Origin of the sequence: Streptomyces albipurpureus, from assembly GCF_023701525.1 — a bacterium.
Lineage (GTDB): Bacteria > Actinomycetota > Actinomycetes > Streptomycetales > Streptomycetaceae > Streptomyces > Streptomyces albipurpureus.
Genome location: NZ_JAMQAW010000009.1, coordinates 201,061 through 249,260, shown reverse-complemented (window position 1 = coordinate 249,260; position 48,200 = coordinate 201,061). Strand labels below are relative to the sequence as shown.

Below are 48,200 nucleotides of genomic sequence, written 5' to 3'. Positions count from 1 at the left end.
GCGAAACCCACACCACACCAACCCACCCTGACCAGCTAACCAACCACCCCCACACAACGGGGGAACCTCAATCCTCGACGAGGCGAGCAGTGGTCCCCGCATGCGCGGGGGTGGTCCTTACTGACCACGGCACTCGGGATGCCGCGTACGGTGGTCCCCGCAATCGCGGGGCTCTCGCCCACGCCCCACCCAACTCGCCAACGGGCTCCCCGCGTACCACCCCCGTAACAAACAAGCTCCCCGAACTCCCCCACCCCCACCCCCACCGGTAGATTCACCGTCCCCCCACATTTCGCACATACATCACCCATATAAGGGGACGGGCGCATGAGCCAGCAGTATCCGGGGCCGGAGCAGACGCAGCCGGGTCAGGTGCCGTATCCGTATCAGGCGCCGCAGCAGCCGAAGAAGCGGATGTCCGGGCTCGCCATCGCCGGGATCAGTGTGGGGAGTGTGCTCGCGTTCATCCTGATGCTCGCTGTCATTGGCCAGGCCGCGGAGGACGATGACTCCAAGGGCACCGTTGCCAGTGGGAGCACGGTGATCAAAGAGACGGCGACAGTGACGGTTACCGCGCCCGGGCCGACGGCGACGGTGACCGTGACGGCGAAGCCGGCTGAGCCGAAGAAGGCGGTGCAGTCGACGAAAGCGGAGCAGTCGACGAAGGCAGCTCCGAAGCCCGCGAAGAAGTCGGTCAAGTCCAAGGAGTACGCGGACGGGGACTATGTCGTCGGGGAGGACATCCCTGCCGGTACGTACTCCAGTAAGGGTGCTACCCCCGGGTTGTTCGAGCTCTGCACGATCACCACTGATCCGACATCCGACAGCAAGTTCCCCCAGCTCAAGACCGCGAACGCCAAGGAACGGATCATCATCACCCTGTCGAAGGCCGACGGTGTGGTCACCATCCAGGGCTGCGAGCCGCTGACACGCCGCTGAGCAGCCCGTCGGCAGGGGCTCCGCGGCGCCTTGGGTCATCCCGTCCAGACGTCTTCGACATAGCGGTCCTGTTTCATCAGGTCCGTCAGCCAGGTTTCCGTATCCTCCGCGGTCGCGCCCGTACGGTCTCGGTGGATGGAGCGGAAGGCGTCCCGTACTGCGGGGGCCATTGCGCGGCCGTCGCCGCAGACGCGGATGTGGGCGCCGGCCTGGAGTAGGGCCCAGACCTCGGCGGAGTCCTGGGCGATGCGGTCCTGGACGAAGCGCATTCCCTCCTCGGGGGCCTGTGAGTGGACCGGGCGCAGACTGACGGTGCCAGTGCGCTCGGCGGCCTCCAGTTCATCGCGGTACAGATAGTCGACGTCCGGGTGGTCGCAGCCGAAGTAGCAGAGCAGCGGGGCCCGGTCGAGCGGGTGCGCGCCCGGTGCGGTGTCCGATGTCGGGGGGCTCGCGGACGTCGGCAGCGCGCGATCGGCGATCGCCGCGCGGAAGGGCGCGAGGCCCGTGCCCGCCGAGATCACGATCACCGGGATGGTGGGGTCCGCCGGTAGTCGAAAGCTCTCCTGGCATGAGGTGACCCTGCCGTCCACCACATCTCCCGGTCCCAAGCCGGCCAGATACGCCGCGCCCGCGCCGAGCCAGGTGCCTTCGCCGCCCCGGTGTGGCATCGGGGAAGCGGCCACCATCAGGTCAACGGTGTCGGGGACCTGTGCCGGGGATGAGGAGATGGAGTAGTAGCGCACCCGCATCGGGGCAAGCACATCGAGCAGTTCGGGCAGGGTGGGGCGGCAGGAGGCGAATCGTTCCAGCAAGTCGGGGAGGGTGGCGGTCGACCCCTCGGGGAGGTACTCAAGGCCGATCCGCTCGGGCGGGCAGGGGGTGAGCGCTGCCAGGGCCCTGATCTGCCGGGTTGTCGCGGGCTGGCCGAGCTCTACGAAGTGGGTCAGCAACGCGCGTACGCTCATGGGCTGGTCCAGCGGGAGCGGCAGGTCTCTGGTCGCGGGTGCCGTGAGCTGGATCATCCGGTCTGGGTCGAGTCCCAGGAGCCGTTCGGTGCGGTGCACCAGGGACGCCGGGTTGGTGGGCCTGATCAGCAGATGGTCGCCACTGCGGTAGGTCATGCCCTCGGGGAGCCGCAGCCGTAGGAATCGCTTGGAACGGCCCAACGGATGCTCCATGTCGCATAGTTCCGCGGTCTCGGTGACCAGGAGCGGGTGCATGCCTTCGGTCCCTGGCAGTGGTCCCTCCGCGGCGGCCATCACCTCGATCGTGTAGCGCGTACCGGGTGGAGTGTCGTCCATCTCGACCGGGAGGCCGTAGCAGTCGAGCAGTTCCGCCCACACCTGGTCTCCCCAGCGGTCGGTCTCCGCCGCGACATCACCCGAGACGTCCACGGCCGCCCGCGGCACGAGGGGGTTCCCACCGGCTGCCGCGAGGCGTTCATCGATCAGGGTGGGAATGCGCTGGTAGGTGGCCGGCCAGTTGCGGTCGCCCACACCGAGGACCGCATAGGGAACGGCGGGCAGTTCGGCCGCGTCGGTGGTTTCCAGCCAGTCGACGAACCGTGCCGCGTCATCGGTGGGCCGTCCGTTGTAGGAAGCGGCCACGATCAGCACCGGTTGCTCCGGGTCGAGCGTTCCCACCGCGTCATCGAGCTTGGCCACGGTGGTGGTGAAACCGTATCGAGTGCCCCGCTCGGCGAGTTCCCCGGCCAGGCTGCGGCAGGTGCCGAGGTTCGATCCGTACAGCACGGTGAGTGTGGTGCCGGGCGCCCGCAGTCCCGTGGGCAGCGGAGGTGCTGTGGTGAAGGCCGGGCCGGTGGTGGCGGTGACCGCCGGGCGGCGTTCCGTGCGCGCCCGGCGGACGGGAGTGAGCGAGAAGCGGTCCGGCTTGAGGGTCAGCGTCTCCTTGATCTTCAGCTGGTAGTCGCTGTGGTCCAGGAGCCGGTAGCGGTGCACGATCAACCCCAGCAACAGCGTTGCCTCATGGAGGGCGAACTGGCGTCCTATGCAGGAGCGTTCCCCGTTGCCGAACGGCTTGTAGAGGTGTGCCGGGCGGCTCTCCATCTGCTCCGGGGTGAATCTGCCGGGGTTGAACAGTTCCGGGTTGTCTCCCCAGCCCGGGTCGCGGTGCAGCATGGGGGTGAGGACGACCGCGGTCTGTCCGCGTAGCAGGGGGTAGCGACCGCCGATGTGTGTGTCCTCCAGCGGCTCAAGGGAGAACGCGGGGGCGGTGGGCCAGAGCCGCAGCGCCTCGTTCAGCACCTGGCGTAGATAGCGCAAGCGTCCGATGTCCTCGTACGAGGGGTCGGGATCGGGGTTGTCGCCCCACAGCGTATCGGTCTCGGCCTGGGCGGCGGCCAGCACTTCGGGGTGCTTGAGCAGGTAGTACAGCGCGAAGGAGAGAGCACCACTGGTGGTTTCGTGGCCGGCGATCAGGAAGGTGATCACCTGGTATCGGATGTTGGTGTCGTCGAGGGGTTCGCCGGTGTCCTTGTCCTTGGCGTGGAGCATCAGGGACAGCAGGTCTTCGGGCTCGGAGCCGACCGGGCCGGCAGACCCCTCGGTGGACTCGTACGCCGACCCTGGCCCGGACCCGGACGCCGGCTCATGCCCTGGCTCGGACCCGGACCACCCAAACACGGACTCGTACGCGGACTCTTGGGCGGACTTCTGGGCGGACTTTTCGGCTGCCGCGGAAGGTTGGGGGAGGGCTAGCTCGGTGCGACGGCGGCGCACTATGTCATCGACCAGCTCGTTCATCGCCGTGATGTCGGCCCGCTGACGGTTCTCAGCGTTCGCGTAGAGGAAATCGAGTCCGGGCAGATATCCGGTCTTCTTCTGGGCGTGGGCCAGTACCCGCAGCATCGTGGCGATGAAGGGGTGTTGCTCGCTCCGGCCGAAGCAGTCGAAGTCATAGCCGAATCCGCAGAGTCCGATGGTGTCCAGGGTCAGCTGGGTCATGTCCCCGGCCACATCGACCGGCCCACCGGCGTGTGAGTCCCACTTCGCCAGCAGCCGCTTGGCCGCGAACACCATGGTGGGGTGGTAGGCGCGTAGGGCGTTGAAGGAGAAGGCGGGCATCAGGATGTTGTGCGCCTTGCGCCAGTTGGGCTCATGCCCGAGCGCGGTGAACAGACCGTCACCGCCGAACTCGCGGACGGTCATCAGATCGTCCACCGACTTGCGGAACCGGGTCTCATCACACAGTTCCGCCACCAGATCGGCGCCGGAGACCATCAGGGTCTCGCGGCCGAGGAAACGCAGACGGTAGATCGGGCCGAGAGCGCGGGCCTCCGCCATGGCGAACTGGGTGAAGGCATCCGTCGGCACCCGCAGTGCGTGTCCAACTAGGGGAATGGCCCCGCGCTCCGGTATCGCGACCGCGTTCGCCTGCTGGCGGAGTGACGTCGAGTTCATGATCCCTGCCCCTCGATGGTCCTCGTTGGTCCTCAGTGGTGGCAATGGGTGGCACGCACGGCCGTTCACGGTGGTTCACCATCGGCCGCCCTCTCACCATACAAACGACTTTGTCAGTTGACAATGTCAGGCGACATGGCCGGTTGACTATGTCGCTATAGTGGCTTGTATGGCTCATGTGACCGCCGCGGAACGGCGCCCTCAGCTGATTGCCGCCGCCATTGAACTCATGGCTCGCGAAGGGGTCGCGGCGGGCAGTACGCGCGCCATCGCCGCCGAACTGGGCGTGGCCCAGGCGACCGTGCACTACACCTTCGGCACCAAGGCCGACCTCTACCGCGCGGTGCTGGAGTCCCTCAGCGAGGGGGTGCTCAACGGTGTACAGGAGGGGGTGGAGCGCGCCAGCAGCCTGGAGGAAGCACTTGAGGCCACGGCCGAGGTGTTCTGGGACGACTTCTGTCGCCGTCCGGATCTCAATCTGCTCTGGTTTGAGCTGATCACCTTCGCGCTGCGCCGCCCCGAACTGCGCGAAGTGGTGCGGAAGTACCACCAGGACATGGCCGATATCGCGATCAACGCACTCGTTGACACCGCCCGCAGGACCGGACGGGAGTACGCGGCGCCGCCCGCCGAGCTGACCCGCTTTCTGATGGCCGGGCTCGACGGGCTGTGCGTCGGACTGCTGATGGAGAGCGGCGGGGGGATGCCGGGTCCCGAGACCCGTAGGGCACTGGACCAGTTGGTGGCTTCGACCATCACCCTGGCGTACGGAGGCAAGGTCGAGCCCGCCACCGCCCCCTGACTCACCGCACCGGCCCGGTCCTCTCCCCCAGATCGCGGCGGGGACTGGCAGCTGACCAAGGGCTCACTCTTCCGAGAGCTCGCGCTGCCTCCCCGCGTTGATCATGGTCACGGTGATCACCAGACCGGCGACGAAGAGCGCGGCCGCCACCATGAACGCCACCGTGTAGCCGTGCGTCAGCGCATCCGCCGCCTGCCCGAGAAGCGTTTGATCCCCCTGGGCCATGGCTCGGTAGAGGGACCCGGCCGCATCCGGCACCCGGTCGTCGGCCGCGGCCGTGGACACCGTGGTCAGTACGGCCAGACCCAGCGCGCCACCGACCTGCTGTGCGGTGTTCAGCAGGGCGGACGCGATGCCGGTGTCCTGCGGAAGCACACCACTGACCGCGCCGAGGGTCATGGGCACAAACCCGGAACCGAGCCCCACACCGGTGACGAACATCGCCGGGGCGAGATGCAGTGCGTACGACGATCCCGGCTCCAGCGCGCTGAACCAGAGCATTCCCACGGCGGCGATCAACAGCCCGGGGCCGGCGATCTGCCGGGCCGAGTACCGGCCGATCAGTTTGGAGCCGAGAGCGGCCGCGATGGCCATGCCCATGCTGAAGGAGAGATACGCGAAGCCGGTCTTCACCGGGCTGTAGTTCAGGATCTGCTGCATATAGAGGGTCAGGAAGTAGAACGTGGCGAACATACCCGACCCCATGAACAGCATGGTCAGGTACGCCCCGGAGCGATTGCGGTCCTGGAAGAGCCGCAGCGGCATCATCGGGTTCTCGGTCCTGGCCTGGAGGATCAGGAAAGCCACCAGCAGAACGACCGCCGCCGCGAAGGAGCCGAGGGTGAGCGAGTCCGTCCAGCCGTGCTCACCGCCGCGGGTGATGGCGTAGACGAGGGCGATGAGACCACCGGTGCCGGTGATCGCGCCGGGAGTGTCGAGCCGGCCGCGGTTGCGCTCGCCCTCGGCGAGGATGCGGGTACCGGCCAGGATCGCCACACCGATGGGGATGTTGACGAAGAACACCCAGCGCCAGTCCAGGTAGTCGGTGAGCACGCCACCGAGCAGCAACCCCACGGTGGAACCCAGACCCGCCATGGCCGCGTAGACGCCCATGGCCTTGTTGCGTGGCTTGCCCTCGGGGAAGTTGGTGGCGATCAGGGACAGCGCGGTGGGGGCGGCGATCGCCGCACCGATGCCCTGGAGGACTCGCGCGCCGATCAGCAACTCCTCATTGGGCGCCACTCCACCGAGGACGGAGGCGAGGGTGAAGACGACGATGCCGATACGGAACATCCGTCGCCGCCCGAAGAGATCGCCGGCCCGGCCGCCGAGCAGCAGCAGACCGCCGAAGGCGAGGGCGTAGGAGTTCACGATCCAGGCGAGGCTGGAGGCGGAGACATCGAGATCGACCTGGATGCTGGGCAGCGCGATGTTGGTGATGGTGCCGTCGAGCACCACCATCAGTTGGGCTGCGGCGATGACGACCAGCGCGAGACCCAGATGCGGGTGGCCGCCGGCGGAGGTGCCGGATGGTGGCGCGGCTTCGGGGGCCGCGGCCGTGCTGTCACTGGACATGGTTCTCCCGGTGGGTTCAGAGGGCGCACTGAAGCGCCACCAGGTAAAAGTAAACAGTCGTTGAGTTTTATTTCTCACCGACCGTTGAGAAATTCATCACGATGCGATGACCCAGTCGTGTGGGAGGGCTGGGCGGGGTGGCGATCTGGCCTGGAGTACGGGTGTAGGCAGCGCCCACCGGGCCGCGGCGGAGCAGCGAAGGGCGCCATCGGGCCGCGCTAACTGGTCAGGCTCGGTTGGATCGGCCCGGCTGGACTGGCTCGGTTGGATCGACCAGTTGAATCGGCCCCGCTGGGATCGACCCGACTGGATCGACCCGGCTGGATGGGCCCGCCTGGATGAGCCCGGCTCGATCGGCTGCCCGTGAGCCAGTACACGGTCCCCAGGCGCGGGCCCGGTGCTGGTCCGCGAGTCCGGGGCCAGTGTCCGTGGGTCCGGTACCAGTCCGTGAGTCCCTTGCTAGTCCATGGGTCCGGTACTCGTCGCGGCGTCGGCGCTCGTCCCGGGGTCGTCACCGGGACCCGTTTCCGTATCGGCTTGGGAACCAGCCGACTGTGCCGCCGGGTCGATCAGCGCCCGAAGCACCGGCACCGCCAGACGAAGGACATCGGTCTCCCCGGCCGCTGCCAGATCCGGCATCCGCAGCAGATAGCGATGTGTGGCGATGCCCATCATCATCGCGCCGACCAGGGCGGCCCGAAGCCTGGCGTCCGGGTCGTCGAGCTGGGCCGCAACCGGGTCGATCGCCTGTTCGGTGACCCGGCGCCGCAGCAGTTCCGCGGCATCCTCGCTGGTCATACTGGTCCGCAGCAGCGCGGTCATCGGGCTGTCCGGGTCCTTCGACCAGGCGCCGAGCATGGTGCGGAGATAGTTCTCGACCGACTCTCCGGGGTCGTCGGTGGTCAGCTCGGCGACCGGGATCTCCCAGTCGACGGACTCCCGGAACAGTCCCTGCTTGGTACCGAAGTACTGGATGACCGACGCCTTGTCGACGTCTGCCTCCGCCGCGATCGCCCGGATGGTGGCGCGCTCAAAGCCCACCTCGGCGAACTGCCTTCGAGCCGCCGCCAAGATGCGACGCCGGGTGCGCTCCCCCTTGCGCATCCCGGCAGTCCCAGACGCGTGAGCCGTTCGGGGCTCGCCGTGAGCCCTTCGCTCCCGGGCCCGTTCCGGCTCCGGCCCGCCCGCGGGCCCCTGAGGGGCATCGGTGCTGGTCACGCCGGTCTCCTTACCGTCCACGTACGCCTGCGGCCTTGGCCCGAATGCTACAAGCGCCGCCAGCCACTCAGACATCGCGCCAGACGTCACGCGTCAGACATCAAGCACCAACCATCCGGCCTCGGACATGGGGCGTCGGACATCAGACGTCGGACATGGGGCATGGGGCGTCATGGGCGTCGGGCACACTCAGTCGGCGACCAGTCGACTCCCGCCCCAGACCTGCCCGTCACCACGCTCCCGCTGGCGCCGGATCACATACTTCCCAGGCGCGATGCCCGTACCGCCGTGCTCGGGGTGGATCAGATAGGCGACTGCGGTGGTCTCCAACATGCCGATCGCAAGGCGTCGCTCATCATTGACACCGGTGGTCCACCGGCAGGTGCCGGGGTCGGCTGCCAGGGTGTGGGGATTGCCGCCCGCGGCGCTCCGCAGTAGCTCGATCCCGGCCGGAGGTACGTCATTCCAGGTCGTCCAGGGGTTGATGCTCACACTGGCTTCGACAAAGACATACGGGACGACGATGAGATCGCCTTGAGCCTGGAGGCCGTCGACGACGGGGATGGTGATCTGGCGCTCTAGATGTCCCAGGACATCGAGGCCGGTACGGGCGGTGAGATCGGCGAGGGTCATGGTCATATGCATCACCTTTGGTGTGTGAGTTGCTGACGTGTCTGTGTGTTTGCCTGCGAGCACAGAGCGGGGAGTACGCGAGGAGTGCTCGCGGTTTCGGAAGCGTCGGTCATGACCCGGCCGGCCGGGCGGCGTTCGGCATGGTTTACCGCACGCCGACGGGACCGAAGTGGTCAGGTGCGTCGGGCAAGTTGGGCGTACTGCGGCCCGGTCAGTCCGTATGACCAGCCCGCGGCCGCCACCGGGTCATCGAAGTACGACGGCACACCGAGCCCGTAGCGTCGTTGTCGTCCATCCGGTTCGACCGAACCGTTGACGGCCAGCAGGATGCGCGCCGAACGGCCCCAGACCTCCGGCGGTACGGCGTACAGCTGGAGTTCTGCGCCCCGGTTCCCCGGGTCGGGTGCGGTGGAGATGAGCCGCAGCCCGGCCTGCTCGATATAGGCGTCCCAGCCGATGCGCTCGATGGCGCTGCGGCGCACTTCCACGTTCCGCTCGCCGTGGATGCGCTCGACGGTGGGACCGGTGAGCACCCATTCCGGGACCAGCGTGCCGTGAAGTAGATGGATGCCCTCGCCGTCCGCGAACCGGACGGCCGGGCCGTCGTCGCGGTGCAGCCGCAGTTCGCCTTCCCCGCCGTTGGGCAGGGGGTCGGTGTGTATCTCGGTGGGCCGCTCGGCCATCACACACACCCCCGCGCAGGGCCACCACCATCCGGTGGATTGGACCACATCCGCCCAAAGGGCCAGCTCAACGGCGTCGGCGGGCTGATAGACGGTGTGTCCGGCCCGGGCATGGAGGTCATAGCGGGCTACCCAGTAGGCATCGTGCTGGCCGTGCCAGTTCAGTGGTGTCCGGCCGGTGGGCGGAAGCAGGGACGATCGCAGGGGTGCGCGGATGGAGGTGTGCAGGGTGGCGCGTAGCGCTTCGTGCACGCGGGCGAAGGACCAGCGGCGGATGATGCGCGCGTCCAACCGCTCCCCAAGATCGGTCTGTAGTGAGGCAAGCCGGGCGGCCACGGGCCATCGGCTGTCAGGGCTGGACGCAAGAGGCGCGTGTGACGCCGGAGCATAGGGATCGGTCCGCCCGGGCGGCACCAGGGGAAGGGCTGCCATGGGTGACGGCGCCCAGATGAACCGGGGTACGGGAGCGCCGATGAGCCGGTAGAGCGCGCTGATGGCCGCCTCAGCCCGAGGTCGATCCGACGGTTGGGTGGAGAGCCCGTGCGCAAGCCATTCATCGCGCAGGGCGGAGACGAGCGTCAATCGTTCTTCTGAGGTGAGAGGTGAGCTGGAAGAGCTACGAGAGGGAGGACGTGAGCCTCGGGTCCGGGCAACGGACTGGGGACGGGAGGTGATCCCGCGCGCAAATGACACCGCGCTCACCGGAGAGTGGCGGTGTCCGCCTTTCCATGGGTCATAGGGGGATCGTGGCAGTCGCCCCGCAGATCCGCAAGACTGTTTCTCTCACCGTCTCTCACCGCCTCTCACCACCTGTCTCACCACCTGGTTCGATGCATGGTTCGATCTCTGCCTCCATCTCTGCCTCGATCTCTGTCTCGACTCCGGTCCCTCTACCGACCGATCAGCGGGCCGATCGGCGGCCGACTGAACGGTAGGTTGAACGGTCGGCTGAACAGCGGGTTCAACCCCGGGTTGATCGGCAGACGCGGGGACGGGTCGCGGCCGATCCGACGGGCGGGCTGTCGTCCGCGCATCGACGGTGTGAGTCACTTGTTGAGAAGAGTTTTCTCAGAAGAGTTTGTTGACCAGAGGGAGACAACGGCATGGCAGCGTCCGAAGCGGCGGTTTCGCCAATGATCTACGCCGCTCCGGTGATCGCGATCGCGGTCGTCGTCCTGCTGTGGGCATGGGCCAAGCGGTGGCGTAAGAAGGCGATGGCGAAGCTGGAGGAGAAGGCCTAGCCGCTGGCAGCACCAGGACCGGCCTCGTTAGTCGCCGTCGCCGGTCTGCCTGGATCGGGCCTCGTCGATCTCGGCCTCGTGGCTCATCGCCCAGTTGGCCAGCGCCGACAGTGGTTCGAGGAGCGTCCGCCCGAGTGGTGTCAGGCTGTACTCAACACTGGGCGGCACGGTCGGATGCACCTCGCGACGCACAAGACCATCGGCTTCCAGGCTGCGCAAGGTGCGCGTCAGCATGAAGTTCGCGGAGTGAATCGCCATCTCCCCACCCTTGAGGTACGCGCCAGCCATGGTGGTACGTCGAAGTGGGACGAGCGAGCCATGGTTGTGCGTCGTAGTGGCTCTAGTCATGGTTGTGGGTCGAAGTGGTGTCCGGTGGAGGTTCGACACGGCCGCCGTCCCGGCCCGTGATGATCACTGCCAGCAACACCACCATGATTCCCACCGCGGCGACCCGCCCCACCAGGCGCAGGCTCCAGCCGGCCGGTGAGCCCGGATGCTCACCGAGGCCGCGCAATCGCTGGGAACGACGGGCCGGGCGCAGTAGTCGCATCAGGAAGAGCGCGGCGATGGGGAGTTGGAGCAGCCAGACCGTGGTGCGAAACCAGCCGTCGTACCAGACGTTCGTCCCGTAGAGCAGGGTGTGCCAGACGCTCAGGACATAGACGACCAGGACGAAGCGGTGCATGGCACGCCAGGTCCTGGGGCCGATGCGATGGCGTACGTAGAAGAGCAGACCGAGCGGCAGAGCGAGATAGAGGGCCGCCTGCCCGACCGGGATCGCGATCCGACCGGTGCCCGAGTCATAGCCGCCGGGGACGAACACCTCGACGAAGGTCGTGCCCAACGCCCCGAGCCAACTGTCCTTGCTGTGGTGGATCAACTCGGCTGCGAACAGCAGGGCATGGGCGAAGATCAGGGCGATGGTGTTCAGGCTCGTGGTGCGGTGCAGCCGTTCGAGGCGCGGGCCGGAGAGCGGCAGCCGGGCCGGACGGGGACCGGAGAGAAGCAGGCCGAGGACGACCGTGCCCCAGGCCCACAGCAGCGCGGACCAGCCGAACGCCTGGCTGAGGAAGTACATCCAGAAGGCGCCCGTATCCGCCATGAACGGCATGACGGTGACCGTGGAGGAGGTCTTCGCTTCGATGCGCGCGTAGAGGACGGCGAACACGACGGCGGTCACGGCAAGGGCGGCAGAGCCGTCAAAGGCGCTCGCCCGCAGATCGGAACGCAGGGTTACGGGCGCGGGTGCGGGTGCGGATGCGGGTGGGCGTACGAGTGCGGAACGGGCCAGGTCGGGGGCGCCGGTCCCATTCTCCTGCGGTACGCGCGGTTCGTGTTCCTCCCCCTCGGTGTGGGACTCCCCTGCGGAAGCGGGGTGTCCCGCACCTGCCTCGTTCGACGGCATGGACTGGGCTCCGCTCTGATCTCTACGTCTACTCGGTCTACTCGGTCCACTCGGCCGGTTTTCCCTGGAGCAGTCGGAAGGGGAGGGGGGAGAGTTCCCCGGCGCCCCTAGTGACATGGATCACTCACCAGCGCTGTCCGGGTAAAGCCGGTGATCGCTTGATGTGTCCGTATCGACTGGGCTTCCCCAAGCCCCAGGTGGCCCTGACACCATGACCGCCATGAGAGCCGGACGCCTCATCCGCCTCGCGCACAGCGCGGTGCTCGCCGCCGTGTGCGTCGTGGTGTCCGGACTCGGGCACGACCTCTCATCAGGTGTTTCACCGTCCCTCGCCGGATACGCGCTTGCCCTGCCCCTGATGTGCGCGGTCGCATGGTGGCTGACCGGCAGGGAGCGGGGCGCCCTCTTGGTCATCGGGGTGAGCGCCGCCGGACAGGTCGCCCTGCACATCCTGTTCGGGCTGGTGTCCCATGGCGGCGGGCAGGGCTTCGCCCATAACAGCGGGGACCAGCACTCCACCCACGGGCCCAGTGGACATGAGCACAGCGGACCGGGCCCCGCAGCTGGCTCCGATCCGGTGCAGGCGGACGGCTCTGGCCCGAGCGGCCGGCTTGAGGCCCTCCCCCGATCGGAACCATCCGAACTAGCCGAGCCGTCCCAGCGATCCCAACCAACCGAGCCGTTCCAACCAACCGAGCCGTTCCAACCAACCGAGCCGTCTCAACCAACCGAGCTCATCGAACTGTTCGAGCTGGTCTCCGGCGGCCTCAGCGTCTTGCAGCGGGTTGGGGAGAGCACCGCACTCACCACCGGGATGGCCCTGGCGCATATGTTCGCCGGGGCGGTGTGCGGCTGGTGGCTCTGGCGGGGAGAGCGGGCGCTCACCCAACTGGCCCTGGCGCTCGGCCTCTTCAGCTCCGGCGGGCTGCACTTCCTCTGTGTCGCACTCCTTGGCGTACGGCCTGAGCCGCCCATAACAGCCGTCCCCCGCACCGACCATCGACCCATCCGGCGGCCCGTCTCGGTCGAGCTCCTCCGCACCCTCCCCCGACGCGGTCCACCACTCCTTCCGTCCTGAGCTCCTCACCTCACCACTCTTACGGAACTCTGCCGGGCGCAGGCTCGCGGACTCCGTCCGGACGTGAAGGACGTTTTGTCATGCTTCCACAGCATCTTCTCTCGGAGAGAGCTGCCCAGAACCGGGATGCCGAGATCACCAGTTGGGCCCTGGCGGCAGGCCTGGGCGACCGCGAGGCCGCCGAACTGTTCGTTCATGCCACCTACGACGACGTGCGACGTTTTGTCGCCCATCTCACCGCCGATGTGAGGGGAGCGGAGGACCTCACCCAGGAGACCTTTGAACGCGCCCTTCCCAGTCTGAGTAGATTCGCCGGCCGTTCCTGCGCCCGCTCCTGGCTGCTGTCCATCGCTCGCCGGGTGGTCGTGGACCGGTACCGCAGGGCATCGGCCAGGCCGCGCATAGCCGACACCGCGGATTGGGTGATCGCCGCCGACCGCGCCCAGTCGCGCCATCTGCCCGGCTTTGAGGAGGCGGTGGCGTTCACTGACGCACTGCGGACACTGGAGCCGGGCAGACGGCAGGCGTTCGTGCTGACCCGTCTGCTGGGGCTGTCGTACGCCGAAGCCGCCGAGTTGCTGGGCTGCCCGGTGGGAACCATACGGTCGCGAGTGGCGCGGGCCCGTCGCGATCTGGCCGCCGTGTGGCTGGCGCTGGCCGAGGATGAGGCCTTGGCGGCGGCGTAGGTCCGGCACCGGGCGCTCTCGACCGGGCTCCCCCGGGGCTCACCGTGCTCGGCGCCCTGCTCTGGGCCGCGGCGGGGTGCTCAGGGGCCCCGGCCCGACCCCATCCCGACTCCAACCCCAGCCCCAGCCCCGACCTGGCCTGGCCCGACCTGGCCGAAATGATGCTTGATGGCCAGTGATCGTTTCGGTCGACCGAGCCCGAAGTTCCACGGGGACGGCGCTCAGCAAGTTGAGCGCCGTCCCCATCGGCCGTCCCCGCCCCGGGCTTCACAGTGCGGCCCCGCGAGGGAGGAGTGCACGGATCGCCGCGCCTATCCCTGTGGCCAGGGGAGGGGACCGTCTTCAGCACCGGGTGGAGCGTGGCCTCACACGCTCCACCCGGTGTTCCAGCGGGTCGGACAGGCGGTTCCCATGGAGGCGGCCACCGCTCAACCCGCTCTGCCGGGCACCGCCACACCCCGGCATCCGGACCGAGTACCACGCCACCGCGTCCGGAAACACGGACCATCCACGTAGAACGGTGAGACCCCCGGTTCCAGCCACCGCCGTTCGCCCGCGCCGCCAGCCATCCTTACTCGTCGCCACCGCACGCAGAACCGCCGCACGCAGAGCCGCCGCACGCAGAGCCGCCGCACGCATCGTCACCGCACCGACCTCCCTACGGGACGGGTTGGGCATCTTCCCAGTGGTCGTACGGCCCACGCCCGAAGTTCCCCGGCACCGGGAACTGAGTGAGCGCCGGCACTCCTTCGGCCTCGGCGTTTCACCCATTCCCCCGTCCCGACGTGCCCCACCACCGCACCCGATCTTGAATGCTGAGTGTCCGATGTGGTCCTTTGTGGGCGCGGGAGCGTCGCCCCCGGTCCGGGAGTACGCATGTCGATGCCGCAAACCCCCGACCGCCCATCGGCCCCGCGCGGCGCCCCGGCGCACAAGGGCGTACTCCGTCGAACGGGTGAGTGGTGCGCCTACCACGCCGTGGTGGTGATCGTGCTCTGGGCCGCCGCCCTCGCCGGCCTCCAGGTGCTGCACCACAGCTACGGCGGCGACTACTCGGATGACTTCTCCCTCCCCGGCACCCAGTCGCAGAACGGTGTCGACGTACTTCAGAAACACGAGCCGCAGGCCGGCGGCTACAGCGCACAGATCGTGCTGCACGATGACGACCGTCCACTGACCGCCGTCAGCGGCCAACTGACCACGGCCGTCGCCAGCCTCCAGAAACTGCCGGATGTGCTCTCCGCCCAGAACCCGCTGACCGTGCCCACTACGGGAAGCGTCGGCCCGCTGTCGACGGACGGGAAGACGGCGTACATCACCATCCGGTTTGCCGTACAGCCGTCCACCCTCGGGGAGTCCTATCTCCATGGTGTGGACTCCGCCGTGAAGCCGCTACGGGCCGCGGGCGTCGATGTGGAGTACGGCGGTTCCCTCGGCGAACTCGCCCGGCCCGAACCCAATGACCGGCTGAGCGAGGCCATTGGGTTCGGTGTGGCGATCGTGGTGCTGCTGATCGGGTTCGGCAGTGTGATCGCCGCCGTACTGCCCCTGGTCACCGCGTTGATCTGCGCCATCTGCGGTCTTGCGCTGCTGGGGCTCCTCGCCGCCGCGACCACCTTCGCGACCGTCTCTCCCACCCTGGCCACGATGATCGGCATCGGTGTGGGGATCGACTACGCGCTGTTCCTGGTGACCCGGCACCGACAGAACCTGATGAACGGCGAGAATCCGGTGATCGCGGCCGGTATGGCCGCCGCCACCAGCGGCCATGCGGTGCTGCTCTCCGGCTGTACGGTGATCATCGCGCTGTCCGGGCTCTGGGTCTCCGGCATCGGGTTCATCGGCAAGCTGGGCCTGGCGGCTGCCGTCACCGTCGTCACCGCGGTGATCGGCGCGCTCACCCTCGTACCGGCGATCCTGGGGCTGATCGGCCGGCACATCGACAAGTTGCGCGTCCGCAAGGTGATCGCGGAGACCGACGCCCGACCCGGCGAGGTGGCCGAGGGCAGCTGGCACCGGTACGCACAACGGGTGGAGCGCCGACCGTGGTGGTTCCTGATCGGTGGCGTGGTGACCCTGCTGATCCTCTCGTTCCCCCTCTTCTTCATCCAGCTCGGCCATATCGGCGACGGCGCCGACCCCAAGTCGTTCACCGACCGGCGTGCCTTCGATCTGATGTCCACCGCCTTCGGGCCTGGCTCGAACGGACCGCTGACCCTGGTGGTGGACCAGTCGGACGTCCCGCAGTCGGACCGGGCGGCGCTGGCGAGCCAACTCCAGAAGTCCCTGACCGGGGTCAAGGACGCGGCCACCATCACTCCCCTGCAACCAACGCCGGACGGGGATGTCCTGATCGGTACGGCGTACTCGGTCGCGGCCCCGCAGGACGAGAGGACCACACAGCTGACCAACCGGCTGGAGGACGACTCACTACCGGCCGGGGTGGCGGGCACCGACGCCGAGACCTATGTGACCGGTACGACCGCCGCCCAAGTGGACTTCCTGGACATCGTCTCGGCCCGGCTGCCCCTGATCATCGCGGTGGTGGTCGCGCTGGCGTTCCTGGTCATCCTGGTGGTGTTCCGGGGGTTGCTGGTGGCGGTGAAGGCAGCAATTCTCAATGTGCTGTCGATCGCGGCCTCGTACGGGGTGGTGGTGGCCGTCTTCCAGTGGGGCTGGGGTGGCCCGGCGCTGGGGGTGTCGGGGGATGTGCCCATCGAGAGCTATGTCCCGATGATGATGTTCGCCATCGTCTTCGGGCTGAGCATGGACTACGAGATCTTCCTGCTCTCCCGCATCCATGAGGCCTGGCTGGTCACGGGCGACCCCAAGGCGAGCGTGGCCCACGCCTTGGAGATCACCGCCCGGGTCATCACCTGCGCGGCACTCATCATGGTGAGCGTCTTCGCGGCCTTCATCATCAGCGACAACATCGTGGTGAAGATGCTGGGTCTGGGCCTCGCGGCCAGCGTCCTGATCGATGCCACGGTGGTACGCCTGCTCCTGGTACCGGCAGTGATGACCCTGCTGGGGAAGTCCGCTTGGTGGACGCCGCGCTGGCTGGACCGGGTGATGCCGAAACTGCACGCGGAGGGGACGGAGGGGCCGAAGCCGCCGACTGGCTGACGTCTACCGGGCAGTGGAGCCCGCTCCACAGGAGCAGGGCTGGGCGATGTCATCGGAGAGGTACGGTCGTACGGCGGCCGAGTCCTCGCCCCTCAGGAGGGCGAACCGCTCCTCGACGTGGACCGGGGTCGGGGTACCCCAGACCATGTCCTCGGGCCAGCGGGCCGGCTCGGATATCTCGCGCCGGACAAGTCCACCCTGGTCCTGATCACGGTGGAACAGGCTCAGGGTGAACAGCACCACCGGCGCGGTGACCAAGGCCCACAGCAGCAGCGGAACGAGCGGAGACATCAGCCGGCCGAAGCGGGACGGCCGAGCAGGGTGAACCAGAACGCCTTGCCCCTGGGTTCAGGCCCACCGAGGACCGTGACCCCCCAAGCATCCGCACAGGCGTCGATCAGGGTCAGCCCGCGTCCGCTCTCGATATCCCCGCCCCCACCGGGATCGGCGGGCTTGGGCAGTGGGCCCGGATCGTTGTCGTGGACGCGTACGACCACGGACGGCTCGATGATCAGCGTCTCGACGCGGATGGTCGGCGTGGTGGTGTGCCGATACACGTTGGCGACCACCTCCGAGAGGCAGAGCAGCACATCATCCGCGATCAACGGATGCGTCGCCCGCAGGGGCCCGGCAAGCCAGTCCCGGGCGCGCTTGGCGGCAGCACGGCTATTGGGAATCTGCACGTACAACTGCCCGACCCCAGGGGCCGATTCGAGCGTTAAAGCTGATGAGGGTGTCATGCCGTGTCTCCCAACGCAGCTGGAACCCGCGCTACGCGCTGCGAACGACTCGCTGCGCACGGTACTGACATGACCATAAGGAGCAAATAGCCCCGGAGCAAGCTATGGCCAAGGGTCGCGCGCTTCGCAACGTCCATGGCACGGTGTCGTGCAGCACACACAGCTGACAGGGAGTGAGACCGATGCCGCCGAGAGACAACCCGACCGTTCGCCAGATCCGGTTAGGCGCGGAGCTGCGCAAACTACGTGAAACCGCAGGTAGGACCTCACGCGAAGCGGCTGGTCTGCTCTCCGTCGACCAAGCCAAGATCAGCCACATCGAGGCCGGACGAGTGGGTGTTGGCGAGGAGCGGTTGCGACGGCTCGCCAACTTCTACAGATGTGACGACACCCGCTTGGTCGAGGCTCTGTGCGAGATCACGCGGGAGCGCCGAGGGCAGTTCTGGTTCGATGAGTACCGGGGCATCCTGACCCCAGACTTTCTCGATATCGCCGAGTTGGAGTGGCATGCCAAAGCTCTGAGATCGCTGAAGAGCGTCACCATGCCTGGGCTATTCCAGACCGAAAGCTACGCGCGAACCCTTTTCGCCAATGTGTGGCCCAAACTGCCTGAGTCCGAGATCGAAGCTCGCGTTGAGTACCGCATGAAACGCGCAACGGTTCTGGATGGTGATGAACCACCCTCGTTTGAAGCCATCATCCATGAAGCCGCACTGAGAATGCGCTTCGGCGGGCGGCACGTGGTGCGGGAGCAACTTGATCACCTCATGCGCCTCTCAGAACGCTCCAACGTCACCGTCCATGTCATTCCGTTCACCTGTGAGGACTTCGTCGAAGTCACCCAACCCGTCCTCTACGTGACCTGGGCAGTACCTCAACTGGACACGGTGCAAGCGGACAGCGCCTTCGGGAATCGCTTCCTCATGGCCGACGCTGAACTGAAGAAGTACAGGCTGTTGCTGAACTCTTCAAAACACGCTTCGCTCAATCCGGAAGAGTCGCGGCAGCTCATCCATCACATCGCACGCGAACTATGAGAGGGCAGGTATGAGTGCACCCATCCAGTGGCAGAAGTCATCGTTCTCGGGCGGAAACGGCCCGGACTGCGTCGAGATCGCCAGCCATGAAGACACCATCCTCATACGCGAGAGCGACACCCCCACCGACATCATCACCACCGACCGCGCCAAGCTCGCCGCCTTCATCCAAGGTGTCAAAGCGGGCGAGTTCGACCACTTCCTCGACTGAGAGCCGAGCCGCCTCCGGAGGCGCTCCCCTCCGGAGGCGTCCTTCACTCCGCCGGTCAGGGGGCGGCAGGAGCCGGACGGCCGTGACGGTGAGGGCGGTCTGAGCCACGTGGTAGACGACGAACACGCCCCGGACCGTCGCCGTACGCCGGTCTCGCTCGCCCCTCATGGCCTCAGACCCGTGAGCGTAGGGGTCCCTGCCGTGCCAGCCAGTCCCGGACACGGTAGTGAGACCGCTCAGCCCGATAGGGCCACTGAGCTGCGCAGTCAGCCTCTGGGGTGAACGGGGCCCGCTACTGCCCCACCGACTCCGAGACCCCGCCGCCCAACTCCACGTCCATACGCCCCTTCTCGGTCTCGATCAGTTGCCGCACCACATCGTCCACGGTCCGGTGGGAGAGTTCGGCGAAGTCCGCGAGCCAGGCGGCGAGATCTACGGGGAGTTCGACGGTGACGCGCCTGACTCCAGGCTTTGCGCGAGGTCTGGTCATGCCCGTGAAGGTAATCGCACAGGAGCGAGGGCGCCTGGTCCCTTCGGCAGTGGAGAGCGGGTCGCGAGGCGACGGAGGAGGCAACCTCAACTGCTCCCCACCCCAGCCTTCTCAGCGTCGGCGGCAGCCTTCGGCGCCGGGAGGGTCAGCAGTGCCGCGAGCGGGGCCAGGACCAGGATGAGGATGCCGCCGGAGAGGGCGAGGAGCTCATAGCCGCCTCCGGCGAAGATCAGGCCCGAGGCCATGCCGCCGCCGGCGGCTGCCACGGCGAGGCCCACATCGATGGTGCCCTGGGTCGCCGCGCGGGTGGCGGGCGGGAGGGCGTCGGCGACCAGGGCGGTGCCGCTGACGAAGCCCATGTTCCAGCCGATGCCCAACAGGATCAACGCCAGGGACATGCCGAACGTCGAATGGCCGGGCGAGAGGGCCGCCACCAGGGCCGCGCAGAACATGGTCAGGGTGCCGAGGGTGGCCGTGAACGGTCGGCCGATCCGGTCGGCGAGGATGCCGGAGAGCGGGGACGAGAGATACATCGCGCCCAGATGAAGTCCGATGACCATGCCGGCGGTCTGGGTGCTGTGGCCGTGGTCGGTCATATGGATCGGGGTCATCGTCATGATCGCGATCATGACGATCTGGCTGAGGACCATGACCGTCACACCGGTGATCAGCACCCGCCGGTCCTCAGGCGGGGCGACGGCTGCCTGGGGGGTTCCCTCGGTCGCGTTCGGCCGGCTCTGGGCCTCCGCCGCGGCTTCCGCTTCGGCGGCGACCATCCGCGAGACCAGCAGGGGGTCGGGGCGGAGGAAGGTCCATACGAATATCGCCGCCGAGCAGAAGGCGAGGGCCGACAGCAGGAACGGGCCCGCCAACCTGGGTATGTCCCAGGAGTCGGCGAGATCGCCCGTGACACCGACCAGGTTGGGGCCGGCGATGGCGCCGGCCGCCAGGGCGAAGAGGACCGTACTGACCGCCCGGGCCCGGCGCTCGGGGGACGCGAGGTCCGCACCGGCGTAGCGGACCAGCAGGACAGCCGCTGTCCCGATGCCGTACACCAGCAGGCCCACGAAGAGCACCGGCACGCTGTCCAGGGCCGTCGCCAACACCACACCGAGGCTGCCGATCGTCCCGAGCACATAGCCCAGGGTGAGACCGGGCCTTCGGCCCCAGCGTTGGCAGGCGCGGCCGACCAGGATGGCCCCGACCGCTGCGCCTGCCGTGAACAGTGCGCTGGGGACTCCGGCGAGCCCCGTGGAACCGAGCATTTCCTCAGCGAGCAGGGCGCCGATGGTGATACCGGCGGCGAGTGCGGCGCCGCTGAGGACCTGGGCGATCACCAGGACGGTGAGAACCCGCCGTTGGGCGGGATGTTCCCCGGTGACCGTCGGCTGAGGGCCGACGGAACTGGTCCTGGACGTCATCAACTCGCTCCTTGCGTTCCCCTGGCTGGCGTGCGAAGGCCCCGGGGGCTTGGGGTGGCCCCAGGGGCACACAGCGGCAGCGGGTCGGGTTACGCCGCTGGCTGCGAGGACTCCAGGGCCGAGATCTCCGCCAGTGACATCTCCATGCGCTGGTGAAGGAAGCGGACGATCGTCCAGTGTGCCAGCGCGCCCTCGTCGAAGGGGCCAAATTCCCTGGTATAGAGCGGAATCCAGCGCAACGCTTCTTCGATGGACTTCTCGCGGCCCGGCTCCTGGGCGTAGTCCCCGTAGCCGATGCTGCGGTGGTGGATAAAGAACCCGCCGGGCAGCTTCGTCTCGCACAACTCGACGTACTCACGCGTCTGGAGGATGAGATAGTGCCAAATCTCGTCAATGTGCTGCTCAACGGGGAGGAAGAGACCGCTGAGTTCGTCACGGTAGCGGGAGATCAGGTAGAGGTACCTCATACATTCGACTACCTGACGTTCGACCTCTTCGGTCGTACCGCCGGTGTCCTTGACAAAGTACTCAATGACTTCGTTGTGCAGGACATCGCCAAGCAGCCCGGTGAGGTCGGCTTCGGTAACCAGTTGCTTCGTTTCCATGACACTCCAGAAAAGGGTGGTCGGCGTTCCGCCGTCAGCGCTACGACTGTGAACCTCGGCAACGCTCACTGGTTATCGATTCCCTGGCGCGTGATCCGGATTTCTGCTATCCGGATCACGAGCCCGGTTGCCACACCTGGGTTACGGATCTGGGGGATACGGCCCCCAGGCGGCAGCTATCCGGTGCCAGCTCACGCTTTCCGTTCCGGGACTCCGGGGAAGGGCTCCGAAGGTGGGAGACAGGAGTCCTGGAACGGAGAGACGAGAGTCAGACCGGAAACCTCGAATATCTAGGAATCCTTCTTCAACCAGGCGTACTTGCCCGATATCCCGATCGGGATGTGGGTGCGGTGCTCGGCCTGGCAGGGAAGTCCGGTGAGTTCACCGATGAACTTCTCAAGGCCGACCTGCTCGGCCGCTTCGAGCGGCGCGCCGTCGAACGTCGTGCACAGCAGCCTCAGGCCGTCATCGCCTTCCGTGCGCAGCTGGTAGAGGAAGACCGAGGGCGCCGCGGTGGTGACGGCGTCGTCGAGGTCGCCCTGGGAGACCAGACCGCGCGGAGTGGGCAGCAGCTCCTTCTCCCGACCGCAGAAGCGGGTCACCTTCGCGGGGTCGGTCGAGCCGTCGATCGTCCGCACGCAGTCGCCGGAGCGGTAGCGGATCAGCGGCATATGGGGGCTGCGGAGGCTCGTCACGATGAGGCTGTGGATATGGCTGCCGGGCGCGACCGGGATCAGTTCCAGACTCATCCGGTCGAGATACGGGTGGTAGCGGCCGTTGTGGTCGCTGTAGTAGAGGTAGCCGAGCTCGGTGCTGCCGAACAGGTCGACGACCGGGCAGTCCAGGTAGCGCTCCAGATAGGCGCGGACATTCGCCGGGGTGTACTCGTAGGCCGTGATCACGCTCGCGGGCTGGGGGAAGTCAGCCCACAGGCCCCACTCCCTGGCTTTGCGGATCAGATGCGCCAGGTGGTAGCCGGAGCAGTCGAGGTGGTAGCGGCCCTGGGGGTGCGCCCGCTGTTCGGTGCGGATCTCACCGATCATCCGCTCGACGTCCTCGCGGAGCCAGAGGGCGGGGTCGAGTCGGAGGTTCAGATAGACGGTTCGCTCATCGAGCCGGCGGGCGTCCAGTGTCGGTACGCCCTCGGGGAGGACCCCGCGCTTCTTGGCGTTGACCCGGGCCACGTGCTCGGTCGCGAGCAGAGTGGTGAGCGAGACACGGCGGCAGCCTTCGTGCCAGGTGTCGGCGATGTCGGGGTGCTCGCTCCAGAGCCGGTAGTAGGTCTTCAGCAGGAAGTAGGGCGGCCGGATGATCTGCATACGGGCGTGGTTGGTACCGGTGGAGAGGACGAACTCCGCCTCACCCTCCTCCAGCGCCTTGGCCAGCGCGGGTGTCATCCAGTTGTCAGGGAATCCGCGGGCTATCTCCGGCTTCTCCAGGATGGGGAAGAAGCCCTGCTCGATCGACGTCCGATAGAGGGGAATGTCCCGGATCTCATCGATGATGTCGGAGCTCGGCTGACCGTCCACGTCTGACCTTCAATCCGCTCTGTGAAGACTTAAACTCAAGGAGATATGGCTCACTCGGGATGTCGGGGAACTCTCGGGAGCTCAACCAATGGCCGCGCATCAACGCATCAACGCATCAACGCATCAACCGAATACTGACTTACTCCGGGAATTCAGCTGGCTCCGGACCGTATTGCATGATTACAGGGGAGCGGCTGAGAGAATTCAACTGGGTCGAGAGTCCAGGGATATCTACGGGTAACGCCTCGCGTCACACAGGCGGGTCAGGGGAGGGTCGGACGGCGGACGAAGAAGCGCCGTCCGGCCCGCCTATGCCCGCTGCGCTGTGTACTAGGAAATACAGCCGGCCTTCGGCGCGGAGCTGACGCACCCCGACTTGGGCGCGGAGCTAACGCAGCCCGACTTGGCGCTGACGCAGCCTGACTTTTCAGCCGCGGCCGAGTTTGCGGAGTTCCACGCGTTCCAGTTGGCTTCCTGGGCCATCTTCTTGATGAGGCGTTCCATAGTGGACCTCCGGTGTGATCGCGGGTGAACGACGGTGGCCGCTCTTCCGCTTTCCTGGAAGCTATGAGCAACCAATGCCCATGTCAATGGATTGCCGAATGAGAGAACACTCATCGATTTCCCTGACTACCTTGCCCGTAATCACTTTTCGGACAGTACCGGGACAGGGCATGCGCTGCGCGTGTCGTACATCCTTATCCGGCTTGTCCGCTATCCACGCTCTGTATCGCCGATTTCGGATACCGATGCATTCCGTACGGCCTCAAATACCCGGGCGAAGGCGGCACGGTACGACAAGTGGAACCAGCCGCCCCCGCCACTGCCCCGGCGTCGAGCAGGCGACGTCGTCAGCCGATGCCCCTCGGCTGGGGGCTCTCCGGCAGGGCTCGGTGCCGTTCGGAGGACCCCGACGGGCACCGAAGTAGCCCGACGTACGCCTGACTTTGTCGACTCAGGGGGATACCGGGCGAGTTATCCGGGGACAGCGGGGTTCTGACAGCCAGTCAACCTCTGTTGGAGCGACAAGGCGGGTTTCGGCGAGAGCGCGCTACCGGGGTCGGCAATCCACCAAGACCTACTGCACCCGGTCCGGCCAGCCCATCAGCCGGGCTCCGATGACCGCGGTCTGAAGGGTGTACCGGTGCACGGGATCGCCCGGGTCCGCTCCCGTCAGCCGATGGATGCGGTCCAGCCGATAGGTCATCGCACGCACGCTCAGGGAGAGTCGGCGGGCCGCCTCCGCAGCCACACATCCCGTATCGAAGTACGCGGTCAGTGTGTCCAGCAGCGGTTGCGCACCGCCGCGCGCCTGTCGCAGCGGCCCGAGCACACTCTCCACCAGATCGGTCATCGCCTGCCGATCACGGGTGAGCACCGGGTACACCAGCAGATCGGCCGCCCGTAGCACCGGGTCCGGAAGTCCCATGGTGGCGGCGAGATCGAGGGCGTTCAGCGCCTCTTCATAGGAGTGCACAACCCCGCCCGCGCCCGGATGGGCCCGGCCGATCGCCACCCGGCCGCCGTCGGTCGCCGCATAGGCCTGCTTGGCGAAGAAGCTGAGCACCTCGTCCTGGTCGGCCGGCGCGATGCAGATCAGCCGGCCGTCCTTGGTGGTCAGCAGGATGCTCCGATGTCCGAACCGGGCGATCAGCGCCGACTCCACCTGGCGCGCCACCGGATAGCCGTCGTCGTAGGGTTCCGGGCCCTGGGCCACCGCCACAGCGTGGGCGTGGGACAGCAGCAGCCCGAAGCGCTCGGCTCGTTGGGCGAGCCGGCCGAGGTCGCTGCGGCCGTAGAGCAGATCGTCGATGAACTCCCGGCGCGCCGCCTCCTCCTGGCGCACAGCCAGCCGCTGGGCCCGCTCATGACCGGAGGCGAAGGCGTCCACCGCCTGCTCAACTGCGGCAAGGAGATGCTCGGCGGCGTCCCTCGGCAGGTCCGGGCGGAGGGTCTGGGCGGCGGCGAGTTGGGCTCGAACCAGGACGCGCAGTCCGATACCGGCCTCCGCGGCCCGCTCGCCCCGGCTGCGCAGCAGCTCCAGCTCATCGCGGCTCAGCCTGCGCCCGGTAGAGCAAGCGCTCGCCAAGATCTGGGCATAGTCACCAAGATGGTCCTCGGATATCTGCGGATCCGCCATGGCTCGCTCCCCATCTTGACGCTTCCCTGACGCCTTCTTAACGCCCCGCCGCAAGAGTGTCATGTACACCCGCCGGTCCGCGACCGGCATTAAGAACGCGTAAAGATTGCCGGACTACGGCAGTGCGAACAGACGTGCCATACAGCCAGAATGCGGTCCATGGACGGCGGGGAGCCTGCTCCATGCCGGATAGCGGAAATGAGGGTTCCGTCTCTGAGCCTGCGGGGAGCGGGCCGAGGGCGCGGGACGACGGAGGCGCAGCCGGGTAGGTCTGCGTGAGGGGGGATCAGTGATGGGCGAGTTCCTTGACCATGTGTTCCACTTCCCGACCATGCTCTTCACCGCGGCCCTGGTCGTAGTCATCTGCTTCTGGGTGCTGGTGTTGGTGGGCGCGGTCGGACATGACTCCTTCGACGCCGATATGGATACCGACGCACTGAGTCTGGGTGGGGTTCCCGTCTCCGTCTCGGTGTCGTTGGTGATCGCCCTGGCATGGACCATGAGCCTCAGCGGTTCGGTGCTGCTGGCCGAGACGGGTACGGCCCAAGGGTCGCACCGTCTGCTGGCCGTGGTCCTGGTGCCGGCGTCACTGTTCTGCGCCTGGCGGCTGACCCGACTGCTGGTACGCCCACTGGCGAGGCTGTTCCCTGATGAACCCGGCCCGTCGCGTATCGACTTCGTCGGCCTGACCTGCACCATCCGTACGCGACGGGTCGATGAGGGCTTCGGCCAGGCCGAGGTCACCGCGCTGGATGGCTCCACGGCACTGGTTCAGGTGCGCCGCAGTGGGCTCGATGTGACCGCTGCGCTGGCCCTGGGGAGTACCGGGCTGCTGTACGCGTACGACGACGCTGGCGAGTTCTTCTGGGTCGCGCCCTACTGAACCGGGCGCCTGGCCACGGGTACCGGAGGCCCTGCTGGTGGTGCTCGCACCGCTCAGGGGCACGACCAGAGTCAACACCAGGCGCCCACCACACCGGTTGACACCGACAGCAGCCCACCGACATTCCACACCGATACTTCACACCGGCACTTCACACCGGCACTTCACACCGGCAGCGGCGCGTCACGGCAGGGCCCGCGCCCAGCTCGCGTCAACAACGCAGGACTGTCACCGCTGTAGAGCCCTCACCGGATGGCCGCCATCGGCATCGGACACAACCCCGCGGCGGCACTGGCATCCCCGCCCGGATGGACCGCCGAGACCCAGCCCAACACTGCCGCCGCCTTCCACCCTGCACCCCGGATGGACCGCCCGCAGCCCGAAAGTGGTCCCCCGCGGCCCCCTTGACTTCGCCCGAGGCCACCCGGCCCACCCGCTCTCACCAGGGAACTCCTTATGGACACCATCACCATCGGCGTCGGCCTACTGATCGCCGTTGTGCTATTGATCGCCATCGCCATGCTCTTTGTCGTCAGCCGGCTGTTCCGCAAGGTGGAGCAGGGCAAGGCGCTGATCGTCTCCCGGATGCGCAGAGTCGATGTCACCTTTACCGGGCAAGTGGTGCTTCCCGTCCTCCACAAGGCGGAGGTCATGGACATCTCGGTGAAGGCCATCGAGATATCGCGTACCGGCCGCGACGGGCTGATCTGCCAGGACAACATCCGCGCCGATATCCGCATCTCGTTCTTCGTCCGCGTCAACAAGACCGTCGAGGACGTCATCAAGGTCGCCCAGGCGATCGGCACCGCCCGCGCCAGCGACCAGACAACCCTCCAGGAGCTGTTCAACGCCAAGTTCTCCGAGGCGTTGAAGACCGTGGGCAAGCAGCTGGACTTCACGGACCTCTACACCAAGCGGGATGAGTTCCGGGACCGGATCATCCAGGTCATCGGCACCGACCTCAACGGCTACAGCCTGGAAGACGCGGCCATCGACTATCTGGAGCAGACGCCACTGGCGCAGCTCGACAGCAACAACATCCTGGACGCCCAGGGCATTCGGAAGATCACCGAGCTGACCGCCATCGAGCATGTGCGCACCAATGAGTTCCAGCGCAACGAGGAGAAGGAGATCACCCGGCAGAACGTCGACGCCCGGGAGGCGATCCTGGAGCTGGAGCGGCGCCAGGCCGATGCCGAGATCAAGCAGCGCCGCGAGATCGACACCGTAAGGGCCCGTGAGGAGGCCGAGACGGCAAAGGTGGTGGAGGAGGAGCGGCTGCGTTCGCAGAGCGCGTTCCTCAAGACCGAGGAGCAGCTGGGCATCCAGCGCGAGAACCAGAACCGCGAGGTCGCCGTCGCCGCGAAGAACCGCGAGCGGGTGATCGCCATCGAGACCGAGCGGATCGAGAAGGACCGGCTGCTTGAGGTCATCGCCCGGGAGCGGGAGACCGGGTTGACCCGGATCTCGGCGGAGAAGGAGTTGGAGGGCGAGCGCCGGGAGATCGCCGAGGTGATCCGGGAGCGGGTCGCCGTGGACCGTACGGTGGCCGAGCAGGAGGAGTCCATCAAGCGGCTGCGGGCCGTTGAGGAGGCCGAGCGCAAGCGCCAGTCGGTGGTCATCGCCGCGGAGGCCTCAGCCCAGGAGCTGCTGGTCAAGGACATCAAGGCGGCGGAGGCTGCGGAGCAGTCCGCGGTCCACCGGGCGGCCGAGGAGCTGACCCTCGCCGAGGCCCGCAGCAAGGCGGCCGATATGGATGCCCGCGCCAAGATCCGACTGGCCGAGGGGGTCCAGGCGGAGGCGGCGGCCGAGGGGCTCGCCGCCGTACGGGTCAAGGAGATGGAGGCGGGTGCCATCGAGAAGACGGGCCGCGCCGAGGCCGACGCGATGGCCGCGCGGCTCACCGCGGAGGCCGACGGCAACCGGGCGATGGCGCTCGCCGAGGCGACCGCCATCGGCGAGAAGCTGAAGGCCGAGGCCGCAGGCCTCACCGAGAAGGCCGCCGCGATGGCCGCGCTGGATGAGGCGTCCCGTACCCATGAGGAGTACCGACTGCGGCTGGCGGCGGAGAAGGAGATCCGGCTCGCCGGGCTCGATGTGCAGCGGCAGATCGCCGAAGCACAGGCGACCATCCTGGCGACCGGTCTGGAGAACGCCGACATCGACATCGTCGGCGGTGACTCGATCTTCTTCGACCGGCTGGTGCAGTCGATCTCGCTGGGCAAGGGCGTGGACGGCTTTATGCGGAACTCCCAGACCGCGCAGACGCTCGCCGGGCCCTGGTTGGACGGTTCGGCGTCCTTCACCGACGATCTGACGTCGATCCTCGGTTCGGTGTCGACCGCGGATGTACAGAACCTGACCGTCTCCGCACTGCTGATGAAGCTGATGAAGAGCGGCGGCGAACAGAGCGAGCAGAGCGGGCAGCTGGCGCAGCTGCTCGACGCGGCCAACCGGCTCGGCCTCGGGGACACGCCATTGGCCGCCCTGTCCGCGCCGACCGCGGTCAATGGGGTCACCAAGACCTGACGCCCGATCCGCCCGACCTGCCCGATACACGCGACCCATCCGATACGCATGATCCGTCGGGCTCAAGGGACTCAACGGGCGACGGGCCGGTCAGCGAGCCAGGACCGGTTCAACGGGCCGGAGCTCGGTTCAAACGGCCGGGCCCAGCTCGCCGAGGGTCTCTCGGGCGTCTCTCGGGCGTCATTCGGGGGCCTTCGGGGGCCGGGTCTCCGGGCCAGGCGCCGACTCAGAGCCAGGGCCCTGAGTCGGGGGAGGGGAGCAGCTGCCGCGCGGGGGGCGGCAGCTGCTCCCCGGTGCCCGTTCTCGCCCCCACGCCGCCTTGCCACCCACCGCCACCGCCACCGCACTTCGAGGGAGCTGAACCAGATGGAAACCGGTACGGACGCCGTGATGCCCGCAGAAGGACAGGGCGGCTCAGTGGGGTCGGCCGGGGCTCCCCACCCGACCGAGGACACCCCGGGCCCGCGTCCGGCGGACACCGGCCCGGGTGGGTCCGCCGGCAACGCACCGCCCGTACGCACCCAGGACGCGGATACCGCGGCCGCCACCATCGACGCCACCACCTATGAGGTGTTGCGCGATCGACTGCGAAACCGGGCGGCCGAGTTGGCGAACCGTGCCGAGGAGCTCAACACGGCCCGGGTCGCCGCCTTCGGTTCCACCGAGATGACGCTCACGGCCACCGAGCGGCTCACCACCACCTCGCCGGGCCACCCAAGGGACCTCGTGGCCATCGGCGACACCCTGCTCTTCGGCGTCGATCCATCCGCCGCGCTCAGCCCCCGTACCGCCGTATCCGATGTCTTCGCCCTCTACAGCCGGGAACTCGGGCCACTCCCCCACCACGCCGTGCCCGGCCTTCTCGACGATCCCGCCTTTGTCGCCGAGTTCGCCGCCCTCTGCCGCTACTACCAGGGCGCTCGCCTGCTGCGGTTGCGCCGGGTGGAGGATCGGCTGCTCGCTGTCTTCCGTACCGGCGACAAGGGCGAGGGCACGGATGAGCGGGCCGACGCGGTCCGGGTACTGCGCTGGGAGCTGGCCCAGGACGGCTCGGCCCGCTTCCTCGACGGGCGGGGCGATCGTGACCTCGCTCAGACACCCGCGTATGACATCGAGTGGACGCCGGTCGGGCGGGAGAGTCACGTCCTGGGCCGCCATCCCCATATCGCCATCGGTGAGGACGCCTATGTCTCCACCGTCGGCGGGTCATTGACCATCAAGACGGACAATGACACGGAGAGCGCGGACGGGGTGTACCGCGAGCCGGTCGACGAGCCCCTGCAGGCCCTCGCCGATGCCGAGGTGGGGTATGCCCGCGTCGGGGCGCTGCTGCTGTTGCGGATCAGGCCGTACAAGGAGGAGACCCGGCGCTATCTGGTGTTCAACACGGTCACCCGGACCGTGGCCAGGTTGGACGGTATCGGCCAGTCCTGTCGTCGGCTGCCCGATGACCAGGGGATCGTCTTCCCCGGCGGCTACTGCCTGGCCGGTGGGGAGGTGCGTGCCTTCGATGTGGACACGGCCGGATTGGAGTTCGAGACGGCGGTGCCTTCGCCCGGCGGCGAGGACGTGCTGTTCGTCTTCCAGACCAAGGCCGGTGGCCGGGCGCTGCTCCTCGCGTACAACACCATCCGCAAGGAGGCCGCGAGCCCGCTGAGTTGTGTGGGGTACGCGCTCTTCGACGACGGGACGCTCGTCGCGTTGCGGGACGGCCGGACCGATGAGCCCACGCGAATCCACCTGGTACAGCTCTGGCGCACTCCCTACGTCTCGGAGAACGCCTCGGAGAACGCCTCGGCGGCCCACTCCGGGCCGGGCGGCTCCGGACCCCTGGCGCGGATCGGCAACGCCGATCTGGTGCGGGGGATCTCGGACTGCCTGTCCATCGCCCGGCAGGCGATCGAGACGGTGCCGACCGCCGAGGTGTACCAGGCGCTGGTCGCGCTCTGCTCCCGTACCGTCGACCGCTGCCACTGGCTGGACGACCCGGACACCGGGGATCTTCGCACCCCGCTGGACGAGGTGCGGGCCACCGCCGAACAGGTGCTGGAGGAGTTCACCACCGTACAGGCGCTGACCCGGCAGGCGGCCGACTCGCTCGCCGGGACAACGGCTCGGATCACCCGGCTGGTCCGACGTATCCGAGGGGAGGCTCCGGCCACCGCGGAGGAGTGGGTGGCCCGGATCGCCGAGCTGCGGATCTCGCACGGCCAGCTGCTGGCACTGCGTGAGATGCGGTACGCCGACACCGCCGCGATCGACACCCTCGCCCTCGACATCGAGCAGGACACCGCGTCGGCCGCGCGTCGGGCCATGGCCTTCCTCCAGCGCGATGACGCGTTCGCGGGCTACCACGAGCAGGCCGACGAGGTCGCGGCCAGCGTGTCCGAGTTGCCGACCGCGGCCGCCACGGACAGCGCCGATGGAGAGCTGGCCCAGCGGGCCGAGGGGCTGCGTGCGCTGACCGAGTCCGTCACCGGCCTGGAGAGCGGCGAGACGACCGTACGCACCGGGATTCTGGAGCGGATCGCCGACGCCATGGGCGCGGTGAACCGGGCCCGAGCCACCCTGCGGGCCCGCCGCCGGGAACTGCTCGACCAGGAGGGCCGGGCCGAGTTCACCGCCGAGTTCGCCCTGTTCGCCCAGACGGTCACCGGGGCGCTGGCCGCCGCCGACACCCCCGACGGCTGTGACCACCAACTGGCCAGACTGCTGCCGCAACTGGAGGGCCTGGAGTCCAGGTTCGCCACCCAGGACGACTTCCTGGACCGGATCACCGAGAAGCGGACGGAGGTGTACGAGGCGTTCTCGGCACGCCGGAGCACCCTTCAGGACGCCCGTGCCCGACGGGCCCAGCGGCTCGCCGAATCGGCGGGTCGAGTACTGGAGTCGATCACCCGGCGGGCCGCCGCGTTGGAGAGCGCGGACGCGGTCCATGCCTACTTCGCCTCCGACCCGATGCCGGTCAAGGTCCGTCGTACCGCCGATGAGCTGCGGGAACTCGGGGATCAGGTAAGGGCGGACGAGCTGGTCGGGCGGCTGAAGGCGGCCCGTCAGGAGGCCGCGCGGGCGCTGCGGGACCGTACCGAACTCTTCACGGACGGTGGGGGCACCATCCGCCTCGGCAGCCATCGGTTCGCGGTCACCACCCGGGCGCCCGAGCTCACCCTCGTACCGGACGGCGATGGCGGACTCGCCTTCGCCCTCACCGGCACCGACTACCGGGCCCCGGTCACCGATCCCGCCTTCGCCGCCACCCGCCCCTACTGGACGCGCACCCTGCCGTCCGAGTCGACGGCCGTCTATCGGGCGGAGTATCTGGCAGCCCGGCTGCTGCCCGAGGCGGTGGCGGGCGCCGATCTGCCGACACTGGTGCGAAAGGCCGCGGAAACCTCGTATGACGAGGGCTATGAGCGCGGGGTCCACGACCATGACACGGAGAAGATCCTGCGGCTGGTGGTACGGCTGCGGGAAGGAGCGGGACTGCTGGCCCACCCGGCCACGGCACGGGCCGCGGCACAGCTGTTCTGGGCGCATGGGACGACCGCGCCCCAGCGAGCGGGGTGGGTGCGGCAGGCCGTTTCGCTGGCACGCGCCCAGGAGGTCTTCGGCGCGGTGCACGCGCTGGATGGTCTGCGGACCGAGGTCACGGCCGCCCTCGCCCGCTCCGAGCTGCCCGTGAGCCATCCGGGAGCGGCCCGCTATCTGGTGGCGGAGCTGGCGTCCGGGGAGTCCTTCACCACCGGTGGCACCGCCCGGACCCTGCTCGACAAGTTCGCGCGGGCGGTGGGTTCCAGTCCCTACAGCGACGACGTACGGGAGCAGTTGGCGGCCGGGGAGATCGCGGCGGCACACCGGCTGGTCGAGGGCTGGCTCACGGCCTGGGCGGATTCCTCGGGTGAGCAGGCCGACCCCGGGGATCTCGCGGAGGCCGTGGCCATCGAGCTCTGCCCCGAGCTGGGGCGCCATCAGGCGGACGCGCCGGTGACGGGGACGGTGACCGGGCTGCTCGGCGAGCACCCCCGGATCGTGCGCGGCTCGCTCACCCTGCGACTGGATGAGTTCCTCCTCCGAACGGAGGGTTTCGCGGCCGTCGAAGCGCCGGGGTTCCGGACCTATCAGCAGCTGCGGGGACGGCTGGCGACCGAGGAGCGCACCCGGCTGCGACTGGCCGACTACCAGCCGAAGGGGATGTCGGCCTTTGTCCGCAACCGCCTGGTGGACGAGGTGTATCTCCCCCTGATCGGGGACAGCCTCGCCAAGCAGTTGGGGGCGGCCGGGGACGCCCGCCGCACGGACAGCGGCGGACTGCTCCTGCTGCTGTCCCCGCCCGGGTACGGAAAGACCACGCTGGTCGAGTACGTGGCCGAGCGGCTGGGACTGCTACTGGTCAAGGTGGACGGTCCGGCGCTGGGCCGGGGCACCGTCTCCCTGGACCCGGCCCAGGCCCCGGACGCAGCGGCCCGCCAGGAGGTCGAGAAGATCGCGTTCGCGCTGGAGGCGGGGAGCAATGTGCTGCTCTATCTCGACGACATCCAGCACACGTCCCCCGAGTTGCTACAGAAGTTCATCCCGCTCTGTGACGCCACCCGCACCCTCAACGGACGCGATCTGCGCGGTAAGCGCTTCGCCGTGTGCATGGCCGGAAACCCCTATACGGAGTCCGGGCAGCGCTTCCGCATCCCCGACATGCTCGCCAACCGGGCCGATGTGTGGGATCTCGGCGATGTGCTCACCGGCAAGGAGGACGCCTTCGCCCTGAGCTTCGTCGAGAACGCCCTGACCTCGCATCCGGTCCTCGCTCCCGTGGCGGGACGGGAACGGTCGGATCTGGAACTGCTGGTACGACTGGCCTCCGGGGACCCCACGGCACACCGCGATCGGTTGAGGCATCCCTACACACCGCAGGAGCTGGACCGGGTGCTGGCGGTGTTGGGGCATCTGCTGACCGCCCGTACGACGGTACTCGCGGTGAACAGCGCCTACATCGCGTCGGCCGGCCAGACCGATGCCACCCGCACCGAACCGCCGTTCCGCCTCCAGGGCTCGTACCGCAACCTCAACCGGATCGCCCAGCGGATCAATCCCGTGATGAACGCCGCCGAGGTGTCCGCGGTGATCGATGACCACTACGCGGGCGAGGCCCGCACCCTGACCGCTGACGCGGAGGCGAATCTGCTGAAGCTGGCGGAGCTTCGGGGACGGCTGGGGGCGCGGGGCGCGGCCCGCTGGGATGAGATCAAGGCCGCCTATGTGCGGGGGACGGAGGGGGACGCGCTGGGGAAGGCGGTGGCGGCCCTGGGGGTGCTGGCGGAGAGGCTGGCGGGGGTGGAGTCGGCCATCGCGGGGCGGGGGGCCGGACCGGGCGCGGCTGAGCGGGGGCCGGGGCCGGGGCTGCGCTAGCCCCGGCCCGGCTCGACCGGTCTCGGTGCCGGTCTCGGTGCCGGTCTCGGTGCCGGTCTCGGTGCCGGGTCCTGCTCTGACTCCGGCCGTGGTTCCTGCTCGGGGGCCTACTTCCCCTTCGCCGGGCAGCGGGTGTCGCGCTCCGGACGCTCACCAGTGGTCAGAAAGGCGGTCACCGCGCGGTCCCCGCAGACGTTGCCGATGCCGAGATAGACCGAGTGGCCCCCCTGGTCCACGCTGACGAGCCGGGCCCGGTCACCGAGCGCCGTCCGCATCCTCAGCCCGCCGAAGTGCGGTGTGGACGGATCACGAAGGCTCTGGATCATCAGGATGTTGGAGGGCCCCTCGTCGGTGATGCGCGTCGGCTCATCGGCCGGTGCGTCCTTCCAGAACGCACAGGGTGTGATGTTCCGCGGGAACCCCGCGGTCAGCGGATACGCGGCACGATCGGCGGCCACCGCGCGCCGGTAGGAGGAGACTCGGCCGGGCCACCGGGCGTCATTGCAGATGACCGCCATGGTGACCGCCGCGGCCTCATCGCTCATCGGCTTCACCAGGTCGTCCGACAACACCGGCCGTACCGTCGGGTCCTGTGCGGCCCTGATCAGCCGGGCCAGTTGGGGGAACACCGCATCGCTGTAGAGGGAGACATGGAGGGCCTGCCGCAGCAGGTTTCCGGTGAGGGGGACACCCGGTGTCGTGGTCTGCTTCGGCTCCCGGTCCAGAGACCGCGCCAGCTTCAGAAACCCGGGCCGGATGTCCTTCGCCCGCTCCCCCAGCCCCAGCCCATCGGCGTCCCGGTCCGGGTGCACGGCCCAGGCCGCGAAGTCGGGGAAGCGATCCTCGACGGCCTGCCCCGTATTGGCCAGCCAGCCCCGGGCCACCCGCCGCGGATTGGGGTCGCCACTGCTGTCCAGCACCCAACGATCGGTCCGCCGCGGGTACTTCTGGGCGTAGACCGCGCCCACATAGGTCCCATAGGAGTTCCCCACGGCGGACAACTTCGCGACCCCGAGCGCCTTGCGGAAGCTCTCGATGTCCCGTACTTCATTGGCGGTGCTGAGGCTGCGGAGTACCGGGCCGCCCGCGCGGTGGCAGGCCTCGGCGATCCTTCGGGAGCGTGCGACGTTCTCATCGATCCGGCCGTCGGCCGCGGGCCAGGACCGCAGATTCGGCAACCGCCGATCCTCCGCCGCAAGCCCGCAACTGGCGGTGGTGCTGCCGCCGACCCCCCGGGGATCAAAACTGACGACGTCATAGGCCCCCTTCAGCTCCCGCTGGAGGGCAGCCCCTTTCTGCGTCAACCGCTGCACCCCGGATGACCCCGGCCCCCCGGGAATCACGATCAACGTCCCCCGCCGCGCCTCGGGCCGGTCACTGGGGACACGGGAGACCGCGAGTTTGATGTGCTCTCCCCCGGGATCGCGATAGTCGATCGGCACCGACAGCTCGGCACACTCCTGCACCTGGGGACCCCCCGGCTGAGCACAGGACTTCCAGAAGAGCTGCCCTGGGACCGAGGTGCCCGGCGCCGCCTGGGCAGCGGGGGCGACGACACCGGTGAGGGTGGCGGAGAGGGCGAGGAGAAGCGCGGGAGTGGAGGAGTAAGTCGTCATGGCTAGAGGGTTGTTGATCCGGCGGCAGAGGCCCATCCGGATGGCCGGTGGACGGGGGTGGGGGTAACCCCCGGGGCGGGGGCGCCAAGCCATCTCCGTGGCTCATCCAAGAGCGCCACGTCCATCTCCCGTGTCGCTGCGAGGAGTAGCGTTCTGAGTGTCTACGTCAGAACGGAGTGCTGACGTGCCGGATTCAGATGACGGACACACTTCCCCGGACACCTTTGCTCAGCGGGTCCGACGAGCCAGAGAGCGGCGGGGATGACCCGAGCCGCAGCGGCTGAACGAGTTGGCCACTCGTACGAGTGGTGGAAGAGCATCGAGTCGGGTCGGCTGCTCATGCCACGGCTGCCGATGCTGATGCGGATGGCCGACGTGCTGGGCGTTGATTCCCTCGCCGATCTCACCGGCGACGACCGTGTCACCGCGTCCGCCTACAGCAACGCGTCTCACCCTTCGCTGAGCAGGGTGAAGGACTCGCTCACCACATACTCCTTCCGTTCCTCAGGCGCTGAACCTCACGGTGAGGAGGCGTTGCTGGCACGAGTACGACAAGCGTGGCTGCTGTGGCACGGCATCGGAGACCATCGCACGCACACTGCCGACGTCCTTCCCACGCTCCTCCTCGACCTTCAGCACGCGGCCCGTGCATGAGTCTGACCGTGGAACCGTCGAAGATCGGTGTGATTCGCCGCGTTGTCATAGACCGACTCCACGATCTCGGGCATGGATCGGCTGCCCCCGATGTGGGGCTGGTGGTGACCGAACCGCTCGCCAACGTCCACAAGCACGCCGAAGGCGTCTGCCATCTGGAGATCGAGCCCCAGGGCGAGCGGTTGGTCCTGCGTCTCAGCGACACCGTCCACGCCCCACCCACCACGCGCCGGCATTCCAGTTCAGCGGAGACCGGGCGGGGGCTGCTCCTGGTGGAGGCGCTGACCGAACGCTGGGAGTCCGGCGTCACATCGACCGGCAAGGTGGTGACCTGCACCTTCCGTGCCTCGACCGAGCCAACCCAGGCAGGGCTGCCCAGATGAACACAACACCCCCGGAGGCGGACCCGACGGAACCCACCCCGGGGGAGGACGCACCGGACATCTCCCGAACCCACCGTAGGGGTTTCGCCCTCGCTTCCTCGCCCTGGTCATCGCTCTCGTGTGTGCGCTTCTGCGGACCCTGAGGGCTTAGCGCTCGGGGCAGAAGGAGAGTGCAGCCCTGTTGATCGAGAGTTGGGCCGTGAAGCAGCATCCGGACTGCCCGCCCCGTGGGGGGCCACATCGCTCATGAATGTGAAGGGGCAGGACCCCTTTCCCGGTGTCACGGTGTCGACGGGGACGCCTCCAGCGGGGGCGGCGCGGGAACCACAGCGGGGGTCGCCATGCCATTGTCCTCCAGCGCGAACTCGTCCAGTTCGACACTGCGGACCAGAACACCCGGCAGGTCCACGAATCGACTCAGTGCGTCCGCGATGGCTTCCGTCAGGGTCTCGGCATCGAAGGAGCACATGAACCGGGAGTAGCCCGGCCCCTCCACCAGGCTGATGCGACCGTCATGGAAGCTGGCCAGCTCCGTCAGAGCGTCATCCTGCTCTTCGGTGAGAGCGTCCTGAAGGACCAGGTTGAAGTACCAGTTACGCACAGTTCGTATGCCTCCGTGTGAATCGATTGATGTCACGCGCCTCATCCTCCTGGTTCTGCGGGGTGCAGGGCACCTTGTACCTGTCGTTGCACGGGCAGCAGATCAGATACCCCCATCGATGACCCCTCCCGGTACGGGTCACCTTGAGGCCTACCGCCTCCGCCCTCTTCAGGGCCGCTTCAACATCCTTCTTCTGATGCCGGTCGCCGAGTGCCATGCCACCACGTTCTACGCGCCGAACGACGGGAGAGGCTGCCCAGTGGGAGGCATACCGCCCGAACGAGCTACCCCCTGGGCTCTTGTTGTCAAGCTACCGCCGGAGCCGTCCGGACCGGCGGCCGTTCGGCGTCCTCAGCCGCCACATCGGCCAGAGCAGGGCCGTCCACCTGAACACAACACGACCGAAGGCGGACCCGACAGCACAGACCTCCGGGGGCCGCGGCAAGGATGTCGCCCGGGTCACCGTCGAGGCTGTCCGGGCGCTGGGCCACTGTTGGGCCGGGTGGCGGCGCCATGCGCCGCGAGGGCGGCGTCCTGAGGCCGGTTTCCCCCGGCTGGGGGACCAGCCATACTGGGTGAGCCGGGTGACTGACCTGGGCATGGGCGCGGTACCCGACCGACGGTCCGACCCCGACCGCCGAGTCCCTGTCAGCCGCGCTCAGGACCGCCCTGACCTCCGGAACCGACGTACGAGCGACCGCCGTGGCCGGCACGATCCGCACCGATGGGACCACGGTGGCCAAGGAGCTGTTGCTCGACACGATTCGACACGACTCAAGACGACTCAAGACGATGAGCCGAGAGAGGCCGCCAGTGCCCGCGTGAACACACGGGATCATCGAGCCAGGACACGAGAACCCACGAACCCTGGCAACCTGAACCGACGACGGCCACCGGGTCCATGTCAGGCGGAGCGCTGCCCGCCACGGCCACCAGGTGCGTCAGCCCGGTCCAGACGCCTCGCTGCGCGCAATGGTTGCAAGCGGCCTCAGATCGGAGCCTCTGCATGACCCCCCTGACCACCAGCGCGTTTGACCTTCCCGACCGGCTCGCCGCCAAGGCTGACCCGCAGCTGATCGCCGACGACGAGCGGCATTTCGCGGCCATCGCGGAGTGCCTTCAGCAGTCGATCACCGAGCTGTCCGACCATCTCGACGCCGTGCGCAAGGCGCCCGGCGGCGGCGGCCAGCAGGCGATGGACCGGGATCTGGAGGTTCACCGGGTGACCGCTCGGCTGCGCACCCTGGGGCGCTTCGGTCTGGATCTCTGTCTCGGGCACATGGTCAGCGCGGAGGGCTCCGAGCCCGTGTACGTCGGACGGCTCGGCCTAGCGGACAGCTCGGGTCGCCGGCTGCTGCTCGACTGGCGCTCCCCCGCGGCTGAGCCGTTCTTCGGCGCCACCCACGCCAACCCGATGGGTCTGGCGAGCCGCCGTAGATACCGCTGGACCCGCGGCCTGATCAGCGACTACTGGGACGAGGTCTTCGCCTCGGACGGGTTTGCCGGGCACGCGGCGCTCGACGACCAGTCCGCCTTCATCGCCAGCCTGGGCAGCAACCGGTCGGCACGGATGCGTGATGTGCTCGGCACCATCCAGGCGGATCAGGACGCCATCATCCGCGCGGGTTCCCGTGGCGCGCTCGTGGTCGACGGCGGCCCGGGTACGGGGAAGACCGTCGTCGCGCTGCATCGCTCCGCCTACCTCCTCTACTCCGACCCTCGCCTGGGCCACCGCCGGGGCGGCGTGCTGTTCGTCGGTCCGCACCAGCCCTATCTGGGCTATGTCGCCGATGTGCTGCCCAGCCTCGGTGAGGAGGGCGTACAGACCTGCACCCTGCGGGATCTCGTCGCCGAGGGAGCCGCAGCGACGGTCGAGGCCGACCCGCAGGTGGCCCGGCTGAAGTCGTCCGCGAAGCTGGTGAAGGCGATCGAGACGGGCGTGAGGTTCTACGAGGAGCCGCCCACCCAGGGCATGACGGTCACGACCCACTGGTCCGACATCTGGCTGAGCGCCGACGACTGGGCCGCGGCGTTCGACGCGGCGGAGCCCGGCACTCCCCACAATGAGGCGCGCGACCAGGTCTGGGAGGAGCTGCTCACGATCCTGGTGGACAAGCACAACGACGGCGCCTCGGCCGCCATGCTCCGCAAGTCGCTGCCGCAGAACAGGGAGCTGCGCACGGCCTTCCACCGCGCCTGGCCGCTGATCGAAGCGGCAGACCTGGTGGGAGACCTGTGGACGGTACCCGCCTACCTGCGCAGGTGCGCTCCCTGGCTCAGCCCCGATGACGTGGCGCGGTTGCAGCGCGCGGACGCCCAGGCCTGGACGGTGTCCGACCTGCCCCTTCTGGACGCGGCCCGGCAGCGGCTGGGCGATCCGGGGGCATCGCGGCGCAGGCGTCAGCACGCCGCCGCTGTCGCCGCCGAGCGCGAGCGCATGTCCAAGGTCGTCGACCGACTGCTGGAAGCCGACGACGACGGCGAGGGTGTGATGACGATGCTGCACGGCAACGACATCAAGAACGCCCTGATCGATGAGACCGCGCTGTCCAGTGTCGAACCGGACCTGCTCGCCGGCCCGTTCGCCCATATCGTGGTGGACGAGGCTCAGGAACTGACCGACGCGCAGTGGCAGATGCTGCTACTGCGCTGCCCGTCCCGGAGCTTCACCATCGTCGGGGATCGCGCCCAGGCCAGGCACGGGTTCACGGAGTCGTGGCAGGAGCGGCTGGAGCGGATCGGGCTCGACCGGATCCGTCTGGCGTCCCTGAGCATCAACTACCGGACGCCGGAGGAGATCATGGCGGAGGCCGAGCCGGTCATCCGGGCCGCGCTCCCCAACGCGAATGTGCCGACCTCGATCCGCAGCAGCGGTATCCCCGTCGTCCATGGATCCACCGCGGATCTGAGCTCGATCCTGGACACCTGGCTCGCCGCGCACGCGGATGGGATCGCGTGTGTCATCGGCGATCCCACCTTCCGGACGACCTCTCGCGTTCGGTCGCTGACCCCGGAGCTGTCGAAGGGGCTCGAATTCGATCTGGTCGTCCTCGTCGACCCGGAGGGGTTCGGCAAGGGCATCGAGGGTGCGGTCGACCGCTATGTCGCGATGACCCGGGCGACCCAGCGACTCGTCATCCTCAACAGCCCCTGACGCCGGTCGGATGAAGGGCCTTGGGGCCGAGTCGACCGGGGCTGTCGATACCGGTCCCCACCGGGGCTGCCCGGCTCGCCGCGCCCGTCAGCCCTTCACCTCGGCCACTTGGCGGGCCCTGCTGTCCAGTTCCCGTACCGCCCGCACCTGCCGGTAGGGCGCGATGCGCCTGCGCATGGTTCGGAAGTGGTCATCACCCCGGGCGGTGGAGAGCTTGGTGTAGTCGTCGAGGAAGGCTCCCCAAGTGCCGCAGGCCTCCTCCAGGTGTCCCAGCTCGAACTGGCGTTGTGCGAGTACGGCATTGGCGTGCACCCTGCCTTGCCGCTGCTGTCGCGGCTGGGCCCTCAACGATTCCTTGAGGGCCGCGATGGAACCCGGGAGGTCCTTCATCTCGTACAGCACATGGGCGATGTGGAACTGGTACGCGGACCTGTCGTACCCACCGATCGCCTCTCGCCGTGAGTCGGCCCTGGCGAGCGCGGCCTCCGTCTCCCGGAGCCGGGAGAAGGCCTGTTGGCCGTCCCCGACCATGGAGGCCGCATGCGCCTGCTGGCCGCGCAGGAAGGCCACCAGTCGGGGGCTGGCCTTCGGCGCCGCCTCGGCCGCGGAGTCGGCCAGCTCCAACGCCTTCCGCCCATGCCCGAGGCTCGAAGCCTGAAGGCTCATCCCCCGCAGGGTCCGGCAGTACGTCACATGGTCGTCCGCCTCGCCGGCCAGCCTCAACGCCTTGATGTAGTACCTCTGCCCCAGGCCGTGCTCCCGCTCGTACATCGCCATCCAGCCCGTCAGATACGTCAGATCCGAAGCGGCGGACAGCATGTCGGCACGATCCTTCTCACTCGCCGACGCGCGCAGATACGGCAGTACGGTGTTGACGAGGAAGGCGGCTGCCATGGGTCGGGCGAGGCCTCCTCCCAGTTCGTCGAGGATGTCGGCGATGCGATCGGTGATGGCCCGAACGGTCGCCACATCACCGGCGCCGATACGGCTGGCCGTCTTGGCCGTGCGCACCCGTTCCCCGGCATGTGCCACATCGGCGAACAGCGGGACGGAGAGCGCCGCCGAATACAGGCCTGCTGTCAGTACTCCGCGGCGCGACGGGTCCATATCGGCCCTTCCGAGATCCAGGAGGGATTCGACAGTGCTGCCGCTGGCAGCCGCTTCCTTCCCCTTCGGTGGCCGAAGACCGGCTTCCGGGTAACTCAGGGTGCGGCCGAGCTTGCGTCCCAGCGTTTCGAGGATGACACCTCTGACCTGCTCCCTCGGCTGGGTACCCGCAAGCCAATGGGAGACGGCGGACTGGTCGTACTTCAGTGTGAGACCCACCTGGGCGCCGGTCCGGTTCACCGCGGCAGCAAGCTGCGTCCGTGACCATCGCGCCTGTTCAAGCAGGGATTCAAGGCCTTCATTGCGCTGTTTGTGGGTCGTGTCGACCATGGCAACTCCCCCGGAGAATTCATGACTTTCACGGTCACGCCTCTCAACACGGTACCCTCCCGCACACATTACGCAGTTGGCTCTGCACTGTCCGCGATCAGGAGTGGGCACAAGGAGACGCGGTGATTGCTGTGCCAGCAACAGCTGACCTACTGAACATGACCCCGACCATGGAGTCATGGGTGATCGGCCCCATCCGGCGGACCGTCATAAACCGTCTCCCCGAACTCGGGCAGGACAACCTCGCACACACTGCCGGTTCGCGGCAGAACGGGTGGGGGCTCGCGAGACGACGGGCTGAGCAACCAAGGGCGGGCACCACCGGGACCTGCGAAGCCGCGGGCCGCGGCTGGTGTAACGCGTCGGCTCCGAACAGGGCAGAGGCGGCGCGATGAGCGAAACAGAACACCGACCGGACACGGACACCCGCCCCTACCCCGATGATCCACCGAAGGTCGGACCGGCTCATCAGGTCGTCTTCGTACTCGCCGTGCTGGCCCTCGTCGGCTCTCTGGTGATCGCACTCCTACGCAGCGCGGGGGGTGACGCGCCGTGACCGGGGCAAGGGACATCACCGCGGTGGGGACAGGACCGCAGGCCGGTGCGGGTCCGAGGCCCCACCGCCGCACGGTACGAGGACCCGCGCCCACTTCAGAACCCCGCAAACGGGTGTACACGGCGCTCAGGAAGCACTGGGCGCACCGCGCCAGGGCATGAGCAGGTGGAGGAACCGTCCATGGGAAGGCCGCTGGAACACATCCGGTGGCCCACCGCCGATCTGAGGAGACCGTATGCCCGCCGCCCCACTGACCAGCGCCGAACTCGATCAGGCCCTTGCCGAGCTGCCCGGCTGGAGCGTGCGGGACGGCAAACTCACCGCGTCGTTCGAGATCAAGCGCGGCGATCTGCCGCCGTTCTATGTGGCGGTGGCCGCCGCCGAGGATGAGGCCAACCACCACGCCTATGTCGACATCATCCACGGGACGATCGGCTTCGCCCTCAACACCCATAACGCCGGTGGGGCGATCACCTCTCAGGACACCGCGCTCGCCACCCGCATCACCGCCCTGGCCGCCCAGCACGGGGCTGAGATCGAGAACGGCTGAGCCCGGGGCCTTCGGAAGAAGGGGCGGTGGTTCCCGCTAGTTCCCGGCTCGCGCGGAGGGGGTCTCGCCGGCCTGGGCCTGGCGGGAGCGCTCGGCGAACATCGCGGCCCAGTCGGTGACCTGGGCATCGGTGGGGCGGTTGCCGCCGAGTCCACCGGTCTCGATCACCAACACCGTGGTGCCCACCCGGACCTGGATCATGGCGCTGGTGCCCATGCCGGGGCGTTCGCCGCGCTGGGCGTCGCGTTGCTCACCGACCGGGCCAAGGGTGATCGGTTTGTGCGGCGGCGGTACCTGACGGGCGGTGGCGGCCCACAGATTGCTGTAGGCGGCCTGCGCGGCCCGGGTGTCCCGGTAGGCGTAGACGAGGAAGGCGGCGGTTCCGGCGTCCTCCTTCAGCAGGAGGGCGTTGGTCAGGTACGCAAGGCCCTCGCAGCTGGGATTGCTCCTGGCGCAGTAGCCGCCGGGAAGCGGCTTCCTCATGTCCTCGGTGAGGGGGCCGCCGGTCTTGCGCCAGCCGGGGAGCGCGTCCATGGGCATGAGCGCGGTCAGTTCCGCCTCGGTGAGGGCCTTGGGACGGATCGGAGCCGGCGGACTCGCCTTCGCCGGATCGGACTGCTCGGGAGACGGACCCTTGGTGCTCGGTTCCTCGGCGGGCTTGGCGGGCTCGGTAGCAGCCGGCTTCTTGGCGTCCGGCTTCCCAGCCGCCGAGTCCGACCCGCAGCCCGTGAGGAGCAGTACCCCCGCGGCGGTGGCCGCGACCAACCGTCCGTATCCCTTGACCATGGCATTCCCCCCAGGTGTGCTGGCCATCGATCATAGGGACGGTCGAACATCTGTCTACGGTTTCACCCAGGGGTACTCGGGTCGCTTGCGTTGAGGTGGGCCAGGACCTGTTGGCCGCGCGGTGAGAGCCGATAGCCGATCTCCAGGCTCTCGGTGAGGCCGTACTCCTTGAGCCTGCGCACATCGGACTTGAACCGGGGTAGTTCACGACCGAGGGCTTCGGCGAGTTCCCGAGCGGGCACCGCCGGGTTCTGATCGATCAGCCGCAGCACCACCCTGGTCCAGGGGCCCCGCTTGCTGCGGGCGTCGATCTGGATGAGGCGGGCGGCTTCCCCGTCGAGTTCCCGCGGGGACAGAGCGGCTTCGTTTCGCAACTCCGCTCGGGGATCGGTGCCCGCGAAGCGGATGCCGATGCGGTGGATACGCCGGTCCTCGCCCTGCCTCAGGCTCTCCAGCAGCTCCCCTTTGCTGTCGAAGCCCGCACGGCGGACATCCGCTGCGGTTATCTCCTGCTCGGTCACGATCTCCACATCGCCGAACTCGATGATCCCCACTGCCGTCCGCACCGATCCGCCACTTCTGACCTCGGCCTCACGCCAGCGCCGAAAGGCCAGCTCCACCTCACCGGTGACCACACGGTCCAGCACATCCCGCCGAAACAACATGGACTGCTCCTCCCCTCCATCGATCCGATCAACGCGCCCGCTCGGTGCTCCCGATCAACGCGCCCGGTCAGCGCGTCCGCTCGGTGCGCCCGGTCAGCGCGTCCGCTCGGTGCGCCCGGTCAGCGCGTCCGCTCGGTGCGCCCGGTCAGCGCGTCCGCTCGGTGCGTCCGTTCGGTGCGTCCGAGGCACCAGTCTCCGAGCAAGCGCCGCCGGTACGCCAGCCACCCGCCGTCCGACGCACTGCCCGTACCGGCCCGAAACCATCGATCACCGCATAGGACACGGGCCCGGTCCATGGAGTGATGCTGTTGGTTAATCCGGGCCGTGCGTGACGTCGGCCTTCAAGACCCGGTTGTGGTCTTGAAGGCCGACGTTGTCGTATGGGGTGGGTGCGGGTGTCGATGCAGCCGAAGGGGTCTGAGGAGATCCCGGTGGAGACGGTGCGGGTAGCGCGGGCAGCGTTCCCGAAGGGGAGCCTGGCAATCCGGGTGCGGGACGAGTTAGGTGTCCTGTTCACCGATGAGCAGTTCGCGGGCCTGTTTGCGGTGCGGGGCAAGCCTGCCTGGTCGCCGGGGCGGCTGGCGCTGGTGCTCGTGTTGCAGTTCGTGGAGAGGCTGACCGACCGGCAGGCCGCAGAGGCGGTGCGGGCTCGGATCGACTGGAAGTACGCGCTGGCACTGGAACTGGCCGATCCGGGGTTTGACTTCTCCGTGCTGTCGGAGTTCCGGGACCGGCTGGTCACCGCCGACGGCGGTCGGCCGGTGTTGGACGGAATCCTGGCCGCCGCCCGGGAGAAAGGGCTGCTCAGCCGTGGTGGCAAGGCGCGGACCGACTCCACGCATGTGCTGTCTGCGGCTCGAGACCTGAACTGGCTGGAGCTGGTCGGAGAGAGTCTGCGGGCGGCACTGAACGCGGTGGCGCGCACCGAACCGGACTGGCTCAGCACGCACGCCCTGCCGGACTGGTTCACGCACTACTCGACCCGGATCGAAGACTCCCGTTTCCCCAAGGCCCAGGCCAAGCGGGCCGAGGTGGGACGCCGGATCGGCAGGGACGGAATGCGGCTGCTGGAGATGATCTGGACCGATGACGCTCCCGTGGCGCTTCGGGCACTGCCGGAGGCGGAACTCCTGCGGCAGCTGTGGATCCAGCAGTTCCACTTGGTGGAAGGCGAGGTGGAGCGGCGGGACCCAAAAGACCGGCCACCGGGCGCAGAACGCCTGGTCACCCCCTATGACGTCCACGCCCGGGGAAGCGTCAAACGCGACATCTTCTGGGACGGCTACAAGGTCCATCTCACCGAGACGTGCGAGCCGGGGACGGTGCACCTCGTGACGAATGTGACCACCACCGCCGCCACCGTGCCCGACGACCGCATGGCCGCCGTCGTGCATGCGGGCCTTGCGAGGCGGGACCTGCTACCCGGCGAGCACTGGGTCGACACCGGCTATGCCAATGCCGGGGCCCTGGCCGCCGCCCAGCGTGATCACGGCGTCGCGCTGCACGGACCGATGAGGTCCGTGACCGTCCCGCACGCCCGCGGCGAGGCCGCCTACGGGCAGGACGCGTTCACCATTGACTGGGACAACCAGCATGTGACCTGTCCGAACGGTGTCACCAGCACACAGTGGCACCAGCGTCGTTCGGAAGACGGGCTGCCGACCATCCGGGTCCGGTTCTCTCCGGCCGATTGCCGCACCTGCCCTCAGCTGCGGGCATGCGTCAACTCCCCCAAGGCTCAACGTCGGGAGATCAACCTCAAACCCCGCGAGGAATACGCAGCGCTTCAGCAGGCCCGCAAGCTCCAGCAGACCGATGAGTGGAAGGACCGCTACAAGATCCGTGCCGGGGTCGAGGGCACTGTCTCCCAGGCAATACAAGCCTGCGGTCTGCGCAGATCCCGCTACCACGGCCTGGCCAAGACCAGCCTCCAGCACCAGCTCACCGCCGCCGCGATCAACCTCATCCGCATCAGCGCCCGGCTCAGCGGCCAGCCCCATGCCCGCACCCGCACCAGCCACCTCGCAGCACTTCGCCCCGCCGCATAACGACGGGGCGAAGCAACCAGGCCCGAATTGACCAACAGCGTCCTCAAAGGAGTGGCCGGGCCCGCGCGCCGTTTCCATTGGAAACGGCGGCCAGCTTCGGCAGCAGATCCTTGAGAGTGTCACCCATGGCGGCGAAGGCGATGTCCTTGTCCCGTGCGTCCATGGTCCGCTCGTCCCTGGGGTGTCCGCTCTGGACATGGATCTCACAGTCGAGATTGCTGTCCCGGACGATCATCCGAAGGTCGTCCTTCCAAACGCCCTTCTCAGCGGAGACAAAACGGAACGCCTGGCGCCCGACCCCGGGTACGGCGACGGTGCCGTTCTTGTCGGTGACCGCCGACTCCTTGGCGTACTCGTGCATCCTGATGGCCTCGCCGACCTGAGCCCAGGCGGTGCAGTGGACGACGGCACGGGCGTACCGATCCCTGCCATTGCCGAGCGACTGCTTGCACTCGGAGCCGCTGCTCTTCGCCGGATCGGCACCGGTCTCATGGGATGCCGCCTTGCCACGGAGGGGACCGACGGCGGTCGCCAGCTCACTGAAGTCGATGACATCACAGAGACGGTTGGGCGGCTGATAGCTGCCGGGCCCGTTGGTACGTTCGGCCTTCGGTGTCGGCTTCGGCTTCGCGGACTCCTTGCCGTCCCCGCCGCAGCCGACCAGCGCCACCGCCATCGCGGCCACCAGCAGAGCGCGGCCAGAACTGCCCAGCGTCGTACGGAACATGGCACTCCCCGGGGGGTGATCGCGATGGACTTCCCGGGGAAGGCTAACGGACCGAACGCCGCCGGGACCGGCGCAGCGGGAAGCCGAGGACGCGATGCTCGACGACATCGCCCGTGCTAGCGGCCTGGACACCCCGCGGTGAGCGAACCGGCGGGCCGGGACCTCCGCAGTCCGGCCCGGTGGCACGCGGCCCCTGGCTCGGAACCCCGCTGTCCCAGAAGGAGCCACGGGAGTGGTCCGCGGGGGAACCGGCGCCGGTCCCAGACCTGTCCCAGTCGATCGCCGCCCTCATCCACGCCGAGCAGCAGGCCCTGGCAAAAGAACTCCGGTCCCTCGCCGACCAGATACGGGCCGCCGAACGTTGCGAGGAAACCTCCGACGGCTTCAACGACGGAGTGACCTGGGCCCTCCTGTGGATCGAGAACACCGCCAACAGACTCACCCGAGCACAGACCCACCCCTGAGTAACCGCACACGCCACTGGCCAGCGGCTCCCCCAAGCCTGTCGTCGTAGGACGTCAGGTGGCGGTGCTGTGGTTCTGCTGTGGTTCCCCAGTTGATCGAGCCCACGTGGGTGTTGTCCTGGGTGGGGCACTGGGGCCTGGTCGACGAAATGACCGCACTGAGCATCTGAAGCAGACTTCAGGGAACCACCTGCTGAGACCGGACTCAGTCAGTATCAGCACCGCCGTTGAGGCGAGATGTCTGGAGGAAGTCCTGCAGTTCCTCTGTCTTCTGGTCGAATTGACGGTCCAGGAGGGAGATCGGGGCGCGCAGGAAGACGCTCCGCCCGTCCCTCAGGGACACCCGCACCCGGTCGATGCCCGCGCTGCGGCGTACGGTGATGTCGCGGACGTCCGTCCAGTCGGCCCTACCCCGATCGCCCTTTGCGAAGGTAACGAAACGCGGCGTGGCGGTGACCGCCTCCGGGCGCGGCAGTACCAGGACGCCCAGAGCGGCTAAGCCGATCACTCCCAGATGGTTCCGTATTCCCGCGACGGTCACCGGCTCACCCGTGACCAGCGGGATGCCCTGGAAGAGCAGCTCACCGAGCAGCAGTGCGCTGGTGAGCGGGAGAGCGAACTGCGCGGTGCTTAACCGGTAGCGGACCGTCCGCCCGTTTGCGTCGTCACTGCTGTCGGCCCCGCCCCGACCCGCTGGCCCATCCGACATTCCCTGACGTTCCATACCGACCATCGCTTCTTCCTTGTACCCGGCGCTGGTGGCGCC

Annotated in this window: 40 protein-coding genes; 18 read left to right on the top strand and 22 right to left on the bottom strand. The window is 68.1% G+C overall.

From position 1 onward, the window contains the following. Positions 1-327: 327 nt before the first annotated feature. On the top strand, positions 328-939 hold the full coding sequence (locus NBG84_RS12075; protein ID WP_250919356.1) for an Rv1352/Rv1906c domain-containing protein: 612 nt from the start codon (positions 328-330) through the stop codon (positions 937-939). Between the two features lie 35 nt (positions 940-974). Here NBG84_RS12075 and NBG84_RS12070 read toward each other — a convergent pair whose 3' ends face one another. Continuing rightward, the gene (locus tag NBG84_RS12070; protein WP_250919355.1) at positions 975-4,358 is read right to left on the bottom strand and encodes a bifunctional cytochrome P450/NADPH--P450 reductase; all 3,384 of its coding nucleotides are present in this window, start codon (positions 4,356-4,358) and stop codon (positions 975-977) included. A gap of 169 nt (positions 4,359-4,527) precedes the next feature. Between NBG84_RS12070 and NBG84_RS12065 the strand changes: the two genes are divergently transcribed. After that, positions 4,528-5,160 (top strand): TetR/AcrR family transcriptional regulator, encoded by a 633-nt coding sequence (locus tag NBG84_RS12065; RefSeq protein ID WP_250919354.1) that lies wholly within the window; start codon positions 4,528-4,530, stop codon positions 5,158-5,160. A 63-nt stretch (positions 5,161-5,223) separates the two neighbouring features. Here the strand turns inward: NBG84_RS12065 and NBG84_RS12060 are convergent, their stop codons facing one another. From NBG84_RS12060 to NBG84_RS12045, 4 genes are all read right to left on the bottom strand, one after another. Beyond that, complete coding sequence (locus NBG84_RS12060) at positions 5,224-6,735, bottom strand: MFS transporter (protein ID WP_250919353.1); 1,512 nt, start codon at positions 6,733-6,735, stop codon at positions 5,224-5,226. A 459-nt stretch (positions 6,736-7,194) separates the two neighbouring features. Next, positions 7,195-7,953 (bottom strand): TetR/AcrR family transcriptional regulator, encoded by a 759-nt coding sequence (locus NBG84_RS12055; protein WP_250919352.1) that lies wholly within the window; start codon positions 7,951-7,953, stop codon positions 7,195-7,197. Between the two features lie 189 nt (positions 7,954-8,142). Next, positions 8,143-8,592, bottom strand: a complete 450-nt coding sequence (locus NBG84_RS12050) for a hypothetical protein (RefSeq protein ID WP_250919351.1) — start codon at positions 8,590-8,592, stop codon at positions 8,143-8,145. Positions 8,593-8,759: 167 nt separating this feature from the next. Beyond that, entirely contained in the window at positions 8,760-9,851 is a 1,092-nt protein-coding gene (locus NBG84_RS12045) for a DUF6745 domain-containing protein (protein WP_250919350.1), read from the bottom strand. A gap of 521 nt (positions 9,852-10,372) precedes the next feature. Between NBG84_RS12045 and NBG84_RS12040 the strand changes: the two genes are divergently transcribed. Next, positions 10,373-10,510, top strand: coding sequence for a hypothetical protein (locus NBG84_RS12040; protein WP_250919349.1), 138 nt, complete (start codon positions 10,373-10,375; stop codon positions 10,508-10,510). 27 nt (positions 10,511-10,537) lie between these two features. On the opposite strand, the gene NBG84_RS12035 is transcribed toward NBG84_RS12040, so the two are convergent. Both NBG84_RS12035 and NBG84_RS12030 read right to left on the bottom strand, forming a co-directional pair. Further along, positions 10,538-10,768: a winged helix-turn-helix transcriptional regulator gene (locus tag NBG84_RS12035; protein WP_425608620.1), complete on the bottom strand. Its 231-nt coding sequence runs from the start codon at positions 10,766-10,768 to the stop codon at positions 10,538-10,540. 82 nt (positions 10,769-10,850) lie between these two features. Further along, on the bottom strand, positions 10,851-11,915 hold the full coding sequence (locus NBG84_RS12030) for a ferric reductase-like transmembrane domain-containing protein (protein ID WP_250919348.1): 1,065 nt from the start codon (positions 11,913-11,915) through the stop codon (positions 10,851-10,853). 220 nt (positions 11,916-12,135) lie between these two features. Here NBG84_RS12030 and NBG84_RS12025 point away from each other — a divergent pair, with 220 nt between their 5' ends. The 3 genes from NBG84_RS12025 (at position 12,136) to NBG84_RS12015 (ending at position 16,805) form a co-directional block, all read left to right on the top strand. Further along, on the top strand, positions 12,136-12,993 hold the full coding sequence (locus NBG84_RS12025; protein WP_250919347.1) for a hypothetical protein: 858 nt from the start codon (positions 12,136-12,138) through the stop codon (positions 12,991-12,993). Positions 12,994-13,073: 80 nt separating this feature from the next. Next, positions 13,074-13,679 (top strand): sigma-70 family RNA polymerase sigma factor, encoded by a 606-nt coding sequence (locus NBG84_RS12020; protein ID WP_250919346.1) that lies wholly within the window; start codon positions 13,074-13,076, stop codon positions 13,677-13,679. Between the two features lie 876 nt (positions 13,680-14,555). Then, on the top strand, positions 14,556-16,805 hold the full coding sequence (locus NBG84_RS12015; RefSeq protein WP_425608619.1) for an MMPL family transporter: 2,250 nt from the start codon (positions 14,556-14,558) through the stop codon (positions 16,803-16,805). A gap of 3 nt (positions 16,806-16,808) precedes the next feature. Here NBG84_RS12015 and NBG84_RS12010 read toward each other — a convergent pair whose 3' ends face one another. Together NBG84_RS12010 and NBG84_RS12005 are read right to left on the bottom strand one after the other, a co-directional pair. Further along, positions 16,809-17,096 carry a hypothetical protein gene (locus NBG84_RS12010; RefSeq protein ID WP_250919345.1) on the bottom strand — a complete coding sequence of 96 codons (288 nt, stop codon included), beginning with the start codon at positions 17,094-17,096 and terminating at the stop codon, positions 16,809-16,811. Beyond that, a complete protein-coding gene (locus tag NBG84_RS12005) occupies positions 17,096-17,488 on the bottom strand; it encodes an ATP-binding protein (protein ID WP_250919344.1) in 393 nt (130 codons plus the stop codon). The genes NBG84_RS12010 and NBG84_RS12005 overlap by 1 nt, the downstream gene beginning before the upstream one ends. A gap of 239 nt (positions 17,489-17,727) precedes the next feature. On the opposite strand from NBG84_RS12005, the gene NBG84_RS12000 reads away from it, so the two are divergent. Both NBG84_RS12000 and NBG84_RS11995 read left to right on the top strand, forming a co-directional pair. Then, positions 17,728-18,582 carry a helix-turn-helix domain-containing protein gene (locus NBG84_RS12000; RefSeq protein ID WP_250919343.1) on the top strand — a complete coding sequence of 285 codons (855 nt, stop codon included), beginning with the start codon at positions 17,728-17,730 and terminating at the stop codon, positions 18,580-18,582. A 10-nt stretch (positions 18,583-18,592) separates the two neighbouring features. After that, positions 18,593-18,793: a DUF397 domain-containing protein gene (locus NBG84_RS11995; RefSeq protein ID WP_250919342.1), complete on the top strand. Its 201-nt coding sequence runs from the start codon at positions 18,593-18,595 to the stop codon at positions 18,791-18,793. A gap of 292 nt (positions 18,794-19,085) precedes the next feature. Here NBG84_RS11995 and NBG84_RS11990 read toward each other — a convergent pair whose 3' ends face one another. The 5 genes from NBG84_RS11990 to NBG84_RS11970 form a co-directional block, all read right to left on the bottom strand. Continuing rightward, a complete protein-coding gene (locus tag NBG84_RS11990; RefSeq protein ID WP_250919341.1) occupies positions 19,086-19,283 on the bottom strand; it encodes a hypothetical protein in 198 nt (65 codons plus the stop codon). Positions 19,284-19,369: 86 nt separating this feature from the next. Beyond that, positions 19,370-20,704, bottom strand: coding sequence for an MFS transporter (locus NBG84_RS11985; protein WP_250919340.1), 1,335 nt, complete (start codon positions 20,702-20,704; stop codon positions 19,370-19,372). 89 nt (positions 20,705-20,793) lie between these two features. Continuing rightward, positions 20,794-21,309, bottom strand: coding sequence for a glycine-rich domain-containing protein (locus NBG84_RS11980; RefSeq protein WP_250919339.1), 516 nt, complete (start codon positions 21,307-21,309; stop codon positions 20,794-20,796). Positions 21,310-21,599: 290 nt separating this feature from the next. Next, positions 21,600-22,838 carry a phenylacetate--CoA ligase family protein gene (locus tag NBG84_RS11975; protein ID WP_250919338.1) on the bottom strand — a complete coding sequence of 413 codons (1,239 nt, stop codon included), beginning with the start codon at positions 22,836-22,838 and terminating at the stop codon, positions 21,600-21,602. A 1,078-nt stretch (positions 22,839-23,916) separates the two neighbouring features. Then, entirely contained in the window at positions 23,917-24,978 is a 1,062-nt protein-coding gene (locus NBG84_RS11970; protein ID WP_250919337.1) for a PucR family transcriptional regulator, read from the bottom strand. Between the two features lie 292 nt (positions 24,979-25,270). Here NBG84_RS11970 and NBG84_RS11965 point away from each other — a divergent pair, with 292 nt between their 5' ends. The 3 genes from NBG84_RS11965 (at position 25,271) to NBG84_RS11955 (ending at position 33,793) form a co-directional block, all read left to right on the top strand. Next, on the top strand, positions 25,271-25,861 hold the full coding sequence (locus NBG84_RS11965) for a hypothetical protein (RefSeq protein ID WP_250919336.1): 591 nt from the start codon (positions 25,271-25,273) through the stop codon (positions 25,859-25,861). Positions 25,862-26,317: 456 nt separating this feature from the next. Then, positions 26,318-28,390: an SPFH domain-containing protein gene (locus NBG84_RS11960; protein WP_250919335.1), complete on the top strand. Its 2,073-nt coding sequence runs from the start codon at positions 26,318-26,320 to the stop codon at positions 28,388-28,390. Positions 28,391-28,756: 366 nt separating this feature from the next. Beyond that, entirely contained in the window at positions 28,757-33,793 is a 5,037-nt protein-coding gene (locus NBG84_RS11955; RefSeq protein WP_250919334.1) for a DNA repair ATPase, read from the top strand. Positions 33,794-33,900: 107 nt separating this feature from the next. On the opposite strand, the gene NBG84_RS11950 is transcribed toward NBG84_RS11955, so the two are convergent. Then, positions 33,901-35,409: an alpha/beta hydrolase gene (locus NBG84_RS11950; RefSeq protein WP_250919333.1), complete on the bottom strand. Its 1,509-nt coding sequence runs from the start codon at positions 35,407-35,409 to the stop codon at positions 33,901-33,903. Between the two features lie 261 nt (positions 35,410-35,670). Between NBG84_RS11950 and NBG84_RS11945 the strand changes: the two genes are divergently transcribed. Both NBG84_RS11945 and NBG84_RS11940 read left to right on the top strand, forming a co-directional pair. Continuing rightward, on the top strand, positions 35,671-36,063 hold the full coding sequence (locus NBG84_RS11945) for a helix-turn-helix domain-containing protein (protein WP_250919332.1): 393 nt from the start codon (positions 35,671-35,673) through the stop codon (positions 36,061-36,063). Further along, positions 36,060-36,446, top strand: a complete 387-nt coding sequence (locus tag NBG84_RS11940; RefSeq protein ID WP_250919331.1) for an ATP-binding protein — start codon at positions 36,060-36,062, stop codon at positions 36,444-36,446. Before NBG84_RS11945 ends, NBG84_RS11940 begins: the two co-directional genes overlap by 4 nt. Positions 36,447-36,726: 280 nt before the next feature. Here the strand turns inward: NBG84_RS11940 and NBG84_RS11935 are convergent, their stop codons facing one another. Together NBG84_RS11935 and NBG84_RS11930 are read right to left on the bottom strand one after the other, a co-directional pair. After that, on the bottom strand, positions 36,727-37,047 hold the full coding sequence (locus NBG84_RS11935; protein ID WP_250919330.1) for a hypothetical protein: 321 nt from the start codon (positions 37,045-37,047) through the stop codon (positions 36,727-36,729). Next, on the bottom strand, positions 37,040-37,264 hold the full coding sequence (locus NBG84_RS11930) for a hypothetical protein (protein WP_250919329.1): 225 nt from the start codon (positions 37,262-37,264) through the stop codon (positions 37,040-37,042). Before NBG84_RS11930 ends, NBG84_RS11935 begins: the two co-directional genes overlap by 8 nt. Positions 37,265-38,053: 789 nt before the next feature. Between NBG84_RS11930 and helR the strand changes: the two genes are divergently transcribed. Next, the gene (gene helR / locus NBG84_RS11925) at positions 38,054-40,201 is read left to right on the top strand and encodes an RNA polymerase recycling motor ATPase HelR (protein WP_250919328.1); all 2,148 of its coding nucleotides are present in this window, start codon (positions 38,054-38,056) and stop codon (positions 40,199-40,201) included. Between the two features lie 87 nt (positions 40,202-40,288). On the opposite strand, the gene NBG84_RS11920 is transcribed toward helR, so the two are convergent. Further along, positions 40,289-41,638, bottom strand: coding sequence for an NsdA family TPR-like regulatory protein (locus tag NBG84_RS11920; RefSeq protein WP_250919327.1), 1,350 nt, complete (start codon positions 41,636-41,638; stop codon positions 40,289-40,291). Between the two features lie 391 nt (positions 41,639-42,029). Here NBG84_RS11920 and NBG84_RS11915 point away from each other — a divergent pair, with 391 nt between their 5' ends. Beyond that, entirely contained in the window at positions 42,030-42,194 is a 165-nt protein-coding gene (locus tag NBG84_RS11915) for a hypothetical protein (protein WP_250919326.1), read from the top strand. 235 nt (positions 42,195-42,429) lie between these two features. Then, complete coding sequence (locus NBG84_RS11910; RefSeq protein WP_250919325.1) at positions 42,430-42,744, top strand: 4a-hydroxytetrahydrobiopterin dehydratase; 315 nt, start codon at positions 42,430-42,432, stop codon at positions 42,742-42,744. Between the two features lie 36 nt (positions 42,745-42,780). On the opposite strand, the gene NBG84_RS11905 is transcribed toward NBG84_RS11910, so the two are convergent. Both NBG84_RS11905 and NBG84_RS11900 read right to left on the bottom strand, forming a co-directional pair. Then, entirely contained in the window at positions 42,781-43,557 is a 777-nt protein-coding gene (locus tag NBG84_RS11905; protein WP_250919324.1) for a hypothetical protein, read from the bottom strand. A 35-nt stretch (positions 43,558-43,592) separates the two neighbouring features. Then, complete coding sequence (locus tag NBG84_RS11900; protein WP_250919323.1) at positions 43,593-44,195, bottom strand: hypothetical protein; 603 nt, start codon at positions 44,193-44,195, stop codon at positions 43,593-43,595. 395 nt (positions 44,196-44,590) lie between these two features. On the opposite strand from NBG84_RS11900, the gene NBG84_RS11895 reads away from it, so the two are divergent. After that, positions 44,591-46,243: an IS1182 family transposase gene (locus NBG84_RS11895; RefSeq protein ID WP_250919322.1), complete on the top strand. Its 1,653-nt coding sequence runs from the start codon at positions 44,591-44,593 to the stop codon at positions 46,241-46,243. A gap of 43 nt (positions 46,244-46,286) precedes the next feature. Here NBG84_RS11895 and NBG84_RS11890 read toward each other — a convergent pair whose 3' ends face one another. Continuing rightward, entirely contained in the window at positions 46,287-46,970 is a 684-nt protein-coding gene (locus NBG84_RS11890; RefSeq protein WP_250919321.1) for a hypothetical protein, read from the bottom strand. A 179-nt stretch (positions 46,971-47,149) separates the two neighbouring features. Between NBG84_RS11890 and NBG84_RS11885 the strand changes: the two genes are divergently transcribed. Beyond that, complete coding sequence (locus tag NBG84_RS11885; protein WP_250919320.1) at positions 47,150-47,434, top strand: hypothetical protein; 285 nt, start codon at positions 47,150-47,152, stop codon at positions 47,432-47,434. Positions 47,435-47,639: 205 nt separating this feature from the next. Here NBG84_RS11885 and NBG84_RS11880 read toward each other — a convergent pair. Then, positions 47,640-48,200 (bottom strand): hypothetical protein (locus NBG84_RS11880; protein WP_250919319.1); only part of this gene is annotated, 561 nt, incomplete at its 5' end.

Excerpts from the sequence above, each read along its gene's own strand:
- NBG84_RS11950 (WP_250919333.1), bottom strand. The coding sequence starts at position 35,409 with ATGACGACTTACTCCTCCACTCCCGCGCTTCTCCTCGCCCTCTCCGCC.
- NBG84_RS11965 (WP_250919336.1), top strand. The coding sequence starts at position 25,271 with ATGGGCGAGTTCCTTGACCATGTGTTCCACTTCCCGACCATGCTCTTC.
- NBG84_RS11980 (WP_250919339.1), bottom strand. The coding sequence starts at position 21,309 with ATGGAAACGAAGCAACTGGTTACCGAAGCCGACCTCACCGGGCTGCTT.
- NBG84_RS11970 (WP_250919337.1), bottom strand. The coding sequence starts at position 24,978 with ATGGCGGATCCGCAGATATCCGAGGACCATCTTGGTGACTATGCCCAG.
- NBG84_RS11955 (WP_250919334.1), top strand. The coding sequence starts at position 28,757 with ATGGAAACCGGTACGGACGCCGTGATGCCCGCAGAAGGACAGGGCGGC.
- NBG84_RS12050 (WP_250919351.1), bottom strand. The coding sequence starts at position 8,592 with ATGACCATGACCCTCGCCGATCTCACCGCCCGTACCGGCCTCGATGTC.
- NBG84_RS12000 (WP_250919343.1), top strand. The coding sequence starts at position 17,728 with ATGCCGCCGAGAGACAACCCGACCGTTCGCCAGATCCGGTTAGGCGCG.
- NBG84_RS11960 (WP_250919335.1), top strand. The coding sequence starts at position 26,318 with ATGGACACCATCACCATCGGCGTCGGCCTACTGATCGCCGTTGTGCTA.
- NBG84_RS11900 (WP_250919323.1), bottom strand. The coding sequence starts at position 44,195 with ATGTTGTTTCGGCGGGATGTGCTGGACCGTGTGGTCACCGGTGAGGTG.
- NBG84_RS11920 (WP_250919327.1), bottom strand. The coding sequence starts at position 41,638 with ATGGTCGACACGACCCACAAACAGCGCAATGAAGGCCTTGAATCCCTG.
- NBG84_RS11930 (WP_250919329.1), bottom strand. The coding sequence starts at position 37,264 with ATGGCACTCGGCGACCGGCATCAGAAGAAGGATGTTGAAGCGGCCCTG.
- NBG84_RS12075 (WP_250919356.1), top strand. The coding sequence starts at position 328 with ATGAGCCAGCAGTATCCGGGGCCGGAGCAGACGCAGCCGGGTCAGGTG.
- NBG84_RS12010 (WP_250919345.1), bottom strand. The coding sequence starts at position 17,096 with ATGTCTCCGCTCGTTCCGCTGCTGCTGTGGGCCTTGGTCACCGCGCCG.
- helR (WP_250919328.1), top strand. The coding sequence starts at position 38,054 with ATGACCCCCCTGACCACCAGCGCGTTTGACCTTCCCGACCGGCTCGCC.
- NBG84_RS12030 (WP_250919348.1), bottom strand. The coding sequence starts at position 11,915 with ATGCCGTCGAACGAGGCAGGTGCGGGACACCCCGCTTCCGCAGGGGAG.
- NBG84_RS11905 (WP_250919324.1), bottom strand. The coding sequence starts at position 43,557 with ATGGCCAGCACACCTGGGGGGAATGCCATGGTCAAGGGATACGGACGG.
- NBG84_RS11985 (WP_250919340.1), bottom strand. The coding sequence starts at position 20,704 with ATGACGTCCAGGACCAGTTCCGTCGGCCCTCAGCCGACGGTCACCGGG.
- NBG84_RS11910 (WP_250919325.1), top strand. The coding sequence starts at position 42,430 with ATGCCCGCCGCCCCACTGACCAGCGCCGAACTCGATCAGGCCCTTGCC.
- NBG84_RS11990 (WP_250919341.1), bottom strand. The coding sequence starts at position 19,283 with ATGACCAGACCTCGCGCAAAGCCTGGAGTCAGGCGCGTCACCGTCGAA.
- NBG84_RS12065 (WP_250919354.1), top strand. The coding sequence starts at position 4,528 with ATGGCTCATGTGACCGCCGCGGAACGGCGCCCTCAGCTGATTGCCGCC.
- NBG84_RS11915 (WP_250919326.1), top strand. The coding sequence starts at position 42,030 with ATGAGCGAAACAGAACACCGACCGGACACGGACACCCGCCCCTACCCC.
- NBG84_RS12035 (WP_425608620.1), bottom strand. The coding sequence starts at position 10,768 with ATGGCGATTCACTCCGCGAACTTCATGCTGACGCGCACCTTGCGCAGC.
- NBG84_RS12070 (WP_250919355.1), bottom strand. The coding sequence starts at position 4,358 with ATGAACTCGACGTCACTCCGCCAGCAGGCGAACGCGGTCGCGATACCG.
- NBG84_RS11890 (WP_250919321.1), bottom strand. The coding sequence starts at position 46,970 with ATGTTCCGTACGACGCTGGGCAGTTCTGGCCGCGCTCTGCTGGTGGCC.
- NBG84_RS12025 (WP_250919347.1), top strand. The coding sequence starts at position 12,136 with ATGAGAGCCGGACGCCTCATCCGCCTCGCGCACAGCGCGGTGCTCGCC.
- NBG84_RS11995 (WP_250919342.1), top strand. The coding sequence starts at position 18,593 with ATGAGTGCACCCATCCAGTGGCAGAAGTCATCGTTCTCGGGCGGAAAC.
- NBG84_RS12060 (WP_250919353.1), bottom strand. The coding sequence starts at position 6,735 with ATGTCCAGTGACAGCACGGCCGCGGCCCCCGAAGCCGCGCCACCATCC.
- NBG84_RS12015 (WP_425608619.1), top strand. The coding sequence starts at position 14,556 with ATGTCGATGCCGCAAACCCCCGACCGCCCATCGGCCCCGCGCGGCGCC.
- NBG84_RS12040 (WP_250919349.1), top strand. The coding sequence starts at position 10,373 with ATGGCAGCGTCCGAAGCGGCGGTTTCGCCAATGATCTACGCCGCTCCG.
- NBG84_RS11940 (WP_250919331.1), top strand. The coding sequence starts at position 36,060 with ATGAGTCTGACCGTGGAACCGTCGAAGATCGGTGTGATTCGCCGCGTT.
- NBG84_RS12020 (WP_250919346.1), top strand. The coding sequence starts at position 13,074 with ATGCTTCCACAGCATCTTCTCTCGGAGAGAGCTGCCCAGAACCGGGAT.
- NBG84_RS11945 (WP_250919332.1), top strand. The coding sequence starts at position 35,671 with ATGACCCGAGCCGCAGCGGCTGAACGAGTTGGCCACTCGTACGAGTGG.